Origin of the sequence: Caulobacter sp. BE254, from assembly GCF_031457295.1 — a bacterium.
Taxonomy (GTDB): domain Bacteria; phylum Pseudomonadota; class Alphaproteobacteria; order Caulobacterales; family Caulobacteraceae; genus Caulobacter.
Map to the genome: position 1 here is coordinate 338940 of NZ_JAVDWJ010000002.1, position 56446 is coordinate 395385.

Annotated in this window: 51 protein-coding genes and 1 pseudogene (1 of these 52 running past the window's edge); 10 read left to right on the plus strand and 42 right to left on the minus strand. The window is 68.7% G+C overall.

The window, feature by feature from the left end:
* Positions 1–7: 7 nt before the first annotated feature.
* Both J2X41_RS05700 and J2X41_RS05705 read left to right on the plus strand, forming a co-directional pair.
* Entirely contained in the window at positions 8–640 is a 633-nt protein-coding gene (locus tag J2X41_RS05700; RefSeq protein WP_310080349.1) for a LysE family translocator, read from the plus strand.
* A 72-nt stretch (positions 641–712) separates the two neighbouring features.
* A complete protein-coding gene (locus tag J2X41_RS05705) occupies positions 713–1429 on the plus strand; it encodes a ribonuclease T2 family protein (protein WP_310080352.1) in 717 nt (238 codons plus the stop codon).
* Between the two features lie 7 nt (positions 1430–1436).
* Here the strand turns inward: J2X41_RS05705 and J2X41_RS05710 are convergent, their stop codons facing one another.
* From J2X41_RS05710 to J2X41_RS05775, 14 genes are all read right to left on the minus strand, one after another.
* The gene (locus tag J2X41_RS05710; RefSeq protein ID WP_310080354.1) at positions 1437–1646 is read right to left on the minus strand and encodes a hypothetical protein; all 210 of its coding nucleotides are present in this window, start codon (positions 1644–1646) and stop codon (positions 1437–1439) included.
* Positions 1647–2429: 783 nt separating this feature from the next.
* The gene (gene pnp / locus J2X41_RS05715) at positions 2430–4580 is read right to left on the minus strand and encodes a polyribonucleotide nucleotidyltransferase (protein ID WP_310080356.1); all 2151 of its coding nucleotides are present in this window, start codon (positions 4578–4580) and stop codon (positions 2430–2432) included.
* Positions 4581–4905: 325 nt separating this feature from the next.
* Positions 4906–5175 (minus strand): 30S ribosomal protein S15, encoded by a 270-nt coding sequence (rpsO, locus tag J2X41_RS05720; RefSeq protein WP_028039724.1) that lies wholly within the window; start codon positions 5173–5175, stop codon positions 4906–4908.
* 14 nt (positions 5176–5189) lie between these two features.
* Positions 5190–6122, minus strand: coding sequence for a tRNA pseudouridine(55) synthase TruB (gene truB, locus J2X41_RS05725; RefSeq protein ID WP_310080358.1), 933 nt, complete (start codon positions 6120–6122; stop codon positions 5190–5192).
* A complete protein-coding gene (gene rbfA / locus J2X41_RS05730) occupies positions 6122–6616 on the minus strand; it encodes a 30S ribosome-binding factor RbfA (protein WP_310080360.1) in 495 nt (164 codons plus the stop codon). The genes truB and rbfA overlap by 1 nt, the downstream gene beginning before the upstream one ends.
* Before the next feature lie 142 nt (positions 6617–6758).
* Positions 6759–7334 (minus strand): hypothetical protein, encoded by a 576-nt coding sequence (locus J2X41_RS05735; RefSeq protein ID WP_310080363.1) that lies wholly within the window; start codon positions 7332–7334, stop codon positions 6759–6761.
* A gap of 8 nt (positions 7335–7342) precedes the next feature.
* Complete coding sequence (locus tag J2X41_RS05740; RefSeq protein ID WP_310080365.1) at positions 7343–7858, minus strand: DUF2939 domain-containing protein; 516 nt, start codon at positions 7856–7858, stop codon at positions 7343–7345.
* A gap of 48 nt (positions 7859–7906) precedes the next feature.
* Positions 7907–8320 carry a type II toxin-antitoxin system VapC family toxin gene (locus tag J2X41_RS05745; protein WP_310080367.1) on the minus strand — a complete coding sequence of 138 codons (414 nt, stop codon included), beginning with the start codon at positions 8318–8320 and terminating at the stop codon, positions 7907–7909.
* Positions 8317–8619 (minus strand): AbrB/MazE/SpoVT family DNA-binding domain-containing protein, encoded by a 303-nt coding sequence (locus J2X41_RS05750; RefSeq protein WP_310080728.1) that lies wholly within the window; start codon positions 8617–8619, stop codon positions 8317–8319. The genes J2X41_RS05745 and J2X41_RS05750 overlap by 4 nt, the downstream gene beginning before the upstream one ends.
* A gap of 124 nt (positions 8620–8743) precedes the next feature.
* Positions 8744–11857, minus strand: coding sequence for a translation initiation factor IF-2 (gene infB, locus J2X41_RS05755; RefSeq protein ID WP_310080369.1), 3114 nt, complete (start codon positions 11855–11857; stop codon positions 8744–8746).
* Positions 11858–12046: 189 nt separating this feature from the next.
* Complete coding sequence (locus tag J2X41_RS05760) at positions 12047–12712, minus strand: RNA-binding protein (RefSeq protein WP_310080371.1); 666 nt, start codon at positions 12710–12712, stop codon at positions 12047–12049.
* Positions 12713–12766: 54 nt separating this feature from the next.
* The gene (gene nusA / locus J2X41_RS05765; protein ID WP_310080373.1) at positions 12767–14461 is read right to left on the minus strand and encodes a transcription termination factor NusA; all 1695 of its coding nucleotides are present in this window, start codon (positions 14459–14461) and stop codon (positions 12767–12769) included.
* Between the two features lie 2 nt (positions 14462–14463).
* The gene (gene rimP, locus J2X41_RS05770; protein ID WP_310080375.1) at positions 14464–15084 is read right to left on the minus strand and encodes a ribosome maturation factor RimP; all 621 of its coding nucleotides are present in this window, start codon (positions 15082–15084) and stop codon (positions 14464–14466) included.
* Positions 15085–15251: 167 nt separating this feature from the next.
* The gene (locus tag J2X41_RS05775) at positions 15252–15710 is read right to left on the minus strand and encodes a hypothetical protein (protein ID WP_310080377.1); all 459 of its coding nucleotides are present in this window, start codon (positions 15708–15710) and stop codon (positions 15252–15254) included.
* A 130-nt stretch (positions 15711–15840) separates the two neighbouring features.
* Here J2X41_RS05775 and ppa point away from each other — a divergent pair, with 130 nt between their 5' ends.
* Entirely contained in the window at positions 15841–16374 is a 534-nt protein-coding gene (gene ppa / locus J2X41_RS05780; RefSeq protein WP_028039714.1) for an inorganic diphosphatase, read from the plus strand.
* A gap of 141 nt (positions 16375–16515) precedes the next feature.
* Here the strand turns inward: ppa and trmB are convergent, their stop codons facing one another.
* From trmB to J2X41_RS05855, 15 genes are all read right to left on the minus strand, one after another.
* Positions 16516–17196, minus strand: a complete 681-nt coding sequence (trmB, locus tag J2X41_RS05785; protein ID WP_310080380.1) for a tRNA (guanosine(46)-N7)-methyltransferase TrmB — start codon at positions 17194–17196, stop codon at positions 16516–16518.
* Between the two features lie 114 nt (positions 17197–17310).
* Positions 17311–18534 (minus strand): methionine adenosyltransferase, encoded by a 1224-nt coding sequence (gene metK, locus J2X41_RS05790; protein ID WP_310080382.1) that lies wholly within the window; start codon positions 18532–18534, stop codon positions 17311–17313.
* A 113-nt stretch (positions 18535–18647) separates the two neighbouring features.
* Positions 18648–19082 carry a helix-turn-helix domain-containing protein gene (locus J2X41_RS05795; RefSeq protein ID WP_404979876.1) on the minus strand — a complete coding sequence of 145 codons (435 nt, stop codon included), beginning with the start codon at positions 19080–19082 and terminating at the stop codon, positions 18648–18650.
* A gap of 53 nt (positions 19083–19135) precedes the next feature.
* Positions 19136–20719 carry an apolipoprotein N-acyltransferase gene (gene lnt / locus J2X41_RS05800; RefSeq protein WP_310080384.1) on the minus strand — a complete coding sequence of 528 codons (1584 nt, stop codon included), beginning with the start codon at positions 20717–20719 and terminating at the stop codon, positions 19136–19138.
* On the minus strand, positions 20716–21642 hold the full coding sequence (locus J2X41_RS05805) for a hemolysin family protein (RefSeq protein ID WP_310080386.1): 927 nt from the start codon (positions 21640–21642) through the stop codon (positions 20716–20718). The genes lnt and J2X41_RS05805 overlap by 4 nt, the downstream gene beginning before the upstream one ends.
* 12 nt (positions 21643–21654) lie before the next feature.
* On the minus strand, positions 21655–22113 hold the full coding sequence (gene ybeY, locus J2X41_RS05810; RefSeq protein WP_310080730.1) for an rRNA maturation RNase YbeY: 459 nt from the start codon (positions 22111–22113) through the stop codon (positions 21655–21657).
* Between the two features lie 18 nt (positions 22114–22131).
* Entirely contained in the window at positions 22132–23076 is a 945-nt protein-coding gene (locus J2X41_RS05815; RefSeq protein WP_310080388.1) for a PhoH family protein, read from the minus strand.
* Complete coding sequence (gene miaB / locus J2X41_RS05820; RefSeq protein WP_310080390.1) at positions 23073–24425, minus strand: tRNA (N6-isopentenyl adenosine(37)-C2)-methylthiotransferase MiaB; 1353 nt, start codon at positions 24423–24425, stop codon at positions 23073–23075. The genes J2X41_RS05815 and miaB overlap by 4 nt, the downstream gene beginning before the upstream one ends.
* Before the next feature lie 180 nt (positions 24426–24605).
* Positions 24606–25013: a Fur family transcriptional regulator gene (locus tag J2X41_RS05825; RefSeq protein WP_310080392.1), complete on the minus strand. Its 408-nt coding sequence runs from the start codon at positions 25011–25013 to the stop codon at positions 24606–24608.
* Positions 25014–25074: 61 nt separating this feature from the next.
* Positions 25075–25527, minus strand: a complete 453-nt coding sequence (locus J2X41_RS05830) for a GNAT family N-acetyltransferase (RefSeq protein ID WP_310080395.1) — start codon at positions 25525–25527, stop codon at positions 25075–25077.
* Positions 25524–26165 carry a tRNA (adenosine(37)-N6)-threonylcarbamoyltransferase complex dimerization subunit type 1 TsaB gene (tsaB, locus tag J2X41_RS05835; protein ID WP_310080396.1) on the minus strand — a complete coding sequence of 214 codons (642 nt, stop codon included), beginning with the start codon at positions 26163–26165 and terminating at the stop codon, positions 25524–25526. The genes J2X41_RS05830 and tsaB overlap by 4 nt, the downstream gene beginning before the upstream one ends.
* Positions 26162–26815, minus strand: coding sequence for a DUF1131 domain-containing protein (locus J2X41_RS05840; protein WP_310080398.1), 654 nt, complete (start codon positions 26813–26815; stop codon positions 26162–26164). Before J2X41_RS05840 ends, tsaB begins: the two co-directional genes overlap by 4 nt.
* Positions 26816–26819: 4 nt before the next feature.
* Positions 26820–27473, minus strand: a complete 654-nt coding sequence (locus J2X41_RS05845; protein WP_310080400.1) for a DUF1131 domain-containing protein — start codon at positions 27471–27473, stop codon at positions 26820–26822.
* A 186-nt stretch (positions 27474–27659) separates the two neighbouring features.
* On the minus strand, positions 27660–28247 hold the full coding sequence (locus tag J2X41_RS05850; protein WP_310080402.1) for a malonic semialdehyde reductase: 588 nt from the start codon (positions 28245–28247) through the stop codon (positions 27660–27662).
* A gap of 126 nt (positions 28248–28373) precedes the next feature.
* Complete coding sequence (locus J2X41_RS05855; protein ID WP_028039699.1) at positions 28374–28943, minus strand: NifU family protein; 570 nt, start codon at positions 28941–28943, stop codon at positions 28374–28376.
* A 131-nt stretch (positions 28944–29074) separates the two neighbouring features.
* Between J2X41_RS05855 and J2X41_RS05860 the strand changes: the two genes are divergently transcribed.
* On the plus strand, positions 29075–30364 hold the full coding sequence (locus J2X41_RS05860) for a cytochrome P450 (protein ID WP_310080403.1): 1290 nt from the start codon (positions 29075–29077) through the stop codon (positions 30362–30364).
* A gap of 149 nt (positions 30365–30513) precedes the next feature.
* Here J2X41_RS05860 and trpS read toward each other — a convergent pair whose 3' ends face one another.
* Both trpS and murJ read right to left on the minus strand, forming a co-directional pair.
* Positions 30514–31548, minus strand: a complete 1035-nt coding sequence (trpS, locus tag J2X41_RS05865; protein ID WP_310080404.1) for a tryptophan--tRNA ligase — start codon at positions 31546–31548, stop codon at positions 30514–30516.
* Between the two features lie 290 nt (positions 31549–31838).
* Positions 31839–33476, minus strand: a complete 1638-nt coding sequence (gene murJ / locus J2X41_RS05870; protein ID WP_310080405.1) for a murein biosynthesis integral membrane protein MurJ — start codon at positions 33474–33476, stop codon at positions 31839–31841.
* Between the two features lie 1307 nt (positions 33477–34783).
* Between murJ and J2X41_RS05875 the strand changes: the two genes are divergently transcribed.
* A complete protein-coding gene (locus J2X41_RS05875) occupies positions 34784–35410 on the plus strand; it encodes a glutathione S-transferase family protein (protein ID WP_310080408.1) in 627 nt (208 codons plus the stop codon).
* A gap of 10 nt (positions 35411–35420) precedes the next feature.
* Here J2X41_RS05875 and J2X41_RS05880 read toward each other — a convergent pair whose 3' ends face one another.
* Together J2X41_RS05880 and mutS are read right to left on the minus strand one after the other, a co-directional pair.
* Complete coding sequence (locus J2X41_RS05880) at positions 35421–38246, minus strand: [protein-PII] uridylyltransferase (RefSeq protein ID WP_310080409.1); 2826 nt, start codon at positions 38244–38246, stop codon at positions 35421–35423.
* Between the two features lie 80 nt (positions 38247–38326).
* The gene (mutS, locus tag J2X41_RS05885) at positions 38327–41026 is read right to left on the minus strand and encodes a DNA mismatch repair protein MutS (protein ID WP_310080411.1); all 2700 of its coding nucleotides are present in this window, start codon (positions 41024–41026) and stop codon (positions 38327–38329) included.
* A gap of 98 nt (positions 41027–41124) precedes the next feature.
* Between mutS and J2X41_RS05890 the strand changes: the two genes are divergently transcribed.
* Positions 41125–41484: a hypothetical protein gene (locus J2X41_RS05890; protein ID WP_310080413.1), complete on the plus strand. Its 360-nt coding sequence runs from the start codon at positions 41125–41127 to the stop codon at positions 41482–41484.
* Positions 41485–41505: 21 nt separating this feature from the next.
* Here J2X41_RS05890 and dnaJ read toward each other — a convergent pair whose 3' ends face one another.
* The 3 genes from dnaJ to J2X41_RS05905 form a co-directional block, all read right to left on the minus strand.
* Positions 41506–42657 carry a molecular chaperone DnaJ gene (dnaJ, locus tag J2X41_RS05895; RefSeq protein ID WP_310080415.1) on the minus strand — a complete coding sequence of 384 codons (1152 nt, stop codon included), beginning with the start codon at positions 42655–42657 and terminating at the stop codon, positions 41506–41508.
* Positions 42658–42796: 139 nt separating this feature from the next.
* The gene (gene dnaK / locus J2X41_RS05900; protein ID WP_310080417.1) at positions 42797–44692 is read right to left on the minus strand and encodes a molecular chaperone DnaK; all 1896 of its coding nucleotides are present in this window, start codon (positions 44690–44692) and stop codon (positions 42797–42799) included.
* Positions 44693–45078: 386 nt separating this feature from the next.
* Positions 45079–47706, minus strand: a complete 2628-nt coding sequence (locus J2X41_RS05905) for a M1 family metallopeptidase (protein ID WP_310080419.1) — start codon at positions 47704–47706, stop codon at positions 45079–45081.
* A 126-nt stretch (positions 47707–47832) separates the two neighbouring features.
* Between J2X41_RS05905 and J2X41_RS05910 the strand changes: the two genes are divergently transcribed.
* Positions 47833–48450, plus strand: coding sequence for an alpha-ketoglutarate-dependent dioxygenase AlkB (locus J2X41_RS05910; RefSeq protein ID WP_310080421.1), 618 nt, complete (start codon positions 47833–47835; stop codon positions 48448–48450).
* A 197-nt stretch (positions 48451–48647) separates the two neighbouring features.
* Here the strand turns inward: J2X41_RS05910 and dnaA are convergent, their stop codons facing one another.
* The 4 genes from dnaA to J2X41_RS05930 form a co-directional block, all read right to left on the minus strand.
* Positions 48648–50138, minus strand: coding sequence for a chromosomal replication initiator protein DnaA (gene dnaA, locus J2X41_RS05915; RefSeq protein ID WP_310080423.1), 1491 nt, complete (start codon positions 50136–50138; stop codon positions 48648–48650).
* A gap of 421 nt (positions 50139–50559) precedes the next feature.
* Complete coding sequence (gene rpsT, locus J2X41_RS05920; RefSeq protein WP_028039687.1) at positions 50560–50835, minus strand: 30S ribosomal protein S20; 276 nt, start codon at positions 50833–50835, stop codon at positions 50560–50562.
* Between the two features lie 138 nt (positions 50836–50973).
* Entirely contained in the window at positions 50974–51762 is a 789-nt protein-coding gene (locus J2X41_RS05925) for an enoyl-CoA hydratase (protein ID WP_310080425.1), read from the minus strand.
* An 86-nt stretch (positions 51763–51848) separates the two neighbouring features.
* A complete protein-coding gene (locus J2X41_RS05930) occupies positions 51849–52742 on the minus strand; it encodes a LysR family transcriptional regulator (RefSeq protein WP_310080427.1) in 894 nt (297 codons plus the stop codon).
* 99 nt (positions 52743–52841) lie between these two features.
* Between J2X41_RS05930 and J2X41_RS05935 the strand changes: the two genes are divergently transcribed.
* Together J2X41_RS05935 and J2X41_RS05940 are read left to right on the plus strand one after the other, a co-directional pair.
* Positions 52842–53720 carry an NmrA/HSCARG family protein gene (locus tag J2X41_RS05935; RefSeq protein ID WP_310080429.1) on the plus strand — a complete coding sequence of 293 codons (879 nt, stop codon included), beginning with the start codon at positions 52842–52844 and terminating at the stop codon, positions 53718–53720.
* A 4-nt stretch (positions 53721–53724) separates the two neighbouring features.
* A complete protein-coding gene (locus tag J2X41_RS05940) occupies positions 53725–54204 on the plus strand; it encodes an AtaL-like protein (RefSeq protein ID WP_310080432.1) in 480 nt (159 codons plus the stop codon).
* Positions 54205–54342: 138 nt separating this feature from the next.
* Here the strand turns inward: J2X41_RS05940 and mutM are convergent, their stop codons facing one another.
* Positions 54343–55206: a bifunctional DNA-formamidopyrimidine glycosylase/DNA-(apurinic or apyrimidinic site) lyase gene (gene mutM, locus J2X41_RS05945; RefSeq protein ID WP_310080434.1), complete on the minus strand. Its 864-nt coding sequence runs from the start codon at positions 55204–55206 to the stop codon at positions 54343–54345.
* Between the two features lie 188 nt (positions 55207–55394).
* Here mutM and J2X41_RS05950 point away from each other — a divergent pair, with 188 nt between their 5' ends.
* Complete coding sequence (locus tag J2X41_RS05950; protein WP_310080436.1) at positions 55395–56153, plus strand: class I SAM-dependent methyltransferase; 759 nt, start codon at positions 55395–55397, stop codon at positions 56151–56153.
* Positions 56154–56198: 45 nt separating this feature from the next.
* Here the strand turns inward: J2X41_RS05950 and J2X41_RS05955 are convergent.
* Positions 56199–56446 (minus strand): annotated as a pseudogene (locus J2X41_RS05955) (NADPH-dependent F420 reductase) (its annotated part continues 508 nt past the right edge of the window); the annotation flags it as partial.

A 56446-nucleotide genomic window follows, 5' to 3' on the forward strand; every position in this document is an offset into this window, starting at 1 on the left:
TTCGCCCATGCCCGAAGCCAAGACCTGGATCGCCTTCTGTCTGATCTGCCTGGGCATGTCCCTGACCCCGGGACCGAACATGCTCTACCTGGTCAGCCGCTCGATCAGCCAGGGGCGCTGGGCCGGGATCGTGTCGCTGGCCGGCACCGCCGCCGGCTTCGTGGTCTATCTGGTCTGCGCCGCCCTGGGCATCACCGCCCTGCTGATGGCCGCCCCGATCGCCTACGACATCCTGCGGTTCGGCGGGGCGCTCTACCTGGCCTGGCTGGCCTGGCAGGCGATCCGGCCCGGCGGCGCCTCGCCGTTCCAGGTGCGCGAGTTGCCCAAGGACAGCCCGGCCAAGCTGATCAGCATGGGCTTCCTGACCAACCTGCTGAACCCCAAGGCGGCGATGCTGTACCTGTCGCTGCTGCCGCAGTTCATCGACCCGCACCGCGGCGCGGTGCTCGGCCAGTCCCTGGCCCTGGGCGGCAGCCAGATCGCCATCAGCCTGACCGTCAACGGCTGCATCTGCCTGGCGGCCGGCACGATCGCCGGCTTCCTGGCCACGCGTCCCAGCTTCGCCCTGGTCCAGCGCTGGCTGATGGCCTCGGTGCTGGGCGGCCTGGCGGTGCGGATGGCGACCGAAGCGCGGAAGTAATCCGCGCGTCCCAGCGGCTTCTGGACGGGCCAAGCCGTGCTAGAGAAGGCTCAAGCCAGTTCCGGAGCCCGCATGTCGTCGAAGATCGCCCAGGCCGTGATCGGTCTTTTCGCCGCCCTGGCCCTGACCGGCGCCGCCCAGGCGTCCAGCCTAAAGGCCTGCGCGGTCCCGCCCAGCGTGATCCCCGCCCCGGCCGAGGTCCCGCCGGCCGACCAGGTCCACACCGACGTGCCGACCGCCGCCTATCTGCTGGCCCTGTTCTGGTCGCCGGAGTCCTGCCGGGCCGGCATCCCGGAGTCGGACAAGACGATCCAGTGCCGAAACAACGATTTCGGCTTCACGGTGCACGGTCTGTGGCCCAACGGGCCGGACAAGGTCCACCCGCGCTATTGCAAGCCCAGCCCGCCGATCGGCGCCGCGACGGTGCTGGCCAACCTCTGCATGACCCCCTCGCCCTGGCTGCTGCAGCACGAATGGCAGGCCCACGGCACGTGCCAGTGGGACACCCCCGAGGCCTATTTCAAGAAGGCCCGCCAGGTTCGCGAGCGCCTGAACGTGCCGGACCTCAAGCCCGATGCGAATGGAACCATGACGGCGGGCGAGGTGCGGACCGCCTTCCTCAAGCGCAACCGCGGCATGACGGCCGACGGGCTGAACGTGCGCGTCAACAAGGACAACCGCCTGACCGAGGTGTGGGTCTGCATGGACCTGGACTTCAAGCTGGCCGCGTGCCGGGGCGGCAACGGCACGCCCGACCGGGTGACCATCCGAGTGACGCCGAGGCGGTAGGGCCGCGCTAGAAGCCCTCCTCGTGGATGATCGCGGTCACCGGCGCCCGCTTGAAACGAACGCCGCGATAGGTGGCCTCCGGCGGGTCGCCTTCGGGCCGCGCGCCGGTCAGCGACAGGAACTCGTCCCAGCGGTCCTCGGGCAGCAGGAAGGCGATGTCGACGTCGCCGTTGCGGCTGGCCTCGATCTCCTGGTCGGCCTGGTCCTTGATGGTCATGGACGCGCTCCTTCTTAGGAGGAACGCGTGGGGGTGGGCGGGTATCCCGGCCATTGTCTTTCGAGGTGGCGGAGGGAAGGCGTCTCTTTTGATCGCCGGACGGCTGATCCGCTCCAGCGGACAGGCCCTGCCTTAAATCCTTGAAGGCGAGCTTGCTCTGGGGTCAGGCCGTGTCAAGGACGGCGCCAGGCGCCGCCGCGGCGCGGCCGGCCGGAGGCCGGTCCTTGACACGGCCTGACCCCAGAGCTCCGATCCACCAAGGATTTAAGGTGGGGTCGCATCCACGGGCGGATGCATGTTCGCGTCGAACAAGTGGGGCAGAGCCATGCAGGTCGAAATCGTTTGCGTGACCTGCTCTGCCTGGAGTTCCGGTTTAAATTGTTCTGCATGTGGTCGCGAAAAGCCGGAAGGCTCACCGAAGCGTTCCGTGAAAACCGCCGCCCAGATTTCGCGCGAAGCTAGCGCGCCCGCGCTCAAAGTCGCGCCCCAGAAAATCGATGAACCCGGCGTTGCTTGCCCAAAGTGTAAATCCAAGGATTTTTCGACGGGTGCAAAGGGCTACAGCTTGGGAAAGGCCGCGCTCGGAGCAATCATTCTCAGTCCTGTCGGGCTCGGCCTCCCCGGTCTTCTGGCCGGAACGATTGGTAGCTCGCACTTGCTCATAACGTGTCTGGCGTGTGGACATCGTTGGAAACCGGGCAAGTAACCCCCAAAACGCAAAACGGGCGGCTCCTTTCGGAGCCGCCCGCTGCTTGAAGCCTCACGATGGAGACCGTCTCACCCTCAGGTGGTGACGGCCTCCTCCGGGGTCACGGCTTCCTTCTTGGACAGGTCTTCGCCGGTTTCCTGGTCGACGACCTTCATCGACAGCTTGGTCTTGCCGCGATCGTCGAAGCCCAGCAGCTTGACCTTCACGATCTGGCCTTCCTTCAGCACGTCCGAGGGCTTGGCCACCCGTTCGTTGCTGATCTGGCTGACGTGGACCAGGCCGTCCTTGGCGCCGAAGAAGTTCACGAAGGCGCCGAAGTCGACGACCTTGACGACCTTGCCGTCGTAGATCGCGCCGACTTCCGCTTCCTGGGTGATCGACTTGATCCAGTCGATCGCCGCCTTGATCTTGGCGCCGTCCGAGGCCGAGACCTTGACCGTGCCTTCGTCGTTGATGTCGACCTTGGCGCCGGTGGTGGCGACGATCTCGCGGATCACCTTGCCGCCGGTGCCGATCACTTCCCGGATCTTGTCGGTCGGGATGGTGATGGTCTCGATCTTCGGAGCGTAGTCGCCGACGTCTTCACGCGGCGCGTCCATGGCCTTGTTCATCTCGCCCAGGATGTGGGCGCGACCTTCGTGAGCCTGGGCCAGGGCCTGCTTCATGATTTCCGGCGTGATGCCGGCGATCTTGATGTCCATCTGCAGCGAGGTCAGGCCCTCGCTGGTGCCGGCCACCTTGAAGTCCATGTCGCCCAGGTGGTCTTCGTCGCCCAGGATGTCCGACAGGACCGCGAAGCCGTCCTTTTCCAGGATCAGGCCCATGGCGATGCCCGAGACCGGACGGATCAGCGGCACGCCCGCGTCCATCATGGCCAGCGAGCTGCCGCAGACCGTGGCCATCGAGGACGAGCCGTTCGACTCGGTGATCTCGGAGACCAGGCGGATGGTGTAGGGGAAGTCTTCCTTGCTCGGCAGCATCGGGCGCAGGGCGCGCCAGGCCAGCTTGCCGTGGCCGATTTCGCGGCGGCCCGGGCTGCCCATGCGGCCGGTCTCGCCGACGCTGTAGGGAGGGAAGTTGTAGTGCAGCAGGAAGGATTCCTTGTAGGTGCCTTCCAGGGCGTCGATGAACTGCTCGTCGTCGCCGGTGCCCAGGGTGGCGACCACGATCGCCTGGGTCTCGCCGCGGGTGAACAGGGCCGAGCCGTGGGTGCGCGGCAGGATGCCGACTTCGCCGAGGATCGGGCGGACCTTGTCGACGGTGCGGCCGTCGATGCGGATGCCGGTGTCGAGGATCGCGCGACGCACGACGTCGGCTTCCAGTTCCTTGAACACCGCGCCCAGCTTCAGCGGGTCGTAGCCGGCCGGATGCTCGTCCGACTTGCCCAGCGCCGCGATGGCCTTCTTCTTGGCCGCGCCGATCGCCTCGTAGCGGTCCTGCTTCTTCTGGATCTTGTAGCCGGCGATGATGTCGTCGCCGACCAGGTCCTTCATCTGGGCCTTGATCGCGTCGGTGTCTTCGGGTTCGAACTCGAAGGGCTCCTTGGCGGCGTGCTCGGCCAGCTCGATGATCGCGTCGATCACCGTCTGCATTTCCTTGTGGGCGAAGTTGACGCCGCCCAGCACGATCTCTTCCGAGAGCTCCTGGATTTCGCTTTCGACCATCATCACGGCGTCGGCGGTGCCGGCCACGACCAGGTCCATCTTGCTTTCCTTCAGCTCGTCGAGCGTCGGGTTCAGCACGTAGCCGCCGTCAACATAGCCGACGCGCGCGGCGCCGATCGGGCCCATGAACGGGGCGCCCGACAGGACCAGGGCGGCCGAGGCGGCCACCATGCCCAGGATGTCGGGATCGTTCTCGAGGTCGTGCTGCAGCACGGTGACGACGACCTGGACTTCGTTCTTGAAGCCCTTGACGAACAGCGGGCGGATCGGACGGTCGATCAGGCGGGAAACCAGGGTTTCCTTTTCCGACGGACGGCCTTCGCGCTTGAAGAAGCCGCCGGGGATCTTGCCGGCCGCGAAGGTCTTTTCCTGATAGTTGACCGTCAGGGGGAAGAAGTCCTGGCCGGGCTTCTGGGTCTTGGCGAACACGGCGGTGGCCAGGACGACGGTTTCGCCCATGGTGGCCAGGACGGCGCCGTCGGCTTGACGGGCGATGCGACCGGTTTCGAGGACCAGCGTCTTGCCGCCCCACTCGATCGTCTTGCGCTTGATATCGAACATTTTTCTTCTTTCGGTTCCCGCGGGCGGATTCCCGTCGGGGGCGGACAGGGGGCGGACGGCCTGCCTTCATGAGCGATGGGCGGCCCGATGATCCTCATCCAGTTCGACAGGCGGGTTTGAGGATGGAAACCCTCGGACGGACATTCGGATGCTTATCCTTTGACGGAAGCGATCCGGATCGACTGCACGTTTCGGCCTGTCTCGAAACGTGAAGCCTGTTCTAGGCCTGGATCATGACGGGCGTCGAAGCCGTCTCCGTCTTCGGCCGCCATGATCCTGAAAAGCGTTCCGCCGCCCTACGCGAGTAGGGCGGCGGAATTGCGTCTTAGCGGCGCAGACCCAGCTTCTCGATGAGAGCCGCGTAGCGGGCGGCGTCGGACTTCTTCAGGTGGTCGAGGAGGCTGCGACGCTGGGAAACCATCATCAACAGACCACGACGGCTGTGGTTGTCCTTCTTGTGGGTCTTGAAGTGCTCGGTCAGGTTGGCGATCCGTTCGGACAGGATCGCGACCTGGACTTCGGCGCTGCCCGTGTCACCTTCGGTGCGGGCGTGTTCGGCGATGAGAGCGGTCTTGCGCTCGGCAGTGATCGACATCGGGTTGTCTCCGCTCAGGTGAGTTGGAAGACCCGCACCGGATTGAGCTTTCCGGCGCGCATCTCGCACAAGGCCACCAACCTGTCGCCCGACATGGCGGAAACGGTGCGATCACCGGGCGTGAGCTCGGCTTTCAGCGATTCCACCTGCCTTGGGAGCAGAACGATGGCGCGTCCTTGCGCAAGCCGGAAGGCGTCTTCATCGGTCACGGCCAGCGCCGGGATGTCGTCCAGCGCGGTCTCGACCGGAAGCAATGCCTCCGACAGCCGGGCCTCATAGCTTAAATTCTCAAGGGTTTCCAGGCCTATCGCCGAATCCTCGCCGAACCGCCCCACTCGCGTCCGGCGAAGCTGGTCGACGTGACCGCAGGCGCCGAGCGCGGCGGCCAGGTCGCGGACCACGGCGCGGACATAGGTGCCCTTGCCGCATTCCATCTCCAGCTCGATGTGATCGGCGTCCGGAGCCCCCGTCACGCGAAGCGCGTGCACCGTGACCTTGCGGGTCTTCAGCTCGAATTCGACGCCGTCGCGGGCCAGGTCGTAGGCCCGCTCGCCGTCGACCTTGATGGCCGAATAGTTCGGCGGGACCTGGTCGATCTCGCCGACGAAGGCCGGCAGCGCCGCCTCGACCTGCGCCGCGGTCGGGCGCACGTCGCTGCTGTCGGTGGTCTCGCCCTCGCGATCCAGGGTGGTGGTCGAGCGCCCCCACTGGATCATGAAGCGATAGGCCTTGTCGGCGTCCATCAGGAACGGGACGGTCTTGGTCGCCTCGCCCAGGGCCAGCGGCAGGATGCCGGTGGCCAGGGGGTCCAGCGTACCCGCATGGCCGGCCTTCTGGGCGTTGAACGCCCGGCGCACGCGGCTGACGGCGCTGGTCGAAGTCAGGTCGTAGGGCTTGTCCAGGCAGATCCAGCCGGAAATGGCGTCGCCCTTCTTGCGGCGGGCCACTAGTTTTCCTCGTCTTCAGCCACGTCGGACAGGCGGCGCACGTCCTGCTGCACGCGCGGATCGGCGAACAGGCGATCCATGTAGGTGGCCGAGTTGAAGGTCTCGTCGTGCAGGAACTTCAGGTCGGGCGTGAACTTCATGTCGATGACCTTGGCCAGGCGCCCGCGCAGGAACTTGCTCAGGCGGTTGAGACCGGCCACCACTTCGGCGGGGCTGCCCGGAACGACCACGGTGCGCGACGGCGAGGAGGGCTCGCGCTCGACCTGCGGCGTCACGCTGGCCCCCAGGGGCTCGACGAAGCAGATGGCGTGCTTGAGGTCGGCGCTCATCCGCACCTCGGAGATGGTCACCGAGATGCCCGCCAGGGCCGGGTCGACCAGTTCTTCCCCGCGCAGGATGTCGACCAGGGCGTGGCGGATCAGCTCGCCGGCCCGCAGCTGGCGTTGCGACGGACCCACGGGCCCGCTCTTCTTGTTGTCGGTATGGCGCTTCATGGCGCGGTCGCCTCGATGCCCGGCCGGCGGATCGAACGCCGGGTCGCGGGGAGAAATGGGAGGCGGGGTGTCTAGGCGCGTGGGGACGAAAAGTCCAGCGCGGCGGTTCTTCAGACGCCGGTCAGGCCGACGGACCTGGAGGTCAGCCCGGGCCGTTGCCGCCGGTCCAGTCCTCCATCGGGTCGGGCAGATTGCCGCTCGGCAGCTTCCATTCGCCCCGGAAGGAGAAATCCAGCGTGCCGCACAGCCGGGTCTGGCCGCCCTTGGGGTCGTCACCGAAAGCCTGGACCCGCAGGTCGCGATGCACCGCCAGCCGGCTGAAGCTCAGCCACAGACGCGTGGCCCCCGGACAGAAGGCGCGGATATAGATCTTGCCCTGCTCGAACTTGGGATCGATCTCGTACAGCGCCGCGTCGGCGTCGACGCCGCTCATGGCCTTCAGCCCCCCGGGGCCCAGGTCCTTCTCGCGGCCGTCGATCAGTCGGCCCTGCACCGGCACGCCGGTGGCCAGCACCTTGGTCACCCGCGTCCCGGTCAGTTTCTTGTCGAACAGCACGGTCAGGCCCGCGCCGGTCAGCCGCTTGGCGTCCGGCGAGACCGGGTCGTAGGAGTACATCTTGCGCTCGGCGTGGGCCGCCGTGGCCGCCGCCGTCGCCAGGCAGGCCAGGGCCAGGCCCAGCACAGCCTTCAGGCTCGTCCGGCGAGCGGCCCCCGACACCCCTGCCCTCACAGCTTCAGACGCAGCTTCGCCGTTTCGGGGTCGAAGCCCGACAGCCGCCAGGTGCCGCCCTCGAGGGTGAAGGTCAGCAGGCACGGACCATCCTTGGACTTGGCCGCGCAGACCTGGTCGGAGCCGATATAGCGCAGGCCGGCGGCGATGCTGATCCGGTCGGGGATCGGCTTGTCGGGCGTGTAGCCGTAATAGTTGGCCGCGTAGCGGAAGGTCTCGGGCTGGACCAGGGCCTCGCCGGCGATATCGGCGGCTGGACCGGCCAGGGCGACGGCCGCGGCCTGCCAGCCGCCGCCCATGGCCGAGCTGCGCGCCTTGCGCACCAGTTCGCTCTCGATCTCGGCCTTCAGGGCCGGGCGGTCGACGCGGGCGTCGAAGGCGGCGTGGTCGTTGTTGCGGATCGCCACCAGCAGGGCGTGGACGTCGCCGGCCGCGTCGTAGCGGGTGGCCGTGGCGCAGGCCGACAACGAGACGGCGGCGAGACTGACGGCGAGAAGGGCTCGAATGCGCATGGCTCTAGGGTTAGGCCTGAAATCGGGCGATTTCCAGTCCGGCGGGCGTCAGGCGGTCAAGACCGCCACCCCGCGCCGACGAGCGGCGTCGACAAGGTCCTGGTCGAACGAGGCAAGGCTCGACCCCGTCCTTATCGCCAGTTCCAGATAGGCGGCGTCATAGAGGGTCAGTCCTTCGTGGCGCGCGAGGTCGAGCGTTTCGGTCCAGGCATGCAGGTCTGTCTCGACGTCGATCGCGATCGACATGGCGTCGAGCCGCTCCAGGGATCGATCGACGAAGGCCGCGTCGCAGCGCTTGCGACGCGCCGCCATGGTGAGGGCGTTGGCGATTTCCAGCCGCCAGAGCGAAGGCGCGACGAGACCCTCGTCGATGGCGTCGACGATGATGACCCGCGCCGCCTGGTGGTTCGGCTCCTCGAACAGGCTGGCCATCACGATGGAGGCGTCGAGCACGACGCTCATCGGCGCCCTTCGTCGATCAACTCGCGGATCGAGACGCCGCCGAGCGTTCTGCCCCTGCTGTCGGCGATGATCTCTTCGAAGGCGGCCAACGCGCGCACCCGAGCCTCCGCCCGCGCATTGGCGCGATGGATGACGATGTCGCCGTTCCTGACTTCGATCTCGACCTTCTCGCCCTCCGACAGGCCCGCGGACCGGACGACGTCCAGCGGTATGCGCACGGCCAGGCTCTTGCCCCATGTGCCGACGGTGGCTTCGGCCTTGGTCCTGGCCCGAGGTTTGGCTGCGCCGGTCATGATCATCACGCCCAAACAAGGATATCATGGAATATCCCAGAATTCGCATCCTGTCGACCAACGGACCTGAACGAAAAAGGGGCGCGGATCTCTCGACCCGCGCCCCGTCTCGTCAAAGCTTCAGCGAACCTTAGTCCAGCTGGCGCTTGATCTCTTCGACCGTGAAGCACTCGATGGTGTCGCCGACCTTGATGTCCTGGAAGCCGGCGAACATCATGCCGCACTCCTGGCCGGACGGGACTTCGTTGACCTCGTCCTTGAAGCGCTTGAGCGTCGCCAGGGTGCCCAGCTCCAGAACGACGATGTCGTTGCGGATGATCCGGACCTTGGCGCCCTTGCGGACCACACCCTCGGTGACCTTACAGCCGGCGATCTTGCCGACCTTGGAGATGTCGAAGGCCTGCAGGACTTCGGCGTTACCGAGGAAGGTTTCGCGCTGGATCGGGGCCAGCATGCCCGAGAGCACGCCTTTGATGTCGTCCAACAGGTCGTAGATGATCGCGTAGTAGCGGATCTCGACCCCTTCGCGCTCGGCCAGCGCCCGCGCCTGGGCCGAGGCCCGGACGTTGAAGCCGATCAGCGGCGCGCCGGCGCCCTTGGCCAGCATCACGTCGCTTTCGCTGATCGCCCCGGCGCCCGACAGGATGATCCGCGCGCGGACCTCGTCGGTCGACATGGCGTCCAGCGAACCGATGATCGCCTCGGCCGAACCCTGCACGTCGGCTTTGATGACCAGCGGCAGCTCGCGGTACTTCTTGTCCTGCAGCTTGGCCATCATGTCGGCCATGCTGGTGGCGCCCGCGCCGACCGGGTGCATCGACTTCTCGCGCTTGAGACGGATGCGGTATTCGGTCAGCTCGCGAGCCCGCGCCTCGTTCTCGACGACGGCGAAGCTGTCGCCGGGCGAAGGCACGCCGTCCAGGCCGAGGATCTCGACAGGGGTGGCGGGACCGGCTTCGGTCAGTTGCTCGTTACGCTCGTTCAGCAGGGCGCGAACCCGGCCGAACTGGCTGCCGGCCACGACGATGTCGCCGCGCTTCAGCGTGCCGCGCTTGACCAGCACGGTCGAAACCGCGCCGCGACCCTTGTCCAGCTTGGCCTCGATCACGACACCGTCGGCGATGCGGTCGGGGTTGGCCTTCAGGTCCATGACCTCGGCCAGCAGCAGGATGCGCTCGATCAGCTCATCCAGGCCCTGGCCGGTCTTGGCCGAGACTTCGACGATCTGGGTGTCGCCGCCCAGGCTTTCGACCACGATCTCGTGTTGCAGCAGCTCGTTGGTCACCCGGGTCGAATCCGAGCCCGGCTTGTCCATCTTGTTGACGGCCACGATGATCGGCACTTCCGCGGCGCGGGCGTGTTTGATCGCTTCGATGGTCTGCGGCATGACGCCGTCGTCGCCGGCCACCACCAGGATCACCAGGTCGGTGATGTTGGCGCCGCGCGCCCGCATCTGCGAGAAGGCCGCGTGGCCCGGGGTGTCGAGGAAGGTGACCTTCTGGCCATTTTCCAGACGCACCTGGTAGGCGCCGATGTGCTGGGTGATGCCGCCGTGCTCGCCGCCGGCCACGTCGGCCTTGCGCAGCGCGTCCAGCAGGCTGGTCTTGCCGTGGTCGACGTGACCCATGACGGTGACGACCGGGGGCCGGGGCTCCAGGTGATCGTCGATGTCCTCGGCGCCGATGAAGCCTTCTTCGACGTCGGCTTCGGACACGCGGCGAACGGTGTGGCCGAATTCGGTGGCCACCAGCTCGGCGGTGTCGTTGTCGATGACGTCGTTGATCTTCAGCATCACGCCCTGACGCATCAGGAACTTGATGATCTCGACGCCGCGCACGGCCATCCGGTTGGACAGCTCCTGCACGGTGATGACGTCCGGAATGACCACTTCGCGGCTGACCTTGACCACGTCGGCGGGACCGCCGCGGCGCTTTTCCTTCTCGCGTTCACGGGCCCGGCGAACCGAGGCCAGCGAGCGCATGCGGTCGGCGGAATCTCCGTCGCCGGCCACGGTCTGGATGGTCAGGCGACCTTCGCGGCGAACCGGGGCGCCCTTGGCGCGGCTGACAGCCTTGCCGGGAGCCGCGGCCTTGCGGCGGTCGTCGTCCTCCTCGGGCTTGCGACCGATGTCGCTGCCGGGGCGGGGCGCCGAACGCGTGGCGCGCTGGATTTCCGGCGTGGCCGGAGCCGAGGCCGGGACGCCCGGACGGGCGCCGCGCGGACCGCCGGGACCCGGACGGGCGCCGGGCGCCGGGCGCGGGGCCAGGGCCGAATAGCGGACGGTCTGGGTCGGGCGGTCGCCTTGCGGACGGTCGCCCTGGGGACGATCGCCTTGCGGGCGGTCACCCTGCGGACGGTCGCCGCGATAGCCTCCGGCTCCTTCGGGACGGGGACCGCGAGGCGGACCGCCGGCGTCGGGACGCGGGGTGCGTTGGTTGTAAGGTCCGTCCTGGCGCGGGGCGCGCTGGTTGAACGGCCGGTCCGCGAAGTTGGGACGGTCGCCCTGGGGACGGTCGCCTTGCGGGCGGTCGCCCTGGGCGCCCGGACCCGGACGATAGGTGGTGGTCGACGAGCGGTCGTCGCGACGGTCGCGGCTGGGCTCGTAGGTGCGGGTCTGACCCGGAGCCGGGGCCGGGGCCGGACGCGGAGCCTCGGCCCGGACCGGCGGCGCGGCCGGAGCCGGCGTCGGAGCCTGGGGCGCGGGAGCGACCGGAGCCGGAGCCGGAGCCGGAGCTGTCGGGGCGGCCGGCGCTTGAGCCACCGGGACGGCGGGCGCTTCCGGAGCTGGGGCGGGAGTCGGCGCGGCGGCGGCCTTGGCGGCAGCGGCGGCCTTGGCGGCGGCTTCGCGAGCCGCGGCTTCGGCGGCCGTGGCGCGGGCCTCGGCGGCGCGGCGTTCGGACGCCTGACGCTCCTGCTGTTCGCGGGCGGCCTCGATGGCGCGCTGGCGGGCCACCATTTCGCTTTGCGACAGGCCTCCGGCCGAACCGCCGCCCCCTTGGGACGACTGCGGACGCGGCGCGTCGCCTTGGCGGCGCTCGGCCGAGGACGGCGCGGCGAGATTGCCGGCCGGCGGCGCGTGCGGTCGCACGCGCTTGGTTTCAACCACCACCGTCTTGGTGCGGCCGTGGCTGAAGCTCTGCTTCACGACGCCGGCGCTGACCGACCCCTGACGGGGCTTCAGCGTGATGGGCGCTCGCCCGCCGGGGTTGGAACCAGGCCGACCGTTTTCGTTCTCGTCGCTCATGCGCTCGCTTGTACTTCCGCCGGCGGGGGCCGGCCAAAAACCGTTTGATCCATACGAGAAAGGGGCCTGGACGTACTTCCCGAAGGAAGCGCGTTTCCCGACCCTTCACTCAGGAGCGGATCACGCTCCTCATTTCAAGTTCCAGGCCTCTGTCGCCGACGAATGGAAGCCATTCGTCGAGGCCAGGGCCTAGGGCTCCTCGCGCCAACTCGCCGACCAACTCGAAGGAAGGAGTGGGCGAAAGCCTGATAACCGCTCGACGTCCAAAGTCCAGCGATCAGTGCCGCGCCCGGCAAGGAGCGCCGTGTGTATCACATTCTCCCCGCCCAAGGCCAAACCCAATTCGTCGGACGTGAACATCCCGCAGATTTTGGGACTGTTCGGGGCCTTGTGGACCGCGGTGAGAATCTTTCGGCGACCGTCGGCGGCGCCGTCGGACGCCTCGATCAACCAGGCGGTCTGTCCCGAGGCCAGGGCCGAGGAGACCTTTTCGAAGCCTGAGATAATCGTTCCGCCGCGTCGTGCAAGCCCCAGCCCATCCAGAACCCGCTTGGTCAGCAGCCGTTCCACCTGGTCGGCCAGATCCGCCGGGGCGGACAGCTTGGCCTTGGCCGAGCGCGAGAACAGGCCCTTCTTGGCGGCGATCGTCACCGCCTCGCGGGTGGCGTCGACCCACATCCCCCGGCCGGGCAGCTTGCGCGCCACGTCCGGGACCACCGTTCCGTCGGGCCCGACCACGAACCGCACCAGGCGCGCCTCGTCCGTCGCCTCGCCCAGGACGATGTCCTTGCGCAGGCGATTGGCTTGGGCGTGGGTCTTGGCCACGGGGGTATGGGGCGTGTCGGTTTCGGTCATGCGGCTCTGGAAAACACCGGGCCTCGCACTTTCGTGGGAGGCCCGGTTGCTGGATCAGTCTTCCTTGGTTTCTTCGGCCTCTTGGACGGCTTCGTCCGAGACCTCGGCCTCGTCCGAAGCTTCGACCGGCGCTTCGCCCGCCTCCTCCTCGAACTCGCCTTCCTCTTCGACATATTCCGGCTCGGGCGGGGCCTCGACCCAGCCCATGACGATCCGGGCGCGCATGATCAGGGCCTCGGCGTCTTCCGGCGACAGGTTGAAGCTGTCCAGGATGCCGGCTTCGCGGGTGCGCTCGCCGTCCTTGGTCTCGAACCAACCGCGCAGGTCGTCGGGGATCAGGCCGGCCAGGTCCTCGACCGACTTGACGTCGCCTTCGCCCAGGGCCACGGCCACGGGCAGGGTGACGCCCTCGATCTCGAGCAGGCCGTCCTCGACGCCCAGTTCCAGGCGCTTGGCGTCCAAGGCGGCGGCTTCCTTTTCCAGGAACTCGCGGGCCCGGGTCTGCAGCTCGTCGGCGGTCTCGTCGTCGAAGCCCTCGATGGCGGCGATCTCGTGCGGCTCGACATAGGCGACGTCTTCCACCGCCGCGAAGCCTTCGGTGACCAGCAGCTGGGCGATGACCTCGTCGACGTCCAGGGCTTCCTGGAACAGGGCCGTGCGCTCGGAGAACTCACGCTGGCGGCGTTCGCTTTCCTGGCTCTCGGTCATGATGTCGATCTGCCAGCCGGTCAGCTGCGAGGCCAGGCGGACGTTCTGGCCGCGGCGGCCGATGGCCAGCGACAGCTGCTCGTCGGGCACCACCACCTCGACGCGCTCGTCCTCCTCGTCCATGACGACCTTGGAGACCTCGGCGGGGGCCAGGGCGTTGACGATGAAGGTCGCCTCGTCCTCGGACCACTGGATGATGTCGATCTTCTCGCCCTGCAGCTCGGCCACCACCGCCTGGACGCGCGAGCCGCGCATGCCGACGCAGGCGCCGACCGGGTCGATGCTGCTGTCGTTGGAGATCACGGCCATCTTGGCGCGCGAGCCCGGGTCGCGGGCCACGGCGCGGATCTCGATGACGCCGTCGTAGACTTCCGGCACTTCCTGCGCGAACAGCTTGGCCATGAAGCCGCCGTGGGCGCGCGACAGCATGATCTGCGGACCCTTGGTCTCGCGGCGGACGTCGTAGATGTAGGCGCGGATGCGGTCGCCGACGTTGAAGTTCTCGCGCGGGATCGACTGGTCGCGGCGCATGATGCCTTCGCCGCGGCCCAGGTCGACGATGACATTGCCGTATTCGACGCGCTTGACGCTGCCGTTGACGATCTCGCCGGCGCGATCCTTGTACTCGTCGTACTGGCGCTCGCGCTCGGCTTCGCGGACCTTATGCATGACGACCTGGCGGGCCATCTGGGTCTGGACGCGGCCGATCTCGAACGGCGGCAGGCTTTCCTCATAGATCTTGCCGACCTCGGCGTCGCGCCAGGTGCGCTTGGCCGACGACAGCTGGACCTTGCCGATCTCGCCTTCCAGCTCGAAGTCGTCGGGCACGACCTCGATCACCCGCTTCTGGGTGGTCTCGCCGGTCTTGGTGTCGATCTTCACCCGGATGTCGTGCTCGGCGCCGTAGCGGGCGCGGGCGGCCTTCTGCAGGGCGTCCTCGATCGCCTCGATGACGACTTCCTTCTCGATGCCTTTTTCACGCGCGACCGCGTCGGCGATCTGCAGCAGCTCGAGGCGGTTGGCGGAGATGCCGATGGCCATGGTCAGTCCTCTTCACTTTCGGACAGGTCAATATCGTCGTCGGCGTCGTCGCCGAGATCTTCGGAATCCGCGTCTTCGCCTTCGGCCCCGACGCGGGCGGCGCGCTGCTGGGCGCCGCGTTTCATCAGTTCGTCGTTCAACACCAGCTTGGCGTCGACGATCCATTCGAACGGGAAATAGACGGTGGTGTCGTCCTCGCCCTCGAGGTTCAGGCCCACCTGGCCGTCCTCGACGCCGGCCAACTCGCCCTTGAAGCGCTTGCGGCCCTCGGCGACCCGGTCCAGCTCGATGCGGACCTCCAGGCCGGCATAGGTGTCGAAGTCCTTCAGCCGCGTCAGGGGGCGATCGACGCCCGGGCTGGAGACTTCCAGGGTGTATTCGCCGCTGATCGGGTCGGCGGCGTCCATGATCTCGGAGATGGCGCGCGACAGGCGGGCGCAGTCCTCGACGTTCATGTCGCCCCCACTCCCATCTTCAAGGAGCGGACGTTCGGCCATAATCTGCAGCCGACGCTGCTCGGCCCCGCCCATCAGGCGCAGGCGGACGATCTCGTAGCCGACGGACTCGGCGACGGGATCGAGCAACTCGACCAGACCGATATCTTCCTGCGTCTTGCCGCGCACGGTTCTCTCAACTCACTGGGCCTGCACGCTCAAGCTGGCGAGCGGCCAAAGAAAAAGCGGCAGCCTTTCGGGCCGCCGCTCGAAAGCGCTATCAGCGCTGACGGACGATGTGAGAGCTATATAGCGCGATGTTCGGACGGTTGGAAGCCCCCGTCTCGACGCGCCCTCTACCGCAAAAGCTCGCTGATCTTGTCTGCGACGCCCCAGGGGCCGCATTGTTGGGTGAAGGCGTGCGCTTTCGAGCGCCAAAGCCAATCGACGTCCATCGACCACGGATCGAGGCAAACGCCATTTGGATCCGGGCCAGGATCGTCCAGGTAGGATGACGGACTGTCGAGAATGGCTTCAAGCGCCTTGGCTCGCTTGCGACCCAGCCGGTGAACGGTGGGCTTGGACCAGTTTTCCGGAACGCCCCTGACGGTCGTCACACGCCAGACACCGTCGGCGCCTCGTGTGGCCGTCGTGTCCGTCGCGCCAACCATCTGCAGATAGCCTTCGGAGAACAAGTGGACGCTGTCGGGCTTGCCGCCGATTGGCGCATCTCCGGCCGAAGCGCAGGCCGACACTCCAACCAGCATTGAGGCGATGATCGAAACGCGGATCGTCATGGCGAAGAACCGGGGCATCCGGTTAGTTTCAGCCTTCCTTAGCCCTGGTCAAGCTCGCCGCCCCTTCCGCAGTGCAGCACTTGTGGCCTATAAGCGCCCCCGCGCAGGCTCGCCTCCCCGCGGGACCTATCCCAAACGAAGAGTCACAATGGACCTCTCCAAGATCGCCGTCGGCGTCAACCCGCCGTACGACCTGAACGCCGTCATCGAGATCCCGCAAGGCGGCGAGCCGGTGAAGTACGAGATCGACAAGGCCAGCGGCGCCCTGATGGTCGACCGGTTCCTGCACACGGCGATGTTCTATCCGGCCAACTACGGCTTCATCCCGCACACCCTGGCCGACGACGGCGACCCGGCCGACATCATGGTCGTGGGCCCGACCCCGGTGGTGCCCGGCGCGATCATCCGCTGCCGCCCGATCGGCGCCCTGATGATGGTCGACGAGGCCGGTTCGGACGAAAAGATCCTGGCCGTGCCAGTCGACAAGCTGCACCCGTTCTACACCGGCGTGTCCAGCTGGCGCGACCTGCCGACCATCCTGACCGAGCAGATCGCCCACTTTTTCCAGCACTACAAGGACCTGGAAAAGGGCAAGTCGACCAAGATCACCGGCTGGGCCGATCCGGACGAGACCGCCGAGCTGATCCGCACGGCGATCAAGCGCCACGACGAGACCTACTGAGTTAAAAAGATTCTTCCCTCCCCTTTATGGGGAGGGGGGACCAGCGAAGCTGGTGGGTGGGGCTTCACCGTCCCTTTGACTCATCAAACCCCACCCGACCCCTTCGGGGCCACCCTCCCCACAAGGGAGAGGGAAAGGTCTCTATTTCCTCACGAAATCCAGAAACACCGGCGCGCAGTCGCCCAGCTTCTTTTCCTCGTAGCGGGTGGTCACGTGGTCGGCCGGCGCGGCGTTGCGGTCGGCGGCCTCGTCGGCGAAACCGAAGGCCGGGTCGGCCAGCACCCGCTCGGCGGTCCACTCGGCGTAGTCGGCCCAGTCGGTGGCGAAGCGAAAGGCCGCGCCCGGCTTCAGCACCCGCGCCAGCTCGGCCACGAAGGCCGGCTGGATCAGGCGGCGCTTGTTGTGCCGGGCCTTGTGCCACGGGTCGGGGAACATGATGAACAGGCGGTCGACGCTGGCGTCGGGCAGCCAGCCGACCAGGTCGCGGGCGTCGCCCTCGTGGATGCGGACATTGGCCAGCGCCTGTTCCTCGACATGGCGGACGGCGCTGGCCACGCCGTTGACGAAGGGCTCGGCCCCGATCACCAGCACGTCGGGGCGCTTGCCGGCCTGAGCGGCCATGTGCTCGCCGCCGCCGAAACCGATCTCCAGCCAGACTTCCGCGGCGTCCGGCATCAGGTCGCGGGGCTGGAACGCCGTGGTCGGCACGGCGATCTTCGGCAGCAGGCTGTCGAGCAGGGCCTGCTGGCGCGGCTTGACGGGGCGCGACTTCAGGCGGCCGAACGAGCGCAGCGGCCCATGGGGCTGTTGGGGATGGGTCATGGGCGGGGTCTTAGAGCTTTGAAGTCGAAATGAAAACGGGCCCCGATCCGAGGATCGAGGCCCGTTGAACGGTTGGGGACAGGCGCATGCGCCTGTCCCCAGGTGTTTCCAGGCTTACGCCAGGCCCTTCAGCTCCGACACCAGGTCGGTCTTCTCCCACGAGAAGCCGCCTTCGTTGTCCGGCGTGCGGCCGAAGTGGCCGTAGGCGGCGGTGCGGGCGTAGATCGGCTTGTTCAGCTGCAGGTGCTCGCGGATCGAGCGCGGGGTGGCGCCGCCGATCAGCTGCGGCAGCAGCTTTTCCAGCTGGGCCGGATCAACCTTGCCGGTGCCGTGCAGGTCGACGTGGAACGACACGGGCTGGGCCACGCCGATGGCGTAGGCGATCTGGATCGTGCAGCGCTCGGCCAGGCCGGCCGCCACGACGTTCTTGGCCAGGTAGCGGCAGGCATAGGCGGCCGAGCGGTCGACCTTGGTCGGATCCTTGCCCGAGAAGGCGCCGCCGCCGTGCGGGGCCGCGCCGCCGTAGGTGTCGACGATGATCTTGCGGCCGGTGACGCCGGCGTCGCCGTCCGGCCCGCCGATCTCGAAGCGACCGGTCGGATTGACCAACCACTGGGTCTTCTTGGTGATCAGACCATCCGGGAAGATCGGCAGGATGTGCGGCTTGAGCAGGTCGAGCACCCGCTTGCTGGTCGGGGCCTTGCCGTCGATCTTCTTCTTATGCTGGTGCGAGACCACGATCGAGACCACGCGGACCGGCTTGCCGGCGCCGTCATATTCCAGGGTCACCTGGCTCTTGGCGTCGGGCTCCAGCGCCGACAGCTCGCCCGAGTGGCGCAGCTGGGCCAGGCGGCTGAGGATATTGTGGCTGTATTGCAGGGTGGCCGGCATCAGCTCCGGGGTCTCGGTGCTGGCGTAGCCGAACATGATGCCCTGGTCGCCGGCCCCTTCGTCCTTCTTGTCCGAGGCGTCCACGCCCTGGGCGATGTGCGCCGACTGGCCGTGCAGGTAGCAGGCGTATTTGGCCTTTTGCCAGTGGAAGCCCTTCTGCTCGTAGCCGATGTCCTTGATCGCGGCCCGGATCTTGGGCTCCAGCGACTTGATGATGTCCTTGGTCAGCGCCTTGTTGGCGGCCTTGTCGCCGCCCGGCTTGCCGGCCCGCACTTCGCCCGCCAGGACGATGCGGTTGGTGGTGACCAGGGTTTCGCAGGCGACCCGCGCTTCGGGGTCGACGCTCAGGAAGGCGTCCACGACGGTGTCGCTGATCCGGTCGGCGACCTTGTCCGGATGGCCTTCGGAAACGCTTTCGCTGGTGAAGATGTAGGAAGAACGGCTCAAGGGTCAGCTCCGGACATGACGTCGCCCGCTCGGACGGTCTGCCCGAGGGACTTGGTCGCAAACATATAAAGATATGTTTATGTCCGCAAGCCGCCCGAGCCCGCTTTCGCCGATCAGGCTTCCGACTCTTCCTCGACAACCTCGTCGGCCATCGACCGGACGAGGTCGAGAATGCGCCGCCGGACACGGGACTTGCCGATGCGCGGGAACAGGGCGGCCAGCTCCAGGCCTTCCGGCGTCATCAGGAAGTCGTGCACGAACTGCTCGGAGCCGTTTTCCTCGAAACCATCGACGTCGGTCGGGTCGGCCAGGCCTTCGAAGAAGTAGGAGACCGACGACTGCAGGCTCCTGGCGATCTCGTAGAGCTTGGAAGCGCTAACGCGGTTGGCGCCGCGCTCGTACTTCTGCACTTGCTGGAAGGTCAGACCCAGGTCATCGGCCAGACGCTCCTGGCTGACGCCGAGAATCTTGCGCCGCATGCGGATGCGGGCGCCGACGTGCAGGTCGATCGGGTTGGGGGAGCGGTCCTGGTCAGGGGTCGTGTTCATGCCGATTCAATCACTGGGAGAAAAGCCACGGATAATCTGGAAGCCTGTCTGTTTCAGTTTGGGGCTTTTTCCAAGCCCCGACCCCCTGGGACGCGAATCGCGGCGGCAAATGAAACCAAAAGCAGCAGCACGAACGGCCAATGCCCAAGTCTGGAGAACAGGGTCGGCGAGCCGACATTGGGGACATTACCGTCGATCACGCCTGATTCGCCAAGTTTCAAGCGGGCGCCGGGCAAGACTCGTCCCTGGGCGTCGATCAGGGCGGAGACGCCGGTAGGCGTCGCGCGGATCAAGGGCAGGCCCGTCTCGATGGCGCGGTAGCTGGCCAGGTTCAGATGCTGCAGCGGTCCGGACGTCACCCCGAACCAGGCGTCGTTGGAGACATTGACGATGGCGCGCACGCCCGGGACGGGCTTGGCCAGGCGCGGGAACAGGCTTTCGTAGCAGATCAGCGGCTGGACCAGCAGGTCCGAGGCGATCCGCAGCGGGCGGGGCTCCGGACCGGTGGCGAAGCCGTCGCCCAGGTGGGCCATGCTCTTGACGCCCAGCCGGGTCATCAGGGCGTCGGCCGGCAGGTATTCGCCGAACGGCACCAGACGGTGCTTGTCGTAGATCCCGACCACCTCGACGTCGCTCGCCGTCCGCCGGAGGGCGACCAGGCTGTTGTAGTAGACCGGCTTGTCGGGCGTCCCCTCGTAGCGATATCCGCCCAGCAGCATCAGCTGGCCGGGCCGCAGGGCGTCGACGATGGCCTGCCGCACCCAGCTGCCGGGAACCATGTAGTCGTTGATCGCCAGCGGCAGGGCGCCCTCGGGCCAGACGACGATGTCGGCGGGCTTGCCCGCGTAGGGCCTGGCGGTCAGCGAGACATAGGCCTGGACGATCTGGGCGAACCGTCGCTCGTCCCACTTGGATTCCTGCGGGATGTCGGCCTGGACGATGCGGACGGTCGTCGGCGGCCGACCGGCGGCCGGCGGCGGCGCGGCGCGCAGCAGCCACCCGCCGGCGAAGAGCACGGCCAGACCGGCGAGGGCCGCGCCAACCGCGATCCGGCCGCGACGCCCGTCGCGCCAGACGGCCGGAGCCGCGGCGACGGCCAGGGTGATCCAGGTCAGGCCGTAGGCCCCGACCACGGCCGCGACCTGCGACACGGCCGAACCGGCCCGCCAGGTCTCGCCGGGCAGGTTCCAGGGAAAGCCGGTCAGGATATGGCCGCGCGTCCATTCCAGGGCCGCAAAGGCCCCGGCGAACACCAGCACCCGTCGCACGCCGGGCGGGCGGACCAGGCGGTAGAGCACCGCCGCCAGCCCCCAGAACAGCGCCATGCCGGCGGCCATGGCGGCCACCGCGAACGGGGCCATCCAGCCCTGGTTGGCGGCGTCGACCATGAAGGCCTCGGCGATCCACCAGGTGGAAAGGCCGAAATAGGACAGCCCCGTCAGCCAGCCGCGCAGGAAGGCCGCGCGCAAGGGCCGGGGACCGTCGATCGCGTCCAGCAGCCAGAGCAGCAGGGCGTAGCCCAGCAGGCCGGGCAGGATCCCGAACGGCGGATGGGCCAGGGCGGCGGCGAGGCCGGCCAGCAAGGCCAGGCCCCGGGCGCGCCACGGCGTCAGCTTCGGCAGGGCCGGCAGGTTCACGAAGCAGCCATGCGACCGGGCGGGTCGGCCGTCTCGGCGCCGAGCTCGACGGCCGGACGCACGCGGATCCGGCGCACGCGGCGCGGATCGGCCTCGACGACCTCCAGGTCGAAGCCAGCCGGATGGGCTATCACCTCGCCGCGCTGCGGCACGCGGCCGGCCAGGGCCACGACCAGGCCGGCGACGGTGTCGATGTCCTCTTCCATGTCGGGCGGGGCCAGGTCACGGTCGAGGGCGGCCTCCAGGTCCTCGAGCGGCGCGCGGGCGTCGACCTCGAACAGGCCGCCGGGACGGGCCACGATGCTGGAGACCTGGGCGTCGTCGTGCTCGTCGTCGATCTCGCCGACCACCGCCTCGATCAGGTCCTCCATGGTCACCAGCCCGTCGGTGCCGCCGAACTCGTCGATGACCAGGGCCATGTGGATGCGGCTGGTGCGCATGCGCAGCAGCAGGTCGGCGGCCCGCATCGAGGCCGGGACGTACAGGGCCTCGCGCCGCAGCCGGTGCAGGATCTGGTCGGTCGGGCCCGGACGCTTGTCGTCGTCGGCCAGCAGGCGGAACACGTCCTTGACGTGGACCACCCCGACCGGGTCATCCAGCGTCTCGCGATAGATGGGCATCCGCGAGTGCTCGGCCTCGGTGAACTGGGCCACCACCGCCTCGAATGTCGTGGAGACCTCGACCGCCACGATGTCGGCGCGCGGGGTCATCACGTCGGCCACCCGCAGGCTCTGGAACGCCTCGGCCTGGTCGACCATGTCGACCTCGTGGACCATGGCGGGGTCGGCCGGACGCGAGGCCTCGGCCAGGCCCGGTACGCCCCGGCCCGCGAGGTCCTTGCGCATCTTGCGGAAGAACGCCCGCACGCCCCGGCTCAAGCGAGCCGGGCCGGCGGGCGTGGAACTCTGGTCGTCGCTGGGCATGCCCTGGCTTGGTTATCCCTCTGGGGACGCGGGTTCGGCATAGGGGTCGGGAATGTCCAAGCCCGCGAGGATCTCGCGCTCGAACGCTTCCATGGCCTGCGCCTCGGCGTCGTCCTGATGGTCGTATCCTAAGAGATGAAGCACCCCGTGCGCCACCAGATGTTGCAAGTGGTGCGCCAGAGGCTTTCCTTGCTCGGCCGCCTCGCGGGCGCAGACCCCGAACGCCAGGACGATGTCGCCGATCTGTCCCTCCGGATTGGGCGGCGAAGGGAAGGACAGGACGTTGGTCGCGTAGTCCTTCTGGCGGAAGTCGCGGTTCAGGACCTGGACGCTGTCGTCGTCGGCCAGAAGGATGACGATGCCCTGGCCCTCGATGTCCTCGTGGGCGTCCAGCACCGCTTGGGCGGCGCGCCAGACCAGGGCCTCGGCCTCGGGCTCGGCCCTGGTCCAGGCCTCGTCCTCGATCTCGATGTCCACGGTCATGGTCATCTAGCGGGTCGTGGTCTGCAGGGCGTCGGCGTCATAGGCCTTGACGATGCGCTCGACCAGCGGGTGGCGGACCACGTCGGCCGAGGTGAAGCGCGACACCGCCACGCCCTCGACGCCCTCCAGAATCGACACCGCATGGGCCAGGCCGGAATCCCGGGGGTTCAGCAGGTCGACCTGGGTCGGGTCGCCCGTCACCACCATCCGCGCGCCCTCGCCCAGCCGGGTCAGGACCATCTTCATCTGCAGGCGCGAGCAGTTCTGGGCCTCGTCGACGATGACGAAGGCATGGGCCAGGGTGCGGCCGCGCATGAAGGCGATCGGGGCGACCTCGATCTCCAGCTTGTCCCTGCGACGACGAAGTTGGTCGGCGCCCATGATGTCGGTCAAGGCCTCCCAGACCGGGGCCATGTAGGGGTCGACCTTCTCGTTGAGGTCGCCGGGAAGAAAGCCCAGCTTCTCGCCAGCCTCGACCGCCGGACGGGTGACGATCAGCCGGTCGACCTCGCCGCGCAGCAGCATGCCCGCGCCATGGGCCACGGCCAGGAAGGTCTTGCCGGTGCCGGCCGGACCCAGGCCGAAGGTCAGCGGATGGCTGAGCATGGCCTCCATGTAGCGGGCCTGACCCTTGGTCTTGGGCGAGACGTTGCCCTTGCGCACGGCCCGCGGCGAGGCCTGGCCGCCGGCGCTGTGGGCCTCGCCCACCGCCACCCGCACGTCGGCCTCGACCACCTCGTCGTCGGCGTCGGCGCGATCGGCCAGGGCGGCGATCGCCCGCTTGGCGCTGGAGCGGCCCTTGACGTCGCCGGTGATGGTGACGCCGCCGCCCGGCGTCTCGATCAGCACCTTGAAGGCGTCCTCGATCAGGGCGGCGTGACGGCCGTTCGGGCCGGAAACGGCGCGCACGGCGGTGTCGGACAGCGGCAGGAACTCAGGCGTGCGGCTCAAGCGGACTCCAGCTGGGATTGGCTCTCGAGCACGCCGCCCAGGCTCATCTTGGCCGACGACTCGATACGGACGGGAACGATCTGGCCCAGCAGGCTGTCGGGGCCCACCGCGTGGACCGCCTGCAGATAGGGACTGCGGCCGACGATTTGACCGGGGTTGCGGCCTTTTTTCTCGAACAGCACCGGCAGGACCTTGCCGGCCTGCAGGGCGTTGAAGGCCTTCTGCTGCTGGTCGAGCAGGGCGTTGAGGCGGTCCAGGCGCTCGGCCTTGACCGCCTCGTCGACCTGGCCGGGCATGGCCGAGGCCGGCGTGCCGGGACGACGCGAATATTTGAACGAGAAGGCGCTGGCGAAGCCGACCTCGCGGACCAGCTCCAGGGTCTTGTCGAAATCGCCGTCGCGCTCGCCGGGGAAGCCGACGATGAAGTCGCCGCTCATGGCGATATCCGGACGCGCCGCCCGGATCTTCTCGATCAGGCGCACATAGCTTTCGGCCGTGTGGTCGCGGTTCATGGCCTTGAGGATCTTGTCCGACCCGGCCTGCACCGGCAGGTGCAGATAGGGCATCAGCTCCGGCAGCTCGCCATGGGCGGCGATCAGGTCCTCGCCCATGTCTCGCGGGTGGCTGGTGGTGTAGCGGATGCGGTCCAGGCCCGGGATCTTCGCCAGTCGCCGCACCAGCTTGGCCAAGGTGTAGCCGCCGCCGTCATAGGCGTTGACGTTCTGGCCCAGCAGGGTGACCTCGCGCACGCCCTGGTCGGCCAGGCGCTTGGCTTCGTCCTCGATCTGCTCGGGCGGCCGCGACCACTCGCCGCCGCGGGTGTAGGGCACCACGCAGAAGGTGCAGAACTTGTCGCAGCCCTCCTGCACGGTCAGGAAGGCGCTGACGCCGTTGACCTGGCGCTCGGCCGGCAGGGCGTCGAACTTCTCGTCGGCGGCGAAGTCGGCGCTCAGGCGCTCGCCGGTGGCCCGATGGGCGCGGGCGATCAGCTCGGGAAGCTGATGATAGGCCTGGGGCCCGACCACCAGGTCGACCGCCGGCTGGCGACGCATGATCTCCTGGCCCTCGGCCTGGGCCACGCAGCCGGCCACGGCGATGGTCATCTGGCCGCCGGCCTCGGCCTTGCGGCCCTTCATCTGCTTGATGTAGCCCAGTTCCGAATAGACCTTCTCGGTGGCCTTCTCGCGGATGTGGCAGGTGTTGAGCACCACCAGATCGGCCCCTTCGGGATCATCGACCACGCCATAGCCCAGCGGACGCAGGACATCGGCCATGCGCTCGCTGTCATAGACGTTCATCTGACAGCCGTAGGTCTTGATATAGAGGCGCTTTTGCGGGGTCTCGCTCATCGGGGCGTTATGGGCGCGAGGGCGTTAACGCGCAAGGTCGTCGGCGCCACACCTCATAGCCCCTTCCCGTGGGAGAGGTGTCGGCGAAGCCGACGGAAAGGGGAGTTTGCTGATGTGGGTCTATTCCCCCCACCGGCGCCTTCGCGCCGCCTCCCCCACAGGGGGAGGGCTAGAGTGACGTCACTCCTCGATCGGAACCCCGTAAAGTTCCAGCCGGTGGTCCACCAGCTTGTAGCCCAGCTTGCGGGCGATGGCGTTCTGCAGGGCCTCGATCTCCTCGTCCACGAACTCGACGACCTTGCCGGTCTTCATGTCGATCAGGTGGTCGTGGTGATGGTCGGGGGTCTCTTCGTAGCGCGAGCGGCCGTCGCGGAAGTCGTGGCGCTCGATGATGCCGCTTTCCTCGAACAGCCGCACGGTCCGATAGACGGTGGCGATCGAGATGTGCGGATCCACGGCGTGGGCGCGGCGGTGCAGTTCCTCGACGTCCGGATGGTCGTCGGCCGCCGACAGCACGCGGGCGATGACCCGACGCTGGTCGGTCATGCGCATGCCCTTATCGATGCAAAGCTTCTCGAGGCGGTCCACGGCGGCGTCTCCGGAAAGATGAATCCAAGCCAGATTCGCGGGCAAGATAGGGGCTTGGGCGTTAGCTGTTAAGCACCCGACGCATCACCACCGCGTCCTTGGCCCCATCCGGGTGGGGATAATAGCCTTTTCTCAAGCCGACGCGGCCGAAACCGGCGGTCTGGTAGAGCCCGATCGCCGCGACATTGTCGGCCGCGACCTCCAGGAACATCTCGAAGGCGGCGGCCTCCCGGGCGATCCCGGCGGCCATCTCGACCAGGGCCGCGCCCCAGCCGCGACGGCGGGCGGCTGGATCGACCGCCACGGTCAGGATCTCGGCCTCGCCGGCGATGGCCCGGCACAGGATGAAGCCCTTGGCCTCCCCGGGCTCGCCCGCCTCGCCCAGCACGGCGAAGACGCCGGGGCCCTTGAGCAGGGTCTCGAATTCCTCGGCCGACCAGGGCCGATCGAAGGCGCGGTCGTGCAGGTCAGCCAGGGTGAAGCAGGCTTCCAGCCCGACGGGACGCAGGATCATGCCGCCGGCGCCACGGCGTAGGGCGCGCGCAGATAAAGCGGCCGGGGCGAATGGCCGGGCGCGGGCCTGGCGGCGGCCAGGCGGGCGACGGCGACGGGGTCGGCATAGGCCGGCGTCAGCACGGTCGCGCCGGGCAGGACGTCGGCGACCAGCGGCGCGCCCGAGCCGACCAGGGTGACCGGGCCGCCGGACCAGAGCTCGGCCAGGCGCGCGGCGGCGACCCCGACCTCCAGGGCGTCGGGGGCCATCAGCGCCTTTCCGCCGTCGAACACCTGCAGGTAGACCTGACCCATCTTAGCGTCGAGCACCCCGGCTGCCAGGCCTGTCGCGTTCGCCGAGGCGGCCAGGGCCTCCAGCGTGTTGACGCCGACGCAGGGGATCGACAGGGCCGTGGCGAGGCCCTTGGCGAACGACAGCCCGACCCGCAGGCCGGTGAACGAGCCGGGACCGACCGTGACGGCGATCCGGGTCAGGCCGGAGAACTTCACGCCGGCCTCGGCGGCGACCTCCCGGGCCAGGACGGCGATGCGTTCCTGGTGACCGCGGGTCATCGGCTCGCTGCGGGCGGCGCGGACGCTGTCGCCGTCCAGGATCGCCACCGAGCTGGCGCCCAGGCAGGTGTCGAGGGCGAGGATCATTGGGTTGGCGCTCCGCCGCGCCAGAGGAACTCACGCAGCACGGCCTTGTCGCGCAGCGTCGCTTCAGGCGGCATGGCCTCCTGCGTCCAGCCGGGGACGCCGAACACGTAGCGCAGCACCGGCTCGCCGGGCTGGGTGCAGATCACCGCGTGGACGTCGCGATCCTTGCCCGCCCAGCAGCGCGGATAGTCCATGCCGGCGTCGGCCCATTTCATGCCGAGGGTCTCGCCGCGCGGCCCTTGAGGAGAGCCGCCGGCGACGCGGATGTCGCCGACCTTGGTCGTGCCGGGATTGCCCTGGATCTCGATCGCGCCGCCGCCCTGCTCGACCGTGATGATCGGCGTCGGTTCGCCCGAGCCCTGATGCAGGAAGGCGGCTTTCACCACCGCTTTCGGAAAGCGGGGCTTGATGGCGTCGAGCGAGAAGTCGGTCTGGGCCATGACCGGGCCGACCGAGAACTCGTCCAGCATCAGCGGGCCGCCCCCGTAGGGCGTGAAGCGGTCGACGGCGCCGGACGCGTCCTGACGCGTCACCATGACGGAAGCCGCGGCGCTCGCGGGCGCCGCGGCCTGGGAGCCGGCGGGCTTGTCGGCCGGTCCGCAGGCGGCCAGGACCAGCAGCGGGACGGCGAGGATCAGCGGTCGGAGCATCGGATCAGGCCGCGCCGACGGCGGCCTTCTCGGCCGGGCGCCAGACGAATTCGTTCAGCTGGCCCTTGGCCTTCAGGGCCTCGACCGGCGGCAGGCCGCCCTGGGTCCAGCCGGGGACGCCGAACACGTAGGACACGGTCGGGGCCTCGGGGCGCACGCAGACCGTCTGGTTGACGGTGCGGCCCTCGCCGGCCCGGCACTGGGCGATGTCGAAACCGAGATCGGCCCATTTTCCGAGAAGGGCTTCGCCCTTGGGACCCTCGACAGGCCCGCCGGCCAGACGGATCTCGCCGATGCCGCCCTCGACGCCCTTGCCGATCTCCAGCAGCGGGACGTTGTCCTGCTCGACGGTGATGATCGGTCCGGGCGGGCCCTCGCCAGTGTGGATGAAGGCGCTCTTGACCACCGCCTTGGGGAACAGGGCCTTGATGGTCGCCAGGTCGAAGGCCGTCTCGCCGGTGATCGGGCCCACGCCGTCGGCGCGCACGTGCAGCGGCCCGTCGACATAGGGCGTGACGGCGATGGCGACCGGTCCGGACTTCGGGACCTCCGAACCGCCCGCGGCGGCCGGCGGCGCGGCGGTGTCGGCTTGCTTGGCGGGGCCGCAGGCGGCGAGCAGCAGCAGCGGGGCGGCGATCAGGGCGAGGCGCTGGGTCATGGGGCGGTTCTAGCACCGGGTCGCCGATATGTGCATCAGGTGCACAAAGAAGTTGTCATCCCGGCCGAAGCGAAGCGTAGAGCCGGGACCCAGGGGACTGGGCAAAAGCGGTGCGACCGCCCCTGGATCCCGGACAAGCGCTACGCGCTTTCCGGGATGACAACCTTTTGGGTGCTCGAGGCTGGATCAGAGGATCTTCGCGGCTTCCTCGAAGTCCAGGCGCGGGTTGCGCGGGAACAGGTTTTCTTCCGTGCCGTAGCCGATCGAGGCGATGAAGTTCGACTTGATGTTGGTGCCGGCGAAGAATTCCTTGTCGACGGCGGCGTTGTCGAAGCCCGACATCGGGCCGACGTCCAGGCCCAGGGCCCGGGCCGCCAGGATGAAATAGCCGCCTTGCAGCGAGCTGTTGCGCAGGGCGCCGACCTCCTTGGCCACGGGATCGCCGAACCAGTGCTTGGCGCCCGGGGCGTTGGGGAACAGGCGATCCAGGGTCTCGGGGAAGTCCAGGTCGTAGCCGACGATGACGGTGACCGGGGCCTTGAGGATCTTCGGACCGTTCGAGCCCGACGACAGCGCCGCCAGTCTGGCCTTGGCTTCGGGGCTCTGCAGGAACAGGAAACGCGCCGGGGTGGTGTTGGCCGCGGTCGGGCCGAACTTCACCAGGTCGTACAGCTCGCGCAGCACCGGTTCGGGGATGGGCTGGTCGCTCCAGCCGTTGCGCGTGCGGGCCTTGGTGAACAGTTGGTCGAGAGCCGTGTCGGCGAGCTTGGCCATCAGCGATCCTTATGGGCGATATAATTGCAACTTATACAGTTACAATAAGGTCGCCGAAACGCGCTGGCAAGACACCGCAGGCGTATTCCCTTGTCTCCACGCGCACGCGCGAAGGCCGGTTCGGGGCTAGAGCGTCTGCTCGACCCGGGTCACTTCCGGCACATAGTGCTTGAGCATGTTCTCGACCCCGGCCTTCAGCGTGGCCGACGACGACGGGCAGCCCGAGCAGGCGCCGCGCATGTGCAGCCAGACCACGCCGGTGGCCGGCTCGAACTTGCTGAACACGATGTCGCCGCCGTCCTGGGCCACGGCCGGGCGGATGCGGGTGTCGAGCAGGTCCTTGATCTCGGCGACGATCTGCGAGGTTTCCTCGTCGTAGACGCCGTCCTCGTCGTGGCCGCTCTCGACCTGGTCCAGCAGCAGGGGACGGCCGCTGGTGAAGTGGTCCATGATGGCGGCCAGGATCGGCGCCTTCAGGTGCGGCCATTCGGCGCCCTCGGCCTTGGTCACGGTGAGAAAGTCCGGACCGAAGAACACGCGGTTGACGTCGCCGAGGCGGAACAGGGCCTCGGCCAGGGGCGAGGCGTCGCCCTCCTCCATCGTCTTGAACTCCCGCGCGCCCTCTCCCAGCACTTCGCGGCCGGGCAGGAACTTCAGGACCTCGGGGTTGGGCGTGGTTTCGGTCTGGATGAACATGGCGGAGAGATGGACCCGAGAGCCTCGCAAGACAAGAGGCCGGACCTGCGGCGGGGCGCCGCTTGCGTCATCGTGACAAAGCTGCCGGCTTGTGGCTCCATCGTCAAAACAGATGTTTCAGGGAGGTCGCCATGAGCGACGGAGCCATCGACCTGTCGGGCGACGCCCAGAAGGACGCGGCGCGGGCCAAGGCCTACGCCATGCCCCTGGAGCAGATCGACGTCGCCGATCCCGCCCTGTTCCAGGCCGACGCCCACTGGCCCTATTTCGAGCGCCTGCGGGCCGAGGACCCGGTTCACTACTGCGCCCACGGCGAATACGGCCCCTACTGGTCGATCACCCGCTATGCCGACATCATGACGGTCGACACGACGCATCAGGTGTTCTCGTCGGATTCCAGCTTCGGCGGCATCACAATCCGCAACTTCGACGAGGACTTCGTCCTGCCGATGTTCATCGCCATGGACCCGCCCAAGCACGACATCCAGCGCAAGACCGTCAGCCCGATCGTCTCGCCGGTGAACCTGGCGCTGCTGGAAGGCACGATCCGCGAGCGAGTGGGCGGGATCCTCGACGACCTGCCGATCGGCGAGACCTTCGACTGGGTCGACAAGGTGTCGATCGAGCTGACCACCCAGATGCTGGCCACCCTGTTCGACTTTCCCTGGGAGGAGCGCCGCAAGCTGACCCGCTGGTCCGACGTCACCACCGCTGTGCCCGGAGCCGGCATCGTCGACAGCGAGGACCAGCGCCGGGCCGAACTGCTGGAGTGCCTGGCCTATTTCACCGAGCTGTGGAACCAGCGGGTCAATTCCACCGAGCCGGGAAACGACCTGATCTCGATGCTGGCCCACGGCGAGGCGACGCGGAACATGCCGCCGTTCGAATATCTGGGGAACATCCTGCTGCTGATCGTCGGCGGCAATGACACCACCCGCAACTCGATCACCGGCGGCCTGCTGGCCCTGAGCCAGAACCCGGCGGAGGAGGCCAAGCTGCGGGCCGACCCGTCGCTGATCCCCAACATGGTCTCGGAGATCATCCGCTGGCAGACGCCGCTGGCCTATATGCGCCGCACGGCGATCGAGGACTTCGAGCTGTCGGGCAAGACCATCAAGAAGGGCGACAAGGTCGTGATGTGGTACGTCTCGGGCAACCGCGACGAGACGGTGATCGAGAACCCGAACGCCTTCCTGATCGACCGCCCGCAAGCCCGCCGCCACCTGTCGTTCGGCTTCGGCATCCACCGCTGCGTCGGCAACCGCCTGGCCGAGCTGCAGCTGAAGATCATCTGGGAGGAGATCCTCAAGCGCTTCCCGAAGATCGAGGTGATGGGCGAACCCAAGCGGGTCTATTCCAGCTTCGTGAAGGGCTATGAGAGCTTGCCGGTGCGGATTCCTCAGAGAAACCCTCTCCCATAGGGAGAGGGAGGGGCCCATGCGAAGCATGGGAGGGAGAGGGGTTAGGAACGGTTGACGGCGTGCCGGCACGCCGGCCGCCGGTGTAACCCCTCATCCTCCCACGCCTACGGCGCGGGCCCCTCCTTCTCCCTCTGGGAGAAGGTGTAAGGTCAGGCCCCCCAGAACCCCACCAGCTTCTTCACGTCGGCCACCGTCGGCGCGGCGACCTCGCTCGCTCGCTCGGCGCCGGCTTTCAAGATACGGTCGATCTCGGTCGGGTCAGCCAGGAAGTGGCGCATGGTCTCGCCGACCGGGGCCAGTTTCTCGACCGCCAGTTCGGCCAGGGCCGGCTTGAAGGTTCCGAAGCCCTTGCCCGCGTACTCGGCCAGCACCTCGGCCTTGGTCCGCCCCGCCAGCGCCGCGAAGATGCCGACCAGGTTGTCGGCCTCGGGACGGGCGGCCAGCTCTTCCAGGGTCTCCGGCAGCGGTTCCGGGTCGGTGCGGGCCTTCTTGACCTTGGTGGCGATGGCGTCGGCGTCGTCGGTCAGGTTGATGCGGCTGTAGTCCGACGGGTCGGACTTGCTCATCTTGGCCGTCCCGTCGCGCAGGCTCATGATCCGCGCGCCCGGCCCCTGAATCAGCGGCTCGGGCTGGGGGAAGAAGCCCTGCACGCCGAAGTCGTGGTTGAACTTGCCGGCGATGTCGCGGGTCAGCTCCAGGTGCTGCTTCTGGTCCTCGCCGACCGGCACGTGGGTGGCCTTGTAGACCAGGATGTCGGCGGCCTGCAGCACCGGATAGGTGTAGAGGCCGACGCTGGAGCGCTCCTTGTGCTTGCCGCTCTTCTCCTTGAACTGGGTCATGCGGTCCAGCCAGCCCAGGCGGGCCACGCACTGGAAGATCCAGGCCAGTTCGGAATGCTCGCGCACCGCCGACTGCGGGAAGATCGTGGCCTTGGCCGGGTCCAGGCCCGCGGCCAGGTAGGCGGCGGCGATCTCGCGGGTCTGCTGGGCCAGCAGGGCCGGGTCCTGCCAGACGGTGATGGCGTGCAGGTCGGCCACGAAGATGAAGGTGTCCATCTCGTGCTGCAGCCGGGCGAACTTCACCAGGGCGCCGAGGTAGTTGCCCAGGTGCAGGGCGCCGGACGGCTGGACGCCGGAGAGCACGCGGGTCGGGCCCGCATAGGGAACGGGGGTGTGGTCGGTCATGGCTTCAGCCTTGGAACTTGAAACGGGCATGGCGGTGGCGCGGAAGCGCGAGCCGCGTGCGGGACGCGGCGGAACGGGTCAAGGAAAGCTGCGCCATCGCGGCGCGGAAGAACCGATCGAAGCCATGGATGCTGGTTACCGGGCTGGACAAAGGTTGTCATCCCGGAAAGCGCGCAGCGCTTGTCCGGGACCCAGGTGAACGGCAGGGCGTCAGCCCGGTCCCCGTCCCGGACAGCCCCTGCGGAGCTTCCGGGATGACAACGAATTGGTGATGCGGCGGACCAAGGTCCCTAGGCCTTGCCCCGCTTGAGCACGCCCTTCAGCTCCGACGGGGTCACCCCGCCGAACAGGAAGACCAGCGGCGGGTACAGCGCCGCGCCGACCAGCACGGTCAGCAGCAGGGCGAACTCCTTGGCCCCCAGGGTGTGGCCGCGCAGGCCCAGCTCGCGCAGCGGCGCCTCGATCAGCGGCCGCCAGTGCGAAGCCGCCGCCAGCACCCCGCCCATCACGACGCTGGCCGCCAGGATCCGGCCGACCCGCGACCAGGTCTGGAGCGAGGGGTTGTAGTGGCCCTGGCGCGACAGGCCGAAGGCCATCTGGCCGACATTGATCCACGAGGCCACCGCCGTGGCGGCGGCGATGCCCTTCACCCCGACCAGCTTGAACAGCAGGATGCCCAGGCCGATGTTCATGGCCACCGAAACCAGGGCGAAGCGCATCGGGCTCTTGGTGTCGCCGCGGGCGAAGAAGGCTCGGGAGTACAGTTGCTGCAGCACGAAGGCCGGGGTGCCCAGGCCGTAGAACAGCAGGGCCGAGGCCGTCTGGCTGGCGTCGAAGCTGGTGAACTGGCCGCGGGTGTAGAGGGCGTCCGACAGGAAGCCGGGCATGGCCACCAGGGCCGCGGCGGCCGGGATGGTCAGGGCCATGGCCAGGGTAATGGCCTGGTCCATGGCGCTTTGCGCGTCCTGCCGGTCGCTGGTGTTGACGGCCCGCGACAGCCGCGGCAGCAGCGCCACGCCGATGGCCACGCCCACCAGGCCCAGCGGCAGCTGGTACAGCCGGTCGGCGGTGGCCAGCCACGAGCGGCCGCCGGGCACATGGCTGGCCAGGTTGCCGGAGATGAAGATGTTGACCTGGGTGGCGCTGGCCGCCAGGGCCCCGGGAATGGCCTTGCCGATCAGCGCGCGCACCTCCGGCGTCAGGCGCGGCAGCCGCCAGTGGACCTTGGCGCCGGACTTGTTGACGCCCCAGGTCAGCAGGGCCGCCTGGGCGACGCCGGCGACGATCACCCCGGCCGAGCCCCAGGTGGCGGCGCCGACGGCGGTGGTCTGGGGCAGGATGAAGACCAGGGTGGCGATGTTCAGCAGGATCGGCGCGCCGGCCGACAGCACGAAGCGGTCGCGGGCGTTCAGCACCCCCGACAGGTGGGCGACGATGGCCATGCACGGCAGGTAGGGCATGGTGATCTGGGTCAGCAGCACCGCCAGCTTGTACTTCTCGGTGCCCCAGCCGAAGCCGGGGCTGATCAGCATCATCAGCCAGGGCATGGCCAGCTGGCAGACGAGAGTGATGACGATGGTCGAGGCCGCCAGGGTGGCCATGGCGTCGGCGGCCAGGATGTCGGCCGTTTCCTCGCCGTCGCGCTGCAGCGACTTGGCGTAGGCCGGCACGAAGGCGGCGGCGAAGGCCCCCTCGGCGAAGAACCGGCGGAACAGGTTGGGAAAGGCCAGGGCGGCGTTGTAGGCGTCGGCGGCTGGGGTGGCGCTGGCCCCCATGCGGTACGAGACCGCCAGGTCGCGGGCGAAGCCCATGAACCGGCTGACCAGGGTCAGGCCGGAATAGATCGCCGACGACTTCAGCAGGCCGCCGGCCTTCCTGGGCTGGTCGGGCGTCTGGGCGGGCTTTTCGGGGGGCGCGATATCGGTCACGCATGGCTTCTGGGGGCTGAACGGGAGACCGTCAAGCGAGCGGCGCGGCAGGAGCCGAGGATTTTCGGTGCAGGGCCGTCCGATCAGACCCTCCCCCTGTGGGCAGGGCTATCGCATATGAAGAACGAAAGGTGGACGGCCTGAGCCGTGCGTCCAATCGAGACCAAAAAGGCAGGCTCGTGAGTCTGTTTGGATTCGTTTTGTTCGCCTTTTGGTAGAGCTTGCCTCGATCCAACGCGGGCTCTCGATAGGACGAATCCATATGCGATACCCCTGCCCCTGTGGGGGAGGCGATCGCGCAGCGATCGGTGGGGGGAGTTTTAGGGTCGTCGATCCAGAATCTGGTCATCGGCCGATCACTCCCCCCACCGTCGGCTTCGCCGACACCTCCCCCACAGGGGGAGGATCTTGAGTGCACGGCTTCGCCGCCTCACGCGGACCCCCGCTGAGCTTGATGGGAAGGGTGCGAAGCGCCCGGGCCTCGCCCGGAGTAGCTTTGATGTTTTGTACCGTTTCGACGAAGTGCAGGCGCTTCGCGCGGCCGTTATCCGGAAGCCTTCGGGTCGCGGATTTTTAACCCGCTCCGATGGAGGCCCCCGACGGGCAGGACGTTGGCTCCGTCCTGGACCGCACGGGCGATTTCAGCCCATGCCTGTTGCGCTTGCCGATCCTCCGCCGCCTGGGTTTCGTCTCGACTAAGGAGAACCTGCCCAGAACCGTCGCGAAAGGTTGTCACCGAAGACCACCGACAAACGCTTCCCGCTCGACCACCCCTGAGAGCCGCATCGGTCGCCGTACGTGCGCCCTCCCCGTGCCTTCAGGTGAGGTCAGGATACGGCCGGTCTGGAAGAGTGGGGATCAAATCGGGTCGAAAAAGTTCAGGGCGTTGAAATCGTGAGGGTTTGTTCGCTGAACGCCGAGCGCAAGCCGGGGACGTGCTCTCACGGCAAGGCGTCGCGGATCGATCCTCGGCCTGCGGGTGAGTGCATGTCCCCAACGCCATCCGCGGCGCCACGGGACTTCAGCGCCGGACTCAGCGGGTCTGTAGGGGACACGCACTCACAGCCAGCGCCCCGCAATTTGGCCGGCGTCTTGCCGTGAGAGCGCGTCCCCGGCCGCGATCGTCAACCGTCCCCACTCGCCCGGCCCCATCCGGGGCGGATGGGGGCTTGAGCAAGGCGGACATTGCGAGAGTCCGAAGAGTGAGAGGGCCTCGCTGAAGCTGAGCTTCGGGTAGACCTTGAACGCCACGGCCATATGAGGTCCGCTACGGCCGATCCTCAGTCACACCGGGAAAGGGCTGGCGCATGATCACCGTTTGGGGCGGACAGACCTCGCGATCGATCCGGGTCGTCTGGGTGCTGGAGGAGATGGGCCTTCCCTACCGCGTGCGGCAGGTGGACATGCTGGCCGCCGAGCAGGACCCCGCGTTCCTGGCGGTCAATCCCGCCGACTACATCCCGGCGATCCAGGACGGCGACGTCGTCATGGTCGAGTCGATCGCGATCATGGAGTACCTGATGGCCCGCTACGGGCCGACGCCGCTGGCGCCCGCGCCACAGGATCCGACCTTCCCCGCCTACCAGCAATTCCTGCACCTGGGCGAAGCCGGCCTCGCGACCCTGATGATGCCCGTCGTCGTCAGCCGCTTCATCGCGCCCGACGCCGAGCGGGAGAACTGGGGCGCGACCTGGTGTCTGCGGTCGTTTCAGAAGCGGCTGAAGCTGGTCAGCCAACGACTTGCCGGCTCGCCCTACCTCGCGGGCGAGGCTTTCACGGCCGCCGACATCTCGGTGACCTACGCCCTGAACCTGGGCCAACGGAACTGCGGGATCTCTCTTGGCGACGCCGAACAGGCCTACCTCGCCCGCACCACCGGTCGCGACGCCTACAAGCGCGCCATGGAGCGTTCGCACGAAGGGGTGAACACCTGATCCCCGTCTCCTACCGCGCCACGCTGGCCCGCGCCCGCTTCAGACCCGGACGCGTGTTCGGCGCCCCCGCCTCGTTCTGCTCCAGGGCCGCCAGCAGGTCCGCCTTTAGCGCCGCGATCTTCCGCGCCTCCTCGACCTTCCCGCCCTCCGAGGTCTGGACATAGAAGGCGTCGACCGCCCGCTCGCCGTAGCCGTCGATGTGGGCCGACTGGATGGACAGGCCGTTGTCGGCCAGGGTGCGGGCCAGGGCCTGCAGCAGGCCGGGACGGTCGCGGCCCGAGGCCTCGACCACCGTGGCCTCGTTGGAGGCCTCGTTGTCGACCACAACGGTCGGGGCGATCGAGAAGGCGGCGGTGCGCGACAGCTCCGCGCCGCGGCGGGGCTCGACGGCCAGGGGCTCGCCGCGGCCGGCCGCCTCCAGGGCGTCGGCCAGGCGGCGCAGGGCGCGGGGGTTCTCACAGCCCAGGGCCGCGCCCGTCACGTCCTGCACATGGAACACGTCCAGGGCCTGGCCCTGGCGCGAGGTGAAGACCCGGGCCCCCACGACGTTGCCGCCCAAGGACGAGATGGCCAGGGCCAGGTCGGCGAACAGGCCACGGCGGTCCTTGGCGGCGACCACGATCTCGGCGGCGTTGGCGCCGGCCGGGACCCGGCCCTCGGCGGCGGCCCCGCCCTGGATCGCCGCGCGGCGGGCCAGCTCGGCGTGGGCCTTCAGGTCGTCCAGCGAGAACGCCCCGAAATAGGCCGCCTCCATGGCCTGGGCCCAGCCCTTGGCGGCTGGGTCGGCCTGGACCAGGGCCTCGCGCGCCGCCTCGGCGGCGGCCTCCTGGTGGCGCTGGACGTTGGCGGCGGCGTCGCTGCCGCGCCCGCCCCGGAACACCGCCTCGGTGGCGTTGTAGAGCTCGCGCAGCAGCTGGCCCTTCCAGCCGTTCCAGACGCCCGGGCCGACGGCGCGGATGTCGGCGACGGTGATCACCAGCAGCAGGCGCAGGCGCTCGGGGTTCTCGACGATGCGGGCGAAGGCGGCGACCGTGCTGGGGTCGGCCACGTCGCGCTTCTGGGCGAAGTCGCTCATCACCAGGTGGTTCTCGACCAGCCAGGCCACCAGCTCGACCTTGGCGCGCTCCACGCCCAGGCGCTCGCAGGCGCTGCGGGCGCTGCGGGCCCCGGCCTTCTCCTGGCCGCCCACCCCGCCCTTGCCGGTGTCGTGCAGCAGCATGGCCAGGAACAGGGCCTCGCGGTCCTCGATCAGCGGCAGGATCGAGACGGCCAGCGGATGGTCGTCGACCAGGCGGCCGGCGGCCATGTCGCCGATCAGGCCCACGGCCCGCAGGGTGTGCTCGTCCACCGTGTAGGAGTGGTACATGTTGAACTGCATCTGGGCGACGATGCGGCCGAATTCCGGGATGAACCGCCCCAGCACGCCGGCGTCGTTCATCAAGGTCAAGGTGCGGTAGGACCGCTTGCCCCGGGCCAGCAGGTCCAGGAACGCCCGGGTCGCCTGCGGGTCGCGGCGGACCTTCGAGGTGATCAGGTTCAGGTTGCGGGTCACGGCCGTGAAGGCGTCGGGATGCAGGTCCAGGTCGCGGTCGTCGGCGGTCTTGAACAGGCGGATCAGGTTGACCGGGTCGGCCTCGAACACCTGCGGGCCGTCGATGTTCAGCCGCCCGCCGTCCTCGTAGAAGCCGGCCACGTCCAGGGCCTTGCGCTTGGGCCGGCCGCCGCCGGGCAGGAAGCGGGAGATGCCCTTGGGCTCGTGCTTGAAGTGCTCGGCCTCCAGCTTGGCCGAGAAGGCGCGGGTCAGGGCCCCGACCTCCTTGGCCACCAGGAAGTAGCGGCGCATGAAGCGCTCGACGGCCGGGGCGTCGCCGCGGTCGCCATAGCCCATGCGGCGGGCGATCTCGGGCTGCAGGTCGAAGGTCAGGCGCTCCTCGGGCCGGCCGGTGGCGAAGTGCAGGTGGGCGCGCACCGCATGCAGGAAATCGAAGGCCCGGATGAAGCCCTTGGCCTCGCGGCGGTCGAACACCTCCAGCAGGAACACGTCCTCGGGCCGGTCGACCGGGTGCAGGTATTCGGCGATCCACATCAGGGTGTGCAGGTCGCGCAGGCCGCCCTTGCCCTCCTTGACGTTGGGCTCGACCATGTAGCGGCTGGCGCCGGCCCGGGCCTGGCGGTCGTCGCGCTCCTTCAGCTTGGCCGAGACGAAGGCCGCGCCGGTGCCCTTCATGACGTCGTCGCGGAAGCGCTTCTTCAGCTCCTCGCCCAGGCGTTCGTCGCCGGTCAGCCGGCGGGCCTCCAGGATCGAGGTGCGGATCGTGTAGTCTTCCTTGGAAAGCCGCACGCACTCCTCGATGGTCCGCGAGGCGTGGCCGACCTTGAAGCCCAGGTCCCATAGGGCATACAGCATGTACTCGATCACGCTCTCGGCGTGCGGCGTCTGCTTGTAGGGGCGCAGGAACAACAGGTCGATGTCGCTGAAGGGCGCCAGGGTGCGCCGGCCGTAGCCGCCGACGGCCAGCAGGCACAGCCGCTCGCCCTCGGTCGGGTTGCGGGCCCGGAACACGTGGACGGTCGTGAAGTCGTAGAGGGCGGTGATCACCTCGTCGGTGACGCCGCTGAGCAGGCGGGCCGTCTCCAGGCCGCCGGCCCCGTTCTCCAGCCGCTCCTTGGCGATCATCCGGCCGCGAAACAGCGCCTGCTTCAGGATCTCGATGGCCCGGGACCGCTGGCCGGCCTCGTCGCCGATCAGGTCCAGGGCGGCGGCCGACAGCCGGGCGCGCAGGGCGTGGCCGTCGACGACATGTTCCAGCGGGGTAGGGCGAAGGCGACGGGGCATGGCGGCTATATGGGGTTCCCGGGCGTGCGCGTCGAACCCGTCAAGCCGGTCCGCCGCGCCGCCGCCTTCACTATACGATGTCAGGTCTTGAGCAGAGCCTTAAGACGATAGAGCGCGTCCAGGGCCTCGCGCGGGCTCATGCCGTCGACGTCCAGGTCGGCCAGGGCCGCGTCGGTGCGGCTGGGCGCCGCCTGGGCGGGCGCCGCGACGGGCGCCGAGGCGGCGAACAGCGGCAGCTCGTCCAGCCTGGCCGGCGATTCGGTCTTGGACTCCAGCCGGTCCAGCACCGCCTTGGCGCGCGCCACGACCTGGGGCGGCACGCCCGCCAGCTTGGCCACCTGGACGCCGTAGGAACGGTCGGCGGGACCGGCGGCGGCCTCGTGCAGGAAGACCAGGTCGCCGTTCCACTCCTTGGCCCGTAGGGACAGGTTGGAGACATGGGCCATCCGCGTCTCCAGCGTGGCCAGCTCGTGATAGTGGGTGGCGAACAGCGCCCGGCAGCGGTTGACGTCGTGCAGGGCCTCGGCGCAGGCCCAGGCGATGGCCAGGCCGTCATAGGTGGCCGTGCCCCGGCCGATCTCGTCCAGGATCACCAGGCTGCGCGGGCTGGCCTGGGTGAGGATGGCGGCGGTCTCGACCATCTCCATCATGAAGGTCGAGCGGCCGCGGGCCAGGTCGTCGCCGGCCCCGACGCGGCTGAACAGCCGGTCGACGACGCCCAGGCGCAGCGACTTGGCCGGCACGTAGCAGCCGGACTGGGCCAGGATGGCCAGCAGGGCGTTCTGACGCAGGAAGGTCGACTTGCCGGCCATGTTCGGCCCGGTGACGATCGACAGCCGCGCGCCCGCCTCGCCGGCCGCGTCCAGGCGGCAGTCGTTGGGGGTGTAGGGGTCGCCGGCCCGCTTGACCGCGGCCTCGACCACCGGGTGGCGGGCGGCGCGGGCGTCGAAGGCCAGGGACCTGTCGACGGTCGGGCGCACCGCGCCGGCGTCCTCGGCCCACTCGGCCAGGGCGGCGGCGACGTCCAGCCGGGCCAGGGCCTCGGCGGCCAGCTGGATCGGCTCGGCCTGGGCCACGGCCTCGGCGCGCCAGTCCTCGAAGGCCGCGACCTCCATGGCCAGGGCCCGCTCGGCCGCCTGGGCGATGCGGGCGTCGAGGTCGGCCAGCTCGACGGTGGTGAACCGCACCTGGTTGGCCAGGGTCTGGCGGTGGATGAACGTGGCGTTCAGCGGCGGCTGGAACAGCGGGTCGGCCTTGCCGGCCGTGGCCTCGACGAAATAGCCCAGCACGCCGTTGTGACGGATCTTCAGCGGCACGCCGCTTTCCTGGCACAGGCGGGTTTCCAGCGCGGCCACCACCCGGCGGCTGTCGTCGCGCAGGGCGCGGGCCTGGTCCAGCTCGGGCCGGACGCCCGGCGCCACGAAGCCGCCGTCGCGGGCCAGGGCCGGCAGGTCGGGGCCCAGGCCCACTTCCAGGGCGTCCAGCAGGCGCGACAGGCCGACCTGCAGCGACGGGGTCAGGGCCTTCAGCGCCGCTTCCAGCTCGGCCGGCGGCGGCGACAAGGGATCGCTGGTGCCGCCGACCATGCCGGCCAGCTTCTCGCCGGTCTTCAGGCCATCCTTCAGGCAGCCCAGGTCGCGCGGGCCGCCGCGCCCGAGGGCCAGGCGGGACAGGGCGCGGGCCATGTCGCCGGCCCCCTTCAGCACCTCGCGCAGGCGCTCGCGCAGCGTCCGGTGGTCGACGAACCATTCCACCGCGTCCAGCCGGGCGTCGATGGCCGCCGGGTCGAGCAGCGGCCGGGCCAGGCGCGAGGCCAGCAGGCGGGCCCCGCCGGCGGTCACCGTGCGGTCGATGCAGGCCAGCAGCGAGCCGTTTCGATCACCATTTTGGGTGCGGTCGATCTCCAGGCTGGAGCGGGTGGCCGGGTCGATGGCCATCACGTCGGCCTCGGCCGCGCGGCGCGGGGCGCGCAAGGCCGGCAGCTTGCCGGCCTGGGTCATTTCCAGGTGGGCGGCGATCAGGCCCAGGGCCCCGATCTCGGCCGACGACAGGCCGCCGAAGCCGTCCAGGGTGTCGACGCCGTACAGCCGCTTGACCCGGGTCTCCGAGGCCTGGGGCTCGGACAGGGCCGAGGGCATGGGCTGGATCAGACCGCCGCAGATCTTCAGGGTCTGGGACAGGTGCTCGTCCGACAGCAGGCGGTCGGCGACCAGGGTCTCGGACGGGGCCAGGGCCGCCAGGATCGCGGCCACGGCGTCCTTGGCGACCAGGAAGCACTCGACCTCGCCGGTCGACAGCTCGACCGCCGCCACCGCCGCCTGGCCGGCCCGCACCGCGACGGCTGCGAGCCGATTGGCGCCCCGGGCGTCCAGCAGGCCGTCCTCGGTCAGGGTGCCGGGGGTGACCACCCGGACGATGTCGCGGCGGACCACCGACTTGGAGCCGCGCTTCTTGGCCTCGGCCGGGTCTTCCATCTGCTCGCAGACGGCGACCTTGAAGCCCATGCGGATCAGCTTGGACAGATAGGCCTCGGCCGCGTGCTGCGGCACGCCGGCCATCGGGATCGGCTGGCCGTTGTGGGTTCCCCGGAAGGTCTGGCTGATGCCTAGGGCGGCGGCGGCCTTGTAGGCGTCGTCGAAGAACAGCTCGTAGAAGTCGCCCATCCGGAAGAAGATCAGGGCGTCGGGCTGCCGCGCCTTCATCTCGAAGAACTGCTGCATCACCGGCGTCGCGCCGGTGGCGTCATAGGTCTGGACGGTAGGGGAGGCGGGGGCGTTCATCCCGAAAGACTTAACGTTTGCCGCTGAATCGCAGAAGTGCGATGTAGCATGTTCATGATTTGTGCCGATGCTTTTCTGCGTCGGATTCGAGGGGCGGCATGAGCGACGGCGAGATCGTTCTCTACAACACCGAAGATGGCCTCGCGCGGGTCCAGCTTAGAGCGGCGGATGGCACCGTTTGGCTGACCCAGGCGCAAATCGCCGAGCTGTTCGATACGACAAAACAGAACGTTTCGCTGCACCTGCGGAACCTGCTGGCTGAGCGGGAGCTGGCGGAGACTTCAGTTGTCAAGGAATCCTTGACAACTGCCGCCGACGGCACGGGTCGCCCACGACGCCGCCAAGCGGATCGCACACGAGCGATTCGAGGCATTCGATACGGGGCGTCGCACGGCCGAGGCGCGTGCGGCGGATATCGAGCACGTCGAGGAAATGCTTCGCCTAACGGAAGAGCTTAAGCCCGACCAGAAGCGCCGCCCCTAGCTGCCCGTCACTTCTTCCCAGAACCGCTTGGCCTTGCCGACGAAGTTGGCGGACTTGGGGTTCTGTTTCTCGCTGCACAGGCCGGCCAGCTCCTGCAGGAGCTCCTTTTGCCGGGCCGACAGGTGGGTCGGGGTCTCGACGAACAGCTCGACCACCAGGTCGCCGCGCTGGCGGCTGCGCAGGGACGGCATGCCCTTGCCCTTGAGGCGGACGGTCTTGCCGGTCTGGGCGCCTTCCGGGACCTTGACGGTCATGCGGCTGGAGCCGTCGCAGTTCTCGCCGCCGAGCAGGCAGGGGGCCTCGATGTCGCCGCCCAGGGCGGCCACGGTCATCGGCACCGGCACGGTGCACAGCAGGTCCAGGCCGTCGCGCTCGAACAGTTCGTGCGGGATCACCGACAGGAACAGGTAGAGGTCGCCGCGCGGGCCGCCGCGCACGCCCGCGTCGCCTTCGCCCGCCAGGCGGATCCGGGCGCCGTCGTCGACGCCGGCCGGGATGCGCACCGACAGCACGCGCTCGCGGCGCACCTGGCCGTGGCCGTGGCAGTTCTGGCAGGGGTCCAGCACCAGCCGGCCCGAACCGCCGCAGCGAGGGCAGGCGCGCTCGACCGCGAAGAAGCCCTGGGTGGCCCGCACGCGGCCGGCGCCGCCGCACGAGCCGCAGACGGTCGGGCTGGTGCCGGGCTTGGCGCCCGAGCCGTCGCAGACCTCGCAGGTGATGGCGGCGGGAACCTTGATCTCGACCTCGGCGCCCGCATAGGCCTGCTCGAGGGAGATCTCCAGGTCGTAGCGCAGGTCCTGGCCGCGCTGGGGGCCGTTCGACTGGCGACGGCCGCCGCCGAACATCTCGCCGAACACGTCGCCGAACACGTCGTTGAAGATGTCGCCGGCGTCAGCCCCGCCAAAGCCGCCCGGCCCGCCCTGCGAGCCGTTCACCCCGGCGTGGCCGAAGCGATCGTAGGCGGCGCGCTTCTGAGCGTCCGACAGCACCGAATAGGCTTCGTTGATTTCCTTGAACCGCGAGGAGGCGTTCTCGCAACCGCCATTGCGGTCGGGATGGTGCTCCATCGCCATCTTGCGGAAGGCGGCCTTGAGGGCGGCGTCATCGCAGCCACGGGCCACGCCCAGGACTTCGTAATAGTCGCGCATCGTCAGGGTCGATCACTAGCCATGTTGGAATAGGAGGTGGGAGCGCCCCCGCCCGGCCGCAAGCGGCGGGCAGGAGCCTTGTTCCCGAAACATAGGGCGGGCGAAACAGCGGTTAGGCGTTTCGCCCCGCGACCCATGGTCACGCCGACGGCTTGGAGTCGTCGACTTCTTCGAATTCGGCGTCGACGACGCCGTCATCGGCGGCGGCTTCCTCGCCGCCTTCAGCGCCCTGCTGGGCGCTGTACATCGCTTCGCCCAGCTTCATCGACGCCTGGATCAGGGCCTGGGTCTTGGCCTGGATGGCCTCGACGTCCTCGCCTTCCAGGGCCGACTTCAGCTCGGTCAGGCCGGTCTCGATCGCGGTCTTCTCGGGCGCGCCGACCTTGTCGCCGTGCTCGGCCAGGGCCTTCTCGGTCGAGTGCACGATGGCCTCGCCCTGGTTCTTGGCCTCGACCAGCGCCTTCTTCTTCTCGTCCGAAGCCTTGTTGGCCTCGGCTTCCTTGACCATGCGCTCGATGTCCGCATCCGACAGGCCGCCATTGGCCTGGATGCGGATCGAGTGCTCCTTGTTGGTCGCCTTGTCCTTGGCGTGGACATTGACGATGCCGTTGGCGTCGATGTCGAAGGTGACCTCGATCTGCGGCACGCCGCGCGGCGCCGGCGGAATGCCCTGCAGGTCGAACTGACCCAGGAACTTGTTGTCGACGGCCATCGGACGCTCGCCCTGGAAGGCGCGGATCGTCACGGCCGACTGGTTGTCGTCGGCGGTCGAGAAGGTCTGCGAGCGCTTGGTCGGGATGGTGGTGTTGCGCTCGATCAGCGGGGTGAACACCCCGCCCAGGGTCTCGATGCCGAGGGTCAGCGGGGTGACGTCCAGCAGCAGCACGTCCTTGACGTCGCCTTGCAGAACGCCGGCCTGCACGGCGGCGCCCAGCGCCACGACTTCGTCCGGGTTGACGCCCTTGTGCGGCTCGCGGCCGAAGAAGTCCTGCACCGCCTGCTGGACCTTGGGCATGCGGCTCATGCCGCCGACCAGGATCACTTCGTCGATGTCGCTCTTCTTCAGGCCGGCGTCCTTCAAGGCCTGCTCGCACGGACCGATGGTGCGGGCGATCAGGTCTTCGACCAGGGCTTCGAGCTTGGAGCGCGACAGCTTGATGTTCAGGTGCAGCGGGCCCGAGGCGTTCATCGAGATGAAGGGCAGGTTCACCTCGTATTGCGCGGTGCTCGACAGCTCCTTCTTGGCCTTCTCGGCCTCTTCGCGCAGGCGCTGCAGGGCCAGCTTGTCCTTGCGCAGGTCGACGCCCTGCTCCTTCTTGAACTCGTCGGCCAGGTAGTCGACGATCCGCAGGTCGAAGTCCTCGCCGCCCAGGAAGGTGTCGCCGTTGGTCGACTTCACCTCGAAGACGCCGTCGCCGATCTCCAGGATCGAGACGTCGAAGGTGCCGCCGCCGAGGTCGTAGACGGCGATCTTCTTGCCGTCGTTCTTCTCGAGGCCATAGGCCAGGGCGGCCGCGGTCGGCTCGTTGATGATGCGCAGGACTTCCAGGCCGGCGATCTTGCCGGCGTCCTTGGTGGCCTGACGCTGGGCGTCGTTGAAATAGGCCGGAACGGTGATGACCGCCTTGGTCACCGGTTCGCCCAGATGGGTCTCGGCCGCTTCCTTCATCTTCTGCAGGATGAAGGCCGAGACTTCCTGCGGGCTGTAGTCCTTGCCGTGCGCCTTGACCCAGGCGTCGCCGGTCGGGCCCTTGACGATCTCGTAGGGCACCATGGCCTTGTCCTTCTCGACCACCGGGTCGGAGGCGTTGCGGCCGATCAGGCGCTTGATCGCGAAAAGGGTGTTGGTCGGGTTGGTGACGGCCTGGCGCTTGGCGGGCTGGCCGACGAGGCGCTCGCCGTCCTCAAGGAAGGCGACGACCGAAGGGGTGGTGCGAGCGCCTTCGGCGTTCTCGATCACCTTCGGGGTCTTACCGTCCATGATGGCCACGCACGAGTTCGTGGTGCCAAGGTCGATACCGATAATCTTGCTCATGTTGAGACCTGCAGCTCCTGAATGGCGGACGGCGGTGACAAGGGCCTTAAGGCAAGCGCCCCGGTTTTTCTCGAGCCGTCCCCGTCTGGTCGCGTTCTAACGGTTGATCCAAATCCTCGCCGCCCAAAAAACGAGTTCTGGACGGCAAGCGTTCGTTCAATCGAAGTTGACGAGCCCGTCAACCCCGCTTCGATGCCCGATATGGGGGATAGGCGCCAGCCTGCAAGCCCAATCCCGCAAGGAATGAAGGGGAATCGTGACCTGCGACGAAATAGGCCGCGCCCGAAAAAGCGCGGCCCTTCCGTCAGATAGGTCGCGAGCGCGGCCCGAAAGCCTCACCTCGCGTTCGCTGAATCGGCTCGTCAGGCGGGGCGAGCGAGCCCGCCTCAGCCTTTTTTCGCCGTCCAGGCGGTGATCTGCGGCAGAGCGGCCTTGCGGGTCTTGATGCGGTCGGTGATCGAGGCCACCGACTTGCCGGCCTCGCCGCGCGAGCCGGCCGGCAGGTTGGCGGCGGCGTAGGCGGTGACCTTGCCGACCATCGCCGGGTCGGCCGAGGCCTTGGCCAGGCTCGGGATGAACTTGGTGCGCGACGCCGCGTCGACCTTGCCGTTCACCGCGTCCTTGTGGGCGACGGCAAAGTCGAACGCCATGTCCGGGTGCAGCTTGTCCACGGTCGAGATCATGTTGGCCGACAGGGTCTCGCTGGGCTCGTCGGTCAGGGCCAGGGCCAGGGCCTTGGCCGCCAGGGCCGGATCCGCCGCCGAGGCCAGCTGGGTGTAGAGCTGGTCGCGGATCAGCGGCGTCTTCTCGGCCTGGGCCTGGGCGCGCAGGGCGTCCCAGGCGGCCGCGTCGGCGTTGCGGCCGACCACGGCCAGGATGGGCTTGCGCAGCGGGCCGGGGACGGCGGTCGGGTCGGTCTTGTCGGCGGCGTAGCGGCGCTTGGCCTCGGCGATCACGGCGGCGTCGCCCAGCGTGCCGAGCGAGGTGATCAGGGTGGCGCGCAGGGTGGCGACCGGACCCGGCTCGCCGGCCTTGGCGGTCCAGCCGACCTGCTGGAACACCGGCGACAGGCGGGCCACGGCCAGCTTGCGGAAGGCCGCCCGTTCGGCCGGCGCGCCGTCGTACATGCCGTCGATGTTGGTCAGGATCGAGGCGACCTTGCCCCACACCTGGGGATCGGCGTCGGCCGGCGTGGCCATGACCAGGTCCAGGGCGTCGGTGACGGGCTGCTGGCCGTTCAGGCCCAGGGCCCAGGCGTCGGAGATCACGCCCAACTGGTCGATGGCCGGCAGCTTGGCGAAGCTGGCCGAGACGCCGGCGAAGGCCTTGGGCGTGTAGAGGGTGCGGAAATAGCCGGCCTGGCCGGCGTTGACGACCACCGGGCCGCAGCCCGCGACGCTCAAGCTCCCCTTGCCGCCCTCGACCAGGGTCTTGGCGACGGTGCTGGAGCCGGCGACCTGGGCCGAGACCGGCACGCGCCAGGCCAGGGGGGTCTTGGTCGGCTTGTCGCGGCTGAACTCGCCCTGGGTCAGGGTGACGGGGGTCTTGCCGGCCGCGCAGGCGCCGGCGTCGACCGTGATCAGCGGCACGCCCGGCTGCAGGGTGAAGTCGTGGGCGATGGCGGTGATCGGCTTGCCGGCCGCCTTCTCGACCTCGACCCACAGGTCGTCTGTCGTGCTGCTGCCGTGGGCATGGGCCTTGATGTAGGCGCGCACGCCGTCGCGCCAGGCGTCGGGGCCGACATAGGCCTCGAGCATGCGGATGACCGCCTCGCCCTTTTCGTAGGTGATGGCGTCGAAGGCCTGGCTGGCCTGGTCGACGGTCTCCACGTGCTGGACCACCGGATGGGCGGTCGACAGCGAGTCCAGGCCCATGGCGGTTTCACGGTTGGCGACCGAGGCCAGCTGGACGTTCCATTCGGGGTGGAAGCGCTCGGCGGCCCGGCTTTCCATCCAGGAGGCGAAGCCTTCGTTCAGCCACAAGTCGTCCCACCACGACATGGTCACCAGGTCGCCGAACCACTGGTGGGCCATTTCGTGCGCCACGACCGTGTAGATGGCCTGGCGGTCGGCCTGGGTCGAGATCGCCGGATCGTCGAGCAGGTAGTACTCGAAGTAGAAGATCGCGCCCCAGTTCTCCATGGCGCCGAAGAACTGGCTCTGGCCGGGGGCGGCGATGTGATCCAGCTTCGGCAGCGGGTAGGGGGCGCCAAAATAGTCGTTGTACCACTGCAGGATCGGGCCCGCGGACTTCAGGGCGAAGTCGGCCTTGGCCAGGTCGCCCTTCTTGGTGATCACGCCCATCTCGACGTCGCCGACCTTGGCGGTGGCGCGGTCGAACTCGCCCAGGGCGAAAAACAGCAGATAGGTCGACATCCTGGGCGAGGTGGCGAAGGTGACCTTGGACTTGCCGCCGCCGAGGTCCTGCGTCTTGCTGATGGGCATGTTGCCGACCGCCATCTGGCCGGTCGGCACGGTGACCTGGACGTCGTAGGTGGCCTTGAAGAACGGCTCGTCCCACGAGGGGATGAAGCGGCGGGCGTCGGAGTTCTCGAACTGGGTGTAGAGCGCGCGCTTCTTGCCTTGGGCGGTGTCGTAGTCCAGGGCGAACAGGCCGGCGGCCTGCTTGTAGATCTTGCCGCTGTAGTCGATGGCCAGGACATGGGCGCCCTTGGCGACCGGCTTGTCGAAGGTGAAGGTGGCGGTCTGGGCCTGGGCGTCGACGCTGACCTTGGCCGCGCCCTCGTTAGCGCCACCTGGGCCGGCGATCTGCGCCCTAGCGAAGGTCAGGTCGGCGGCCTGCAGGGTGATGGTCCGGGTCGGGGCGGCGACCTCGATGTCGATCTTCACCGAGGCGGTGAAGCTCAGCTTGTCGGCGTCGGGGGTAAAGGCCAGATCATAGTGGGTCGGGACCACGCCGCGCGGCAGCTGGGTCGTGACGGTGGCGGCGGCAGCCGCCGACCGGGCCGGTGCGACGGTTGCGGCTAGGGTCGATCCGGCGGCAAAAACGAGCACGGCGGCAGCCGCGGAGGAGAGAAGTCGACGCATGAACGGCCTTGGATTGCAAAATTTGTTCGGCCGGCCTGCCCGGCGGCGCAAACCAACACGGTCGCGGCGCGTCTGGCCCATTAAATCTGCGTAATGTTCAGATCGATCAATGTTCTGCCCGGTTTCGACCTCTGGCCTGGGGCGCTGGACCCCAAGGCCCAGGCCGATCTCGTGCGCCTGGCGACGGCGGCGCTCGAGGCCGCGCCGCCCGCCCATTACGAGACGCCCTACGGCAAGGCGATGAGCGTGGCCATGAGCAGCTTCGGTCCGCTGGGCTGGACCAGCGACAAGGCCGGCTATCGCTACGCCGACCGTCATCCGGCCAGCGGACGGCCTTGGCCGGCGATGCCCCAGGTCCTGCTCGACCTCTGGGCGGCGCTGGGCGATCCGGAGGTCCCGCCGGACTCCGCCCTGATCAACCTCTATCGCGGCGAGGCGCGCATGGGCCTGCACCAGGACCGCGACGAGGCCGATCCGCGCTTTCCGGTGCTGTCGATCTCGCTGGGCGACACGGCGGTGTTCCGGATCGGCGGACCGTCGCGCAAGGACTCGACCCGATCGCTGAAACTGTCGTCCGGCGACGTCTGCCGGCTGTCCGGCCCGGCGCGCCTGGCCTTCCACGGCGTGGACCGCATCCTGCCGGGCTCGTCGGGGCTGGTTGCGGGGGGAGGGCGGATCAACATCACGCTGAGACGGGCGGAGTCCGCCTAAGGTCCTCCCCCTGTGGGGGAGGCGATCGCGAAGCGATCGGTGGGGGGAGTCTTGGGGGTGTCGATCCGGGTTGCGGCCACGTGCCGATCAATCCCCCACCGTCGGCTTCGCCGACACCTCCCCCACAGGGGGAGGATCAACGAAAAAGGGCCGCCCCACCGGACGGCCCCTTGTTCATCCCCGAAACCCCGGAAGCCTCAGCCGCGCAGCTTGCGGGTGATGGTCTCCAGGTCCTGGCTCAGGACCGGGTCCTCGGCGCGCAGGGCCTCGATGCGGCGCACGGCGTGCAGGACGGTGGTGTGGTCGCGGCCGCCGAAGCGCCGGCCGATGTCGGGCAGCGAGCGGGTGGTCAGCTGCTTGGCCAGCCACATGGCCGCCTGGCGCGGACGGGCGATGGCGCGGTTGCGGCGCTCGCTGAGCAGGTCGGCCTGCTTCATGCCGTAGTGCTCGGACGTGGCCTTCTGGATGTCGTCGATGGTGATGCGCTTCTCGCCGGCCCGCAGGTGCGGCCGCAGGATCGCCTGGACCTCGTCCAGGGTCAGGCGCGAGACGCCTTCGCCGGCCCGGGCCGACAGGGTGTTGAGCGCGCCTTCCAGCTCGCGGACGCTGTCGGTGAAGCGGTCGGCCAGGAAGTTCAGCACCTCGGTCCGCATCGTCGGCTCGAAGCCATGCTGGCGCGACAGCGCCTGCAGCTTGCGGTCCAGGATGCCCAGGCGCAGGGCGCGGTCGGCCGGCTCCAGGCCGCAGACCAGGCCCGCCGACAGGTGCGAGCGCAGGCGGGCGTCCATCTCGGTCATGGCCGCGGGGGCCCGATCCGAGGAGAACACCACCCGGCGGCCGTCCTCGACCAGGGCGGTCAGGGTGTGGAACAGCTCTTCCTGGCTCGACTGCTTGCCGGCGATGAAATGCACGTCGTCGATGATCAGCAGGTCGGCGCCGCGCAGCTCTTCCTTGAAGGCCGCGGTCTGGCGGTCCATCACCGCGCGGACGAAGGTCGACAGGAAACGCTCGGCGGTCAGGTAGACCACGCGCTTGGTCGGGGCCTGGCGCATGGCCTCCCAGGCCAGGGCGTTAAGCAGGTGGGTCTTGCCGAAGCCGTAGGGGCCGTGGAACAGCACCGGGTTGAAGTGGCCGTCGGCCCAGCTGGCCACCCGGCGCGCCACGGCGTGGGCGAACTCGTTGGCCGGACCCGGCACGAAGGTGTCGAAGGTGAAGCGTTCCTGCAGGCCCTGGACGGGCGAGGCCTTGGCGCCAAGGCCCGAAGCCGTGGGCGCCAGTCCCGGCACGTCGCTGGACACCGGCAGCACGATCTCGATCGGCTCGGCCTTGGCTTCGTAGCCGGAGGACGCGACGCCCGAAGCGCCATGGACGGCTTCGAACTCCTGGCGCGACTTGAGGTCCAGCCGGCGCGCGGTGGGGTCGTTGGCGGCCCACAGCTCGCTGACGCGACGCCAGGCGCTGCGGCGGATCCAGTCGCGGGCGATGCCCGTCGGGGTCACCACCACCACGTCGCCGGCCGCGCTCTCGCGCAGGACGGCGGGCGCGATCCACGAGCCGAAGGCCGCATCGCCCAGCTCGCGCTTCAGCACCAAGCAGACCTTGTTCCAGACGACGCCCGCGGGCTCGCAGGCAACCGTCGAGAACGCAGCCGAGAACTCTTGGGTCACTACCCCGCCTTTGGTCGTCATCGTCACCGCCTCGGTATTTGTCGCGTCATCCCCGATCGCCGCCCCCCATGGCGCACGACCGCGTCCCCCAAAACCTTCGCTGTCCACAAGACACAGGGGCTTGATCGGCGAACGCAAGGGTTCGGCCGCCGCCAGTGATCTCCATGGACTGGAAGAGCGTTGAGACGCTTAAACTAGCCAGCGGCCCCCGCCGGTCAAACGGAAAACTTGCGTCCGTCGGCGGATATTTCTGTTGACTCGACAGACGTCCGCGCCCGCCAAGGGAATGCTATTTCGGAGCCCGATGCTCAACCGTCGGAATGTCTCGTGGACAATCTTCAGTTTGAAAAAACGCAATAGAAAAAGCCGACCGAGTTTCCTCGATCGGCTTTTCTAAGTCTTTGATTTCGCTAGCCGAACGACGTTCGGTGAGAAACTGGATTTAGGCCGCGGCCTGATCAAGCTTCTTCAGGCGAGCCGCCAGGCGCGAAACCTTGCGCGAGCCGGTGTTGGGGTGGACGACGCCCTTGGAGACGGCGCGCATCAGTTCCGACTGCGCTTCGATGAACGCGGCCTTGGCGACGACCTTGTCGCCGGCGGCCAGGGCGTCTTCGAACTTGCGCAGGAAGGTGCGCACGCGCGAACGGCGAGCGGTGTTCACTTCGGTGCGACGAGCGATCTTGCGGATCGCTTTCTTGGCGCCGGGATTATTGGCCATTAGTTCGGACCTTCAAACGGACAGCCGCGCGGGCGGCCGCGAAGCAGGAGAAATCAAGAGCGCGCGGATATACGGGAACGGCCGCCTTGGGTCAATCGCCGAGCACCTAGAAATCTCGCGCGCCGGCCTGACGGCGGTTCACGACCCCTTGAACGCCGGTTTGCGCTTCTCGACGAAGGCGGCCATGCCTTCCTTCTGGTCGTCGAAGGCGAACAGCGAGTGAAACAGGCGCCGCTCCAGCGCAACGCCCGTGCTGAGCGTCGTCTCATAGGCGGCGTTGACCAGCTCCTTGTTCATCGCCGTGGCCAGCGGCGACTGGGCGGCGATCTTGGCGGCCACGGCCAGGGCCTCGTCGACCAGGGTGTCGGCCGGGAAGATCCGCGACGCCAGGCCGGCCCGCTCGGCCTCCTCGGCGCCCATCATCCGGCCGGTCAGGATCATGTCCATGGCCTTGGACTTGCCGACCAGCCGCGTCAGGCGCTGGGTGCCGCCGATGCCGGGGGCGACGCCGAGATTGATCTCGGGCTGGCCGAACTTGGCCGTGTCGGCGGCCAGGATGAAGTCGCACATCATCGCCAGCTCGCAGCCGCCGCCCAAGGCGTAGCCGGCCACCGCGGCGATGATCGGCTTGCGGGTCCCCTCGATCGCCCGGGCCCCGGCGGCGAAGAAGTCGTCCTTGAACATCTGGGCGTAGGACTTGTCGGACATTTCCTTGATGTCGGCCCCGGCCGCGAAGGCCTTGGCCGAGCCGGTGATGACGACGCAGCCGATCGCCTCGTCGGCCTGGGCCGCCGCCAGGGCTTGACCTAGCTCAGCCAGCAGGGCGGTGTTGAGGGCGTTCAGCGCCTCGGGCCGGTTCAGGCGGATCAGGGTCACGCCGGGCGCGGCCTCCGGGGTCTCGACGATCAGGGTCTGGTACGCGGCCATCGGCGGTCTCCTGTTGCGCGCCGCCGTTATAGAGCGCCGGACGGCGTTGGGGAGCCCCTGGGGAAGCGGGCGCCGCCGACCGCCCCCTACACCGCGATGAAGGCGGCCAGTTCGTGCGGCTCGCCGGTGGGGAAGGCGGTCTTGAGGTGGTCGAGAAACGCCGAGACCCGCGCGCTGAGCAGGCGGCGCGAAGGGTAGAGCGTCCACAGGTGGATTTCCGGCCCGTCGACGTCGCCCCAATGGGCCAGACGGCCGGCCGCCAGGTCGTGACTGACCAGCGACACCGGAAGCCGCGCGACGCCGACGCCGGTCCGGACCGCGTCGCGGACCATGATCATCGACGACAGGCCCAGGACGGGATCGACCATCAGGGTCGAGCGTCCGGTCGCGCTCGCCACCTTCCAGGCCTCGATTCCGGACCCCGTCCCGCGCACGACGGCGGGGACGGCCGAGCCGTCCGCCGGCCGGACAAGGTCGGGGCTGGCCACCACCACCAGGCGGTCGCGCATGAAGGCTCGCCCGACCAGGGTCTCGTCCGGATTCGGATTCACGCGGATCACCAGGTCGTAGCCTTCCTCGACCATGTCGACGGGCCGGTCTTCCGTCGTCACCTCCAGGCGGATGTCCGGATATTTGAGGGCGAACCCGGCGGCCAGCCGTCCCATCGCGATCTGCGAGAACAGCAAGGGCGCGCTGACCCGGAGCAAGCCGCGCGGGGTGCTGCCGCCGGACGCGATCCCGGCCGCGGTCTCGTCGAGCTCGGTCAGCAGGGCGGACGTCCGTTCGTGGAGCGTCCGGCCCTCCTGGGTGAGCTTCAGCGTCCGCCCGCCGCGCTCGAACAGCCGCAGGCCCAGGCTGGCCTCGAGCTCCGCGACCCGGCGCGACAGGGTGGCCTTGGGCCGTCCGGCGGCGCGGGCGGCGCGGCCGACCCCGCCATGCCGGGCCACCAGATTGAAATCGGCGAGGGCCAGCCAGTCCATGTGTTCCACCAGTGAGACGGAGTGTCCAGATCTAGCGGCTATTGGACGAACTGTGGATCGCTAATTTGCCGGTGTCACTTGAACCCCGGAGATTTTCTCATGACCATCCTCGTTACCGGCGCCACCGGCCGTGTCGGCGGCCAAGTCGTCCAGCAACTGGTCCAGCGCGGCGCCGACGTGCGCGTGCTCGTCCGCGATCCCGCCAAGGCCGACTTCCCGGCCGGCGTCGAAGTCGTCCAGGGCGACCTGCTCGACATCGACGCCGTGCGCGCCGCCTTCAGCGGCGTGCGCACGCTGTTCCTGCTCAACGCCGTGGCGGCCGACGAATTCACCCAGGCGCTGATCGCCCTGAACATCGCCCGCGAGTCCGGCGTCGAGCGCGTCGTCTACCTGTCGGTGATCCACGCCGACCGCTTCGTGAACGTGCCGCACTTCGCGGTGAAGTCCGGCGCCGAGCGGATGATCCAGCAGATGGGCTTTTCGGCCACGATCCTGCGTCCGGCCTACTTCATCGACAACGAACTGACGATCAAGGACGTGGTCCTGAACCACGGCCTCTATCCGATGCCGATCGGCGGCAAGGGCCTGGCCATGGTCGACGCCCGCGACATCGCCGAGGTCGCCGCGATCGAGCTGATCCGCCGCGACCAGGCGCCCGGCAAGCTGCCGACCGAGACCCTCAACCTGGTCGGCCCCGACACCCTGACCGGCTCGGACGTGGCGGCGATCTGGTCCGACGTCCTGGGCCGTCCGGTCGCCTATGGCGGCGACGATCCCAGCGGGTTCGAGCAGAACCTGGGCGCCTTCATGCCCAAGTGGATGGCCTATGAAATGCGCCTGATGGCCGAGCGCTTCGTCGGCGACGGCATGCTTCCCGAGGCCGGCGACGTCGAGCGCCTGACCGCCATCCTGGGCCGCCCGCTGCACAGCTATCGCGAGTTCGCGGCCCAGATCGCCGCGACCGCCGGCAAGGACTGAGGCCATGATCTATTCGACCGCCACCGTTCCGGTGAACCCGGAAGGCGAAACCAAGCTGACCCGCGCCCAGGCGTGGGCCGGCCTAGAGCTCAAGGCCCGCGACGCCCGGCTGTTCCTGCCGCCGGGCCTCTGCACCCGCTGTGACGTCGTGGAGGAAAGCGCGACCCACTTCGTCCGCGACGCCACGATCGGCGGCGTCGACCTGCGCGAGATCGTCGCCCTGGAACCCCAGGGCAAGGTCACCTTCTTCCAGGCCGCGGGACCGCGCGAAGGCGCCATCGTCAACGAACTCTTCGAGGACGAGGCCGGCGCGCTGCAGCTGCGCTTCTACTGCTATCTCGGCCTGCGCGGCAAAACGCCGAACGGACCGGAGGAGCAGGCCGAGCAGGCGCAGTTCAACGGCGACACGGGCTACCGGGCCGCCCTGCTGTCGACGCTGAAGCGCACTCGCGAACTGGTCGCCGAGGGCTCGCTGCAAGCCTGACAGCCTAGGCGGGACCGTCTCCCCGGAGGCCGTCCCGCCTAGAGCATCGCGCGGAAAAGTGGACGCCGGTTTTCCGCAAAAGCGATGCGAAAACAAAAAGCTAGAGCAAGCCGTGCGATCCTTATCGCGCGGCTTGCTTTAGACCTGGCAGACCGGGCAGAAGAAGGTCGAGCGGCCGGCCTGGACCTCGCGGGCGATCACGCCCTTGCAGCCCGGCGTGGGGCAGGGCTGGCCCTCGCGGTCATAGACCCGGAAGCGGTGCTGGAAATAGCCCAGGGCCCCGTCGGCCGCCGCGAAGTCCTTCAGGGACGAGCCGCCGACCTCGACCGCCTCGGCCAGCACGTCCTTGATCGCCGTCGTCAGCGGGCCCAGCCGCTTGCCGGCGATCATCCCGGCCGGCTTGAACGGCGAGATATGGGCCCGGTGCAGGGCCTCGCAGACATAGATGTTGCCCAGGCCGGCGACGGTCTTCTGGTCCAGCAGCAGGGTCTTGGGCCCCTGCTTGCGGCCGTTGAAGGCGGCGACCAGGGTCCTGGCGTCGAAGGCCTCGCTTAGGGGCTCGGGCCCCATGGCCGTGAACCAGGGGTGGCGGTCCAGCCGGTCGGTGGCGACCAGGTCCATGAAGCCGAACCGGCGCGGGTCGTAATAGGTGACCACCGCCCCGTTTTCGGTCTCGAACACCACATGTGCGTGCTTGTCGTCGGGCGTGACCTGGCGGGCGAAGTCGCCGGGCCGGGTGGCGCCTTCCGGGGCGGCGATCTCGAAACGCCCGGTCATGCCCAGGTGCATCACCAGGGTGTCGCCCCGGTCGAGCGGGGCCAGCAGGTACTTGGCCCGGCGGTCCAGCCGCAGGATCCTCGCGCCCGTCAGCCGCTGGACGAAGCCGTCGGGCAGCGGAAAGCGCAGGTCGGGACGGTTGGCGCGCACGCGGGCCAGGCGGGCGCCGGCCAGGACGGGCTCCAGGCCGCGGCGCACGGTCTCGACTTCGGGCAGTTCGGGCAAGGCGGACCTCGGGCGGGAAAGGGCCGCCAGATATCGGTCATTCGACGCGCGGTTCCTAGGGCTAGCCGGAAGGGTCCCGCGCAAAACCGGTGACGGACGGACACGGGCGGCTATAAGAACCTGACGACGGGGCCGTGCGCCACGAACCGTCTCCACGGCTATTTCGAGCGCCAAATTCGAGCAATGACATGACCAAGGCCTCCGCCACCTTCGGATTCAAGGACGTCGATCCCTCGGCCAAGGCCGGACTGGTGCGCGGCGTGTTCGACCGGGTCGCCAAGAACTACGACCTGATGAACGACGTGATGAGCGGCGGGGTGCACCGGCTGTGGAAGGACGCGGTCGCCGCGCGCCTGAACCCGCAGCCGGGCGAGATCATCATCGACTGCGCCGGCGGCACCGGCGACATGGCCCGCCGCTTCGCCAAGATGGCCCGCCAGGCCCAGGAGCGCCGGGGCGGCCCGGACGCCGCCGTCCACATCATCGACTACAACGCCGAGATGATCGCCGCCGGCATCGAAAAGGGCGGCGCGCCCGAAATCACCTGGACCGTGGGCGACGCCCAACGCCTGCCGCTGCCCGACGCCCATGCCGACGCCTATGTGATCTCGTTCGGCATCCGCAACGTCACCGACATCGACGCGGCCCTGCGTGAGGCCCGGCGGGTGCTCAAGCCCGGCGGCCGGTTCCTGTGCCTGGAGTTCTCCAAGCCGGTGACCGAGGCGCTCGCGAAAGCCTACGACGCCTATTCCTTCAAGCTGATCCCGCAGTTCGGCGAATGGCTGGCCAAGGACCGCGACGCCTACCAGTACCTGGTCGAGAGCATCCGCCGCTTCCCCGACCAGAAGACCTTCGCCGGCATGATGGAGAACGCCGGCTTCAAGCGGGTGACGATCACCAACTTCACCGGCGGCGTCGCGGCGATGCACCAGGGCTGGGCGATCTAGGGTCCGGGCCGACGCGGCCCTGCGGCTCGCGCGCTCCGCTTCCGCCTAGCTCGGGGCGTTCGTGACGCGGTTGGACGCCACGATGTCGGCGTGGGTGGGACTTGGCCCAAGCTTCGCAAGGGTCTCCATCATCGCGTCGCGCTTCGCCGGGGCCTCGCCGGGGCGGGCCAGGGCCAGGGCTTCGCGGGTCTTCTCCGCGTTCCAGTCGCAGCAATAGACCGGCGTCGAGGGCTGCTGGCGCCAGGACTCGGCCAGGGGACCGGCGTCGACCGGGTCGAAGCCCACGTCGTTGA

Coding starts and splice junctions, on each gene's coding strand:
- J2X41_RS05840 (WP_310080398.1), bottom strand. CDS start 26,815: ATGCTCCGACCGCTGATCCTCGCCGTCCCGCTGCTGGTCCTGGCCGCC.
- J2X41_RS05745 (WP_310080367.1), bottom strand. CDS start 8,320: ATGAGCGTCGTGCTCGACGCCTCCATCGTGATGGCCAGCCTGTTCGAG.
- J2X41_RS05860 (WP_310080403.1), top strand. CDS start 29,075: ATGAGCGACGGAGCCATCGACCTGTCGGGCGACGCCCAGAAGGACGCG.
- J2X41_RS05805 (WP_310080386.1), bottom strand. CDS start 21,642: ATGCCCAGCGACGACCAGAGTTCCACGCCCGCCGGCCCGGCTCGCTTG.
- J2X41_RS05750 (WP_310080728.1), bottom strand. CDS start 8,619: ATGATCATGACCGGCGCAGCCAAACCTCGGGCCAGGACCAAGGCCGAA.
- J2X41_RS05845 (WP_310080400.1), bottom strand. CDS start 27,473: ATGACCCAGCGCCTCGCCCTGATCGCCGCCCCGCTGCTGCTGCTCGCC.
- J2X41_RS05950 (WP_310080436.1), top strand. CDS start 55,395: ATGACCAAGGCCTCCGCCACCTTCGGATTCAAGGACGTCGATCCCTCG.
- nusA (WP_310080373.1), bottom strand. CDS start 14,461: ATGGCCATCGGCATCTCCGCCAACCGCCTCGAGCTGCTGCAGATCGCC.
- infB (WP_310080369.1), bottom strand. CDS start 11,857: ATGAGCGACGAGAACGAAAACGGTCGGCCTGGTTCCAACCCCGGCGGG.
- J2X41_RS05855 (WP_028039699.1), bottom strand. CDS start 28,943: ATGTTCATCCAGACCGAAACCACGCCCAACCCCGAGGTCCTGAAGTTC.
- J2X41_RS05850 (WP_310080402.1), bottom strand. CDS start 28,247: ATGGCCAAGCTCGCCGACACGGCTCTCGACCAACTGTTCACCAAGGCC.
- miaB (WP_310080390.1), bottom strand. CDS start 24,425: ATGAGCGAGACCCCGCAAAAGCGCCTCTATATCAAGACCTACGGCTGT.
- tsaB (WP_310080396.1), bottom strand. CDS start 26,165: ATGATCCTCGCCCTCGACACCTGCCTGGGCGCCAGCTCGGTGGCGATC.
- J2X41_RS05830 (WP_310080395.1), bottom strand. CDS start 25,527: ATGATCCTGCGTCCCGTCGGGCTGGAAGCCTGCTTCACCCTGGCTGAC.
- J2X41_RS05935 (WP_310080429.1), top strand. CDS start 52,842: ATGACCATCCTCGTTACCGGCGCCACCGGCCGTGTCGGCGGCCAAGTC.
- J2X41_RS05880 (WP_310080409.1), bottom strand. CDS start 38,246: ATGCCCCGTCGCCTTCGCCCTACCCCGCTGGAACATGTCGTCGACGGC.
- J2X41_RS05700 (WP_310080349.1), top strand. CDS start 8: ATGCCCGAAGCCAAGACCTGGATCGCCTTCTGTCTGATCTGCCTGGGC.
- J2X41_RS05760 (WP_310080371.1), bottom strand. CDS start 12,712: ATGACCGAAACCGACACGCCCCATACCCCCGTGGCCAAGACCCACGCC.
- J2X41_RS05705 (WP_310080352.1), top strand. CDS start 713: ATGTCGTCGAAGATCGCCCAGGCCGTGATCGGTCTTTTCGCCGCCCTG.
- dnaK (WP_310080417.1), bottom strand. CDS start 44,692: ATGAGCAAGATTATCGGTATCGACCTTGGCACCACGAACTCGTGCGTG.
- J2X41_RS05925 (WP_310080425.1), bottom strand. CDS start 51,762: ATGGCCGCGTACCAGACCCTGATCGTCGAGACCCCGGAGGCCGCGCCC.
- J2X41_RS05875 (WP_310080408.1), top strand. CDS start 34,784: ATGATCACCGTTTGGGGCGGACAGACCTCGCGATCGATCCGGGTCGTC.
- J2X41_RS05930 (WP_310080427.1), bottom strand. CDS start 52,742: ATGGACTGGCTGGCCCTCGCCGATTTCAATCTGGTGGCCCGGCATGGC.
- rpsO (WP_028039724.1), bottom strand. CDS start 5,175: ATGTCGATCACTGCCGAGCGCAAGACCGCTCTCATCGCCGAACACGCC.
- J2X41_RS05740 (WP_310080365.1), bottom strand. CDS start 7,858: ATGCGCATTCGAGCCCTTCTCGCCGTCAGTCTCGCCGCCGTCTCGTTG.
- J2X41_RS05940 (WP_310080432.1), top strand. CDS start 53,725: ATGATCTATTCGACCGCCACCGTTCCGGTGAACCCGGAAGGCGAAACC.
- rpsT (WP_028039687.1), bottom strand. CDS start 50,835: ATGGCCAATAATCCCGGCGCCAAGAAAGCGATCCGCAAGATCGCTCGT.
- trmB (WP_310080380.1), bottom strand. CDS start 17,196: ATGACCCATCCCCAACAGCCCCATGGGCCGCTGCGCTCGTTCGGCCGC.
- J2X41_RS05795 (WP_404979876.1), bottom strand. CDS start 19,082: ATGAACACGACCCCTGACCAGGACCGCTCCCCCAACCCGATCGACCTG.
- pnp (WP_310080356.1), bottom strand. CDS start 4,580: ATGTTCGATATCAAGCGCAAGACGATCGAGTGGGGCGGCAAGACGCTG.
- rbfA (WP_310080360.1), bottom strand. CDS start 6,616: ATGAAGCGCCATACCGACAACAAGAAGAGCGGGCCCGTGGGTCCGTCG.
- J2X41_RS05775 (WP_310080377.1), bottom strand. CDS start 15,710: ATGCCCCGGTTCTTCGCCATGACGATCCGCGTTTCGATCATCGCCTCA.
- dnaJ (WP_310080415.1), bottom strand. CDS start 42,657: ATGCGCGACTATTACGAAGTCCTGGGCGTGGCCCGTGGCTGCGATGAC.
- J2X41_RS05910 (WP_310080421.1), top strand. CDS start 47,833: ATGTTCAGATCGATCAATGTTCTGCCCGGTTTCGACCTCTGGCCTGGG.
- trpS (WP_310080404.1), bottom strand. CDS start 31,548: ATGACCGACCACACCCCCGTTCCCTATGCGGGCCCGACCCGCGTGCTC.
- mutS (WP_310080411.1), bottom strand. CDS start 41,026: ATGAACGCCCCCGCCTCCCCTACCGTCCAGACCTATGACGCCACCGGC.
- J2X41_RS05890 (WP_310080413.1), top strand. CDS start 41,125: ATGAGCGACGGCGAGATCGTTCTCTACAACACCGAAGATGGCCTCGCG.
- dnaA (WP_310080423.1), bottom strand. CDS start 50,138: ATGACGACCAAAGGCGGGGTAGTGACCCAAGAGTTCTCGGCTGCGTTC.
- J2X41_RS05710 (WP_310080354.1), bottom strand. CDS start 1,646: ATGACCATCAAGGACCAGGCCGACCAGGAGATCGAGGCCAGCCGCAAC.
- ppa (WP_028039714.1), top strand. CDS start 15,841: ATGGACCTCTCCAAGATCGCCGTCGGCGTCAACCCGCCGTACGACCTG.